The organism is Acinetobacter sp. YH12049 (genome assembly GCF_013419875.1).
Classification (GTDB): domain Bacteria; phylum Pseudomonadota; class Gammaproteobacteria; order Pseudomonadales; family Moraxellaceae; genus Acinetobacter; species Acinetobacter amyesii.
The window spans coordinates 1-57,671 of the sequence record NZ_VOZH01000019.1 but is presented as its reverse complement, the minus strand read 5'-3'; the positions used below and the strand labels follow the sequence as shown (position 1 = coordinate 57,671).

The following is a 57,671-nucleotide window of genomic DNA, read 5'->3' as shown; positions in this document are numbered from 1 at the left end:
CTTCAATAATCTGTTGAGGGCGCTGAGCTGTATCGCGTTGAATTATTGCTTGTGTGGTTGCAGGGCGCGCCTGTACCCAGTCGACGAGGTGGGTAATGGGAGCTTGCCAACCGGTAGCACGTTCGAGTAATTCCTCTGGTGTTTCTGCTTCAATTAAACCGGTTTTTGCACTGTTTAACTGAACTTGACCAGGTTTACCGCTGATTTGAGTTTTTCCAACACCTAAAATACCACTCAGTTCGATATCATATTCATTACGGTCTTGAACCCAAGTAAAAAAAGCACTTCCTGACTGTTGTGGCGTGCGCACACCAATCTTACCTTGTAAGTTGAATTGATTTGCAGCAACTTCTTCAGGGCTCGGTTGAGCGGGTGTTTTAACGTATTGCTGACAACCAGTAAAAAATAAAGCGCAGCAGGTCAGGGCAGATACCCCAAATTTTGAAGATACTTGCATAAAGTCTTTCTAACTCTTTTTCATGGGTTGGGGTAACAATAACGAATGTAGTTGCTCTAATTGCGGATCATTCGGATGTTTTTGTTGGAGTTGTTGTAACAACGCGTCAAATTTATTCATATCACCTTGCATGAAGACTGATCGTGCGTAGCGAATGCCAATTTTTAAACTATTACTCAGTTCATACGCTTTGGCCAAAACAGATGCAGATGTACTAAAATCATTTTGCAAATAACAAATATAACCGAACGTATCTAAAATTGAGGCCTGCTCAGGAGCATATTCTAAGGCATGTTCGACGTATTTTCGGGCTTCATCTAAGCGTCTATTTTGTACCGCCAAGGTATAGGCATATGCATTTAAATAGGTCGGGCTATTGGGTTCAATTTCAAGTAATTGTTTTAGTAATTGGTCGAGTCTATCTTTATCTTGATGGGCGTCGAGCAGTAGAACTTCGGCATAAATGAGTTCTGGATCTTCAGGTAAGTTTCTTACCGCTTCATCAAGCAAACGGACTGCTGCTTTTTTATTGTTCATGCGTTTTAAAATATCTGCCTGAGCAAGATATAAGAAACTGGCATGTTGAGGATAATTAACCCGCTCTTGAGTTAAAAAGCGCAGTGCATCATGCAGCTTATTTTGCTGGCTAAAAATGCTGATCATATTGCGCCGTGAAACTGTATAAAGACTGCCATCAACAAGGCGATAATAGGCTTTTGCCGTTTCATAATGCTGTTTGCGTTCAGCATTTACTGCGAGATAGTAATACGCTTCATTTTGGTATTTGCTCGAATAACGTAACTCCACCAAATACTTTTCGGCTTTTTCATAAAGCTCTAAGTCAATACTGGTCAAACCTGCCATAAATAGCGGTTCTTCAGCAGATGGCCATTTCTTTAGTATATCTTCGAGTTTTTCTAGACCTAATTCTGACTGATTGATTTTAATTAAATATTTCGCTTCGGCTAAGCGAACTTCCATATTGTTGCGGTGTTTGCGGCTCGATTTTTCGAACCATTTTAAGGTTTCGTCTTCATCACCCAAAGACATGAGTAAATTGGCTTTCATTAAAATATAGCCAGTCACTTTCGGGCGTTTTTTCAGTGCTAAATTAATGGTGTCTAAGGCATCGGCAAAGGCGCCATTTTGAGCTTGTAAACCTGCGACTAAGACCAAAATAGAGGGATTGGTTTTTTCTTTGCTAGCGGTCAGTGCTTGAATCAGATAAGCGCGATCTTCCTCTGATTCAGGGGAAATACCCGCCAAAATTTGTTCTAAATCTGCATTTGGGTCAATGGTTAAAATTTTATCAAGTGTTTCGGCGGCAAGCTCATATTCATGGGCTTTCAAAGCAATATGTGATAAATAAAATAATGCTGGTACATCTTCAGGTTCTTGCACAACCCAATGTGTAGCAATATCTAAGGCTGCTTGTAAATCATTTTGCTCAATAGCAACGTTTAAAGCACGCTGTTTGACCATGGTGGATTTACTTTTGATTGCAAGCACGGTGTAATTATGAAGCGCGGTTGGGATGTCGTTATAAGCTAAGGCAAATTCTGCAATCATACTTTGTTTAATTGCATCATATCCTGAATTTGCATGGTAAACTTCTCCCACGGCCCGAATTGGGGCAGTAGAAGCCATGCTACCAACAAGTAAGAATGTGGTAGAATACTGCTTTATTGTCTGGCCGTTCAGTCGGCTATTTGTTAGACGCAATTTTTCTTGATCCAAGTAATGCTTTTTATGACGCCGATAATGCACAATAGCATAAATTTAGCGAAATGATGATCTGATATGTCTTTCTTTGCATTGGGTGTCAACCATCAAACCGCCTCTGTAGAACTGCGCGAACAGATTGCATTTAACCCTGAAAAGTTAACAGCGCTGCTTGAACAGCAAAGCCATGCACCTGAACTCAATGACATGGTGGTGGTATCTACATGTAATCGTACTGAAGTCTATGCGATGTCTGAAAATGCAGACATGGTATTGAATTGGCTTGCCCAATCAAATGGTATTGATGTAAAGCAATTGTCAAATCATGTGTATCGTTATGAAAATGCACAGGCGGTGACACACCTCATGCGTGTGGCTAGCGGCTTGGATTCGCTCATGCTTGGTGAGCCTCAAATCTTAGGTCAAGTTAAAACGGCTTTGTCCTTAGCCAAAGATGCCGAAACTGTCTCCCCAAATTTAAACCGTATTTTTGAATATGCCTTTTATGCGGCAAAACGAGTGCGTTCTGAAACAGCAGTCGGAAGTCATGCGGTATCGATGGGCTATGCTGTTGCTCAGCTCGCTTTACAGGTCTTTAGTCAACCTGAAAAATTGACGGTCATGATTGTTGCTGCTGGTGAAATGAATAGCTTGGTTGCGAAGCATTTGGCCGAAATGGGTGTGGGTAGAATTATTATCTGTAACCGTACACGTGCCCGTGCTGAAGCTTTATCCCAAGAGATTGCTCATCGTGTAGAAGTTGAAATAATTGATTTTGCAGATTTGGCAGACAATTTACATCGCGCAGATGTAATTTCAAGTTGTACTGGAAGCTTGCATCAAGTGATTTATTTTGCGGATGTCAAAGCAGCATTGAAAAAACGCCGTTATAAACAAATGTTGTTGGTCGATTTGGCGGTACCCCGTGATATTGAAGCCAAAGTTGAAAGTTTAGATGGTGTTTATTTATATGGTGTAGATGATCTGCAAACAGTCATAGAAGAAAACTTGGCTCAGCGTCGTCAGGCGGCAGTTGAAGCCGAAGTGATGGTCAATCAGCTTGCGACAGATTTAATCACACAGCAAAAAGTGAATTTGGCTGGCTCGACAATTCATGCATACCGTGAACATGGGGAGTCATTACGTCAAGAAGAGCTGGCTTTGGCCTTGAATCGTCTACAAAAGGGTGAAGATGCTGCGAAGATTATGCAAGAAATGTCGCATCGTTTAACCCAAAAACTATTGCATCCGACCTCTATCGTGCTGCGCAATGCTGCGATGGCGGAAGATCCCGCTTATTTTGAAATGATAGAACAAGATTTAGTTAATGTGGCTGAAAATCGCCGTAAACCAAAGAAATAAATAAACTTATTCATTAAATAAAGGTCATTCACAGCTTGAATTTGAAGTTAAAACTTAATCTTCAAGGAGGGTGAGCGATCTTTTTTTATCAATATCATAAATACGTTGTTTTAAATTACGCATTTCAGCAAGGCTAGAAAACTTATTCGACTTGATCTTGAGTTGTAAGAATTGATATTGCAATTTTGTCGATAAATCTGCTGCAAGTTTATCTGCTTGTTCAGGTGATGACGTATAGTCACTGATATTGGCATGTTCTAAAATATGTTGTAATTCATGATGATGAGCTGCACATGCACCGAGTACATAATAGGTGGATAACTCTGGGTCATCAGGCAATTCATCAAAAATCACATTGAAAATATTTAACACATGATAAAGCAATAGGTCTTGTGAAACTAAGGCGCGTAAAGGCTCAAAATGAATGTAAAGATAAGGATGATTGATTAAAATCGCAATCACATATTCTTCAGCATCAATTTTTGTACTAAAGCTCAATGATGCATCATTATTAACTTGAGGCTGCCACTTTCGGCTAAACCCTAATTTTTCACGGAAATATTGTTGTAGCAAATAACGATATGAACCACCTTTCGGCAACAGTTCAGTGAGCTGTCTGAGTTCACCCATCACCTGACTTTTACCCTCAGGTGAACTGACATCATGATTTTGCGTTAAATGTGCAAAAACAAATTCAGAAAGAAGCGGTGAGGTGTGCAGTAACCGTCGAAAATTTTCAATACCTTCACGACGGATCAATGAATCTGGGTCATGGTCATTCGGCAAAACAAAGAATTTAAGTTCACGACCATCATTCAGCAGTGGGAGGGCAATTTCGAGCGTACGTCGAGCTGCTTTTTGACCTGCGGCATCTCCATCAAATGCAATGGTAATACGGCTATTTTGCTTAAATAAAATGTTTAAATGTTCAGTATTACTGGCAGTCCCTAAAGTCGCTACAGCGCCATGAATGCCATATTGCTGTAGGGCAATGACATCCATATAACCTTCGACCATTAACCAATCTTGGGCTTTTTGTTTACGGCCTTCGTATAAACCATAAAGTAACTGATTTTTATGGAAAACTTCGGAGTCTGGAGAGTTGATGTATTTCGGTTTGATTTCATCATTTAGGGCACGACCACCAAAACCGACCACACGACCTTTCGCATCTCGAATCGGGAAAATCACCCGCTCACGCAGTAAGTCAAAGTCACGACCACTATCACTGGTGCGAATCAAACCGAGAAGTTTGAGTCCTTGGATATCTTGTGGAAAGGCTTTTTCTAGATGTTGCCAATCTTCGGGGGCATAGCCTAAGCGCCAATAGGCGATGGTGTCTGCACTGAGACCCCGTTGTTTAAAATAAGCTTGCCCAATTGGACTGAGCGGAAGTTGTTGCTCATAAAACTGTGCGACATTTTCCAGCAAGTCATATAAGTTTCCGTCTTGCGGCACATCTTCAAAACCACTTGCAACTTGGTCAAAGTGAGCAAACGGATCGTTCCCATAAAAGGCATCTTCGTTATTTTGAAACTCAGCAAATGGGTCGTGTTCGAAATTTACTGCAGCAGGATTTGTGTCGGTTTCGCCTGTTTTGGGTGGCAGAGCTTTTGCTTCGATTGCAGGTTTTTGTACAGGTTTGGGTTTAGATTCGCGTTTATATTTGAGTTTATTGGAATCGTTATTGTCTTTCGGTAGCTCAATACCCGTTTGGCTTGATAAATCCTTCATTACTTCAATGAAGTTACGGCTACCAATATCCATTAAAAAACGGATGGCATTACCATTGGCCTGACAACCAAAGCAGTGAAAATATTGTTTATCACGATAGACATGGAAAGATGGCGATTTTTCCTGATGGAATGGGCAGCATCCTGAGTAAGTGCGTCCAGTCTTTTTCAATTTCACAAATTGACCAATCACATCGACAATATCGGTGCGATCTAAAATTTGATCAATTGTATGTTGAGGAATGGCCATGCTATTTTATCTGTCTATCTATTGAATTTGGGCAGTTCGTGAAATATGTTGAAATCAGCAATGCTGTAAGTTCAGGTGGAGATGTAGTACAGCATCGACCATCGAACTATTGTATACCTTTTAATCTAACCGAATCTGTAGATCCTGAAAAGATAAAAGGGCAAGTATTCTAACTTGCCCTTTGTGAAAAATCGACCTTCGTTGCGACTATATTATTCAGCTGATTCTGACGACTCAGTTTTTTCGCTATGAGGACGATCCAATAAGCCAAAGCTTAAACGATTGGTTAAACTGCGTTTTTCTTCATCAGTTTCAACTACGTCTGTAGAGGTTTGCTCAGACATCGTCTGTGCTTCTTTACCGAAAATACCCAAAGTTGCACGGTTAAGGAAGCTGCCTTCACTACGTGCAGCACGCATATTGAGAGTACCGTCTGACTTCACAAGTTTTGGATAGTTCAGTTTAAGTACTTCAATGTATTGCTGAGACGTGGTTTTATCACCAAGTTTGTCATAACCATAGGCAACCGTCGCTAGAGCTTCTGGAACTTGTGGTGCTTGAGGATAATGTTCGATCACCCAAAGTGAACGTTCAACAGCAGCTAACCATGCTTTACGCTTCACATTAAAACGTGCCGCATTCATCTCGCTTTCAGCCAATTCTTGACTGATGAACTTCATACGTTGTGCGGCATCGACTGCATATTCGCTCGATGGGTAGCGACGGATAAAGTCGACAAAGTTTTGATAAGCCACTTTGAGATAGCTCACATCACGATGCGATTGCTTTAAAGAAGTATAGCGAAGCAAACCGTTGTAGTTTTGCTCCATGTTTGAAACACCACGCACGTAGTACGCATAATCAACTTGCGGATGTTGTGGGTTCATACGAATAAAACGGTCTGCAAGTGCAATCGCACCTTCATAGTCTTTTTGCTGAAACTTTACATACAATAGTTCAAGTTGTGCTTGCTGCGCATAGTTACCTGTAGGGTAGTAGGTCTCTAGAGCTTCAAGGTGTTTTGCTGCATCTGTATATTGGTTACGTTCAAGCGCTTTTTGTGCTTTTTCGATATAAATCTGTTCGCTTGATTGTGGACCTGTGTCGACCACTTCTTTCTTTGGATTACTGCTACAGCCTACCATTGCCGATGCAATGCCTATTGTTAGAGCAAGCATTGTCATTTTATATTTTGGTAGCGACATAAAAATTCCTCTGTTAATACGGGCAATGAGCTACAATTGAACTATTAAACCACTTTTGTCTGAATGAGCAAATGAGTCAAGCACAATCTTCCAATTCTAATTTCCCTGAAACTGATTTCAATTTACTTGAAGATTCTGAGGATGCAGATAACCATACTTCAGACTCAACTGCAACACGTTTATCGTTGCAATTTCAATTGGATGAAAGCTATTTAGGACAACGTATTGATCAGGTTTCAGCACTGGTTTGGACTGATTTTTCTCGTGAAAAGCTAAAACAGTGGCTCAAAGAGGGCCATTTGTTGGTCAATGGTAACACTGTGAAACCAAAGTACAAATGCGAAGGCACAGAGTTACTGACTTTAGACGTCGAGTTAGAGGCACAAACCCGTAGCTTACCTGAAGATATTCCACTCAATATTGTCTATGAAGATGACGATATTATGGTGATTAATAAACCTGTCGGTATGGTAGTACATCCGGGTGCAGGTAATAGTAGTGGAACGTTAGTGAATGCAATTTTGCATCATTATCCAAAATCGGCTGAACTTACACGTGCGGGCTTAGTTCATCGTATTGATAAGGATACATCAGGTCTACTTGTTGTAGCTAAAAACTTAGAGTCACAATTTTCATTGAGTAAGCAGCTTGCGAAAAAGTCTGTTTATCGCGTTTATGATCTTGTAGTGTACGGCAATATTATTGCAGGTGGCACGATTGATGAGCCAATTAAACGTCATCCGGTTGATCGCGTAAAAATGGCGGTGTTACCAGGCGGTAAAGAAGCAGTGACTCACTATAATGTGAAAGAACGTTTCCAAAACTTTACTCGTATTCAAGCACGTCTTGAGACAGGTCGTACACATCAAATTCGTGTGCATCTGATGTATATTGGTCATGGTCTTGTTGGCGATCCCGTTTATATGCCACGTGTACGTATGCCAGCAGGCGCATCACAATTACTTGACGACACTTTGCGTGGCTTTAAACGTCAGGCATTGCATGCTGTGCAACTGGGCTTAGTTCATCCACGTACAGGTGAAGACATGATGTTTGATGCACCATGGCCAGAAGACTTCAATCATTTAGTTGAAGTGCTCCGTACAGAAAATAAAGCTTACTAAGCTTAAGACTGATTTACTCGCTATAGTTACAAAGGACGACAACATGCAATTTGTTCAGGGACTGCCACACGGCGTATATGTGGGCCAAACACGTGTACATCATGAGCAAATGCAGTCATCAGATGTACCTGAATTAGCAGGGTTTAACCTTGCTTTGCATGTTGGTGACAATCCTGCACGTGTGCAAAAACACCGGATGCAATTGCTTCAAGACTTTGCAGGCTATGGCGTGGATAAAATCAGTTGGATGAATCAAACTCATAGTACCATTTGTCATACGATTAATGAGCAAATGTATTTTACTGCGCCTGAAGGCGATGGTATGACAACTCAGCGTAAGCACCACGTATTAATGATGATGACAGCAGATTGTTTGCCGATAGTATTAGTTAATGCGGATGGAAGCGAAGTTGCCAACTTACACGCAGGTTGGAAAGGTTTAGCACACGGTATTGTTGAAAATACTATTGTAGCTATGCAAAGTCAGCCTGTTGTGGCCTGGTTGGGTGCAGCCATTAGCCAAGACTGTTTTGAGATCGGTGCTGAAGTTAAGACGGCCTTTTGTTCCAAGTATCCTGAACTAGAGACAGCTTTTAAAGAAGGTGTTAAAGCAGGGAAGTACTATGCGGACCTGTATTCTATAGCCACTTATATACTTAAATTACATGGTGTTAAAACTGTACTGGGTGGAGACCAATGTTCATTCAGCCAAGCGGATCAATATTATTCATACCGTAGAGAAGCAAAAACAGGTCGTATGGCAACATTCGTTTTTATGGCGTGAAAATGCTAAACTTGACTGAATCTATCGACTTTTAATTGTTATGTCTTTGACTGCTAAATCTCTTGCTGTTGTTTATCACAGTCCATATGGACATACTGCAAAAGTAGCCCAATATATTACGCAAGGTGCTGAAAAAGCGGGTGTAAAAGTCCATCTCATGAATGTAGAACATGTGGATTGGGATGTGTTGGACAGCGCAGATGCCATAGTCTTTGGTTGCCCAACGTATATGGGTAGTATGAGTGCGGCAATGAAATTATTCATGGAGCAATCATCTAAACGCTGGTTAGCACGGACATGGCAAGGCAAGTTGGCTGCTGGTTTTACCAATGGTGGCGGCTTAAGTGGAGATAAATTGGCAGTATTGCAGCAAATCAATTTATTCGCCATGCAGCACGGCATGTTGTGGAGCGGTCTTCCATTGATGCCAACTGGACGAAGCACAACAGATTTAAATCGGATGTCGAGCTTTTTAGGTTTAATGACACAATCGGATAATGCGCCTGTTGAAGTCACGCCACCTGCGGGTGATTTAGAAACCGCTATTTGGTTTGGTGAATATCTGGGGTTGTTGTTAAATAAAGTTAATTAATTTGTAAATAAATTATTTGAACTATCATTTATAAATCTTTGAAAACCCTAGTGATGGAAATGTTACTGGGGTTTTTATTGGCCTAAAATCTGTGAAAATTGGCATTTCGTATAACTAAGATGTGATGTGCGTCACAAATTGCCATTCATTTACGCCAACGCTATTGATTTAATCTTCTCATAAATTTCACTCGGGATGAGTGACGAATATTAAAAAGGATTAAATAATCGTGAAAAAAACAATAGTCGCAATGGCATTGTCCTTATGTGTTTCTGACGTTGTTTTTGCAGCAGAAGGATTGGTGGGATTAGCCGATGAAGAATTGTCTGCCATCAATGGTGCGGCATTGATGAATATGTCCTATACCGATCCTATTTTGGTCAACCAACAAATGGTCGATGAAAATATTGGTTTCTACAAACTCAGTTTAGATGCCGTCATGGATTTGAACGTCAATGTCAAAAGTTTGCAACTCGGCTGTGGTGGGGTAAATGGGTCAAATGGCTGTGATATTGATATTCGTCATCTAGCGTTGAGTGGTAATGCAACGTCGACCGATGCCAACGGTAATCCCGTCTTTAATGGTGATCGAGCGTCAACTAGTGCCGAACTGAAAAATCCGTTTATTGAATTTGCAATTAAAAACCCAAAACAAGCCGCTTTACGCGAAGTTAAAGGCTTCCGTGTCAGTGCTGAATCAATTACAGGCTTATTGACCACTGGTATTCAAAACACGGGTGCGCCGACAGATGGGATTAAGTCACTAAGCGGTTATATGAAAATTGCATCGACTACAGGGACAGCAAAGACCCAAGCCGCGATCTTTGGGGATAGCACCAGTGAGACTTTATCGGGGAACTTGGTGATTAATACGATTTGGAACAATGATCGTAGCTTTGTAAGTCAACCTGAAAATAGTAAGGGTTTAAAAATTCCTTCAATGAATGTGCCATTTACCGTCCCTGAAATTACCATCAACGGAAAACGACAAACTCAAGCCGTTGCCAAAAATATCAGTGCGACTGTACCGTCGATTCAACTCAACCGTGATAGTGGTAGTTTGCAGGTCAAACTTGACCGTAATTTGTTATGGGTAGAAGGGGCGCAGTTCTTTATGGATTCGGGCTCATCAATTGATGGTTTGAAAATGAACATTACCTTTGAGCAAGCCTTAAATATGATTCATAACATTCCATTAAATGGCACAGCCGGTTATTTATCGCTTCAATCTCAAGATATCAGTTGGCCAGATGCCAATGCAGATGATATTGCACGTACAGGTTGGTGGATGTCATTTAAAGACCCGATCAATATTGGTAAATTAAATCCAACATCTGAAGTAGATATTTCAGGCGTCTTGCCACAAGTTGCAGAAAAAGTATCGCAAATTTTAACCAATGAACCGATTTATATTCCGTTAGGTTCTGCTGTTGGTGCTGCATTTGGTTTACCGATTTATAAAAATGTCGGTTCAATTAACCTCAGCAATGCTAGTGCGGCCAATTTAACTTTAAAAAATCAAGTCTTGGGGAACCAGGAAGTTCGGACCAACTGTTTTGGTGGGTTGAAATTCTGCTAAATCTGCAATTTAAAAATAAAAAAACCTCCAAGAAGGAGGTTTTTTTAATGAACTTATTTATGAAAAATACGGGCTTTATCGCGCTGCCAATCACGGTCTTTTTCCGTTGCACGCTTGTCGTGAAGCTGCTTACCTTTTACTAGGGCAATTTCAAGTTTGGCATGAGGACCTTTCCAGTAACATGCCAAAGGCACACATGAATAACCTTTTTGGTTAATCGCACCTTGTAGTTTTTCAATTTCACGGCGGTTCAGCAATAATTTACGAGTACGAGTCGCTTCAGGCACCACATGCGTTGAAGCACTCAGTAAAGGTTGCACTTGAGCGCCGAATAAAAATGCTTCACCATTTTTAAACGTAATATAGCTCTCTACGATAGTCATACGACCCGCACGCATTGATTTGACTTCCCAGCCTTGTAATGAAAGACCCGCTTCAAATTTTTCTTCAATGAAATAATCGTGACGCGCACGCTTATTTAGGGCAATCGTACTGCTACTATTTTTTTTAACTACTGCTTTCGTCATAATCAAAAACTTCCAAACTTAGCACTATTGTACCCGAACTTTGAATAAGATGAAGTTTTTAAATTTACAAGCTGACTTCACCTATAAATCAAGATTTTGTTAAAATACCCATCTACAAAATAACAGAGTACAACTGGATGTCTAAAACTCGTGTAATTTATCCGGGCACATTCGATCCAATTACTAATGGTCATATCGACTTAGTGACACGTGCATCACGCATGTTTGACGAAGTTGTCGTGGCAATTGCAATTGGACATCACAAAAACCCTGTGTTTAGTCTGGAAGAACGTGTTGCACTAGCGCAAGAGTCTTTAAGTCATTTGTCAAATGTTGAGTTTGTAGGTTTTGATGGGCTGTTGGTCAACTTCTTTAACGAGCAAAAAGCAACAGCCGTGTTACGTGGTTTACGTGCAGTTTCAGATTTTGAATATGAATTTCAATTGGCAAATATGAATCGCCGTTTGGACAGTAAATTTGAAGCCGTGTTCTTAACCCCATCAGAGCAATATTCGTTTATTTCATCTACGCTCGTGCGTGAAATTGCACGTTTAAATGGTGATGTCACTCAGTTTGTACCACAAGCTGTTGTGGAAGCCTTTAAGCGTAAACAACAGCAAGGTTGGTAGAGTGTCTTTATATATCACTGATGAATGCATCAACTGCGATGTCTGTGAACCTGTATGCCCCAATGAGGCGATTTTCATGGGGGAACTCATTTATGAGATTAACCCTGATTTGTGTACGGAATGCGTTGGGCATCACGATAAACCGCAGTGTCAGTTGTTCTGTCCGGTGGATTGTATTCCATTGGATCCGGCTCATCCTGAAACTCAGGAACAGCTTCAACAAAAGTACGAAAAACTAACTGCTCAAAAAACATCAAGCAATTAGTTGTCAGATTTGTTAGAATGCGCCCCGAAGTGAACCAGACGATCGCTGCTGTGTATAGGTCTCCGTGACTAAAGCAGGGGAGGAAAGTCCGGGCTTCATAGGGCAAGGTGCCAGGTAACGCCTGGGCGGTGTGAGCCGACGGAAAGTGCAGCAGAGAGTAGACCGCCTTCATTATGGTATCGAGCAATCGAAATCGGAGGTAAGGGTGAAAGGGTGCGGTAAGAGCGCACCGCATGACTGGTAACAGTTCATGGCATGGTAAACCCCACCGGAAGCAAGACCAAATAGGGATCCTTTAGGCATGGCCCATGCTGGATCCGGGTAGGTCGCTTGAGCGTATGAGTGATTGTACGCCTAGAGGAATGATCGTCCTCGACAGAACCCGGCTTATCGGTTCACTTCAACAAATTTTGATCAAATACGCGCATTATGGGCTTGACGATATTTAAATATCCCTCCATAATGCGCGCACAGTTTAAGGCTATGTAGCTCAGTTGGTTAGAGCACCGCACTCATAATGCGGGGGTCACAAGTTCAAGTCTCGTCATAGCCACCATATTCAAAAAAAGACCACTCCGATTGAGTGGTCTTTTTTTATGTCTAAATCTTCCAAATTTAAAAAATTAACGGTAAACAAAACGACGCATGCCTGCACGTAAGGCAAATGCGCCATGCATATATACGCCACCCAGCCAATACGGCACATTGTAAATATCTTCATGGCGATATTTCACTAAAGCAAACTCAGCTAATAGTCCTTCAAAGAACATACCGCCAATGGCAAGCATGATGGCTAATATCAGTAGCCATGTACGCTCATAGCTAAATAGCCAGCGAATAAAAAAGCTCAGGTAAAAAATCCAACAAAGTGCTTCTGGATGAAAATTGCCAAATCCGCTGAGTATATAGACGATGGTAAATAGTATTAGGCTCTCGACGAGTGGCGCAGTGCCGTCATGATGGCAACTGAGCTGAGTCATCACATTGTGTTTAAGTCGTTGCGTAAGTTGAATATAGCTATATGCCATGAAAGCAAAGGCAATAAAAAAGCCGGGGAATACCCACCAAGCCTGATGGAAAAATAATGGGTTGGGATAATTAAGCGTTTGGGTATAGACATGAATCGCATCGCAAAATGTCGCGACAATTGCTGCCAGCAGGGCAAGTATAAATATGCCTGAGAATTGAGTGGTTCTCGTCATCATTCATCCTGAAAAGTGGGGTCTTTTTATTTTATGAGTTCTTTATAGTCTGAATTTGAGGAAAAGGCTATGACAAGTTACGAGATGCTTATGGGTTAAATGTTAATTTATAGCGCTACTGCTATACTCAATACATAGTTAACTTGATGAATATAAATAGAAATGATGGATAATCAATTAAACTGGGCTAAAGATAATTTTGAGAATATTGAAACTGCATGGGAAGGCGATCTTTGGGATCGCCGTCGCTTAGGAGAGCAACTTACAAATTACGTCGATCGCTTAAATTGCGGAGCTGTTCTTGCTTTGGATGCACGATGGGGTGAGGGAAAAACGTGGTTTGTTCGTCACTGGGCGAAGCATTTAGATGATACTCAGCATAACGTGATCTATTTGGATGCATTTGCTAATGATTATTTGGAAGATCCATTTTTAACGATTGCAGCTGAAATAAGTCAAACTTTTAAAGAGTCAGAAGAAATTGATGATGATGAAATTAAAGATTTTAATGCTAAGACTGCTTCAGTATTAATATCGTTGGCGGCTGTCATACCAATGATTGCGGCTAAAGCGGGCATGCATTGGATTGGCTTGGGTGGAGCTGGAGAAGCATTTAAAGAGGTATATGAAGAAGGAAAAGCGTTGTATGACACAGCAAGTGAGGAAATAGCTGCAAAAGTTAAGGAGAAAATCGAAAAGAAAATTGAGAATCATCAGGTTGAGAAACAAACAATTCATGACTTTAAGAAAGAACTTGCTGTATTAGCTGGAAAATTAGATAAACCTTTAGTTTTTATTATTGATGAATTGGATCGATGTCGTCCTGATTTTGCAATTCGTCTAATTGAAAGAATTAAGCACTTTTTTGATATTCCAAAAATTGTTTTTGTTTTGGTAATGAATAAGCCTCAATTATTACAATCAGTCAAATCATACTATGGCTATGATTCAGAGATGAATGGAGATTATCTTGAAAAATTTGTGGATTTTACGTTTAAATTTCCAAATTTAGATAATTCTGTATCACATGAAAAAATAATAAAAGATCAGCTGTTTAGAGTTGGGGAAATTTCAACGAAGGAAGGTGATTCCGAGTTGTATTTTTGGATTATTAATTTTCAAATGACTAAAAAATATAATTCTAGGGAGTTGATAAAAAAAATTAACCAATACGCACTTTTAAGGACTGATAATCCGAAGTTAAATTTAATTTTATGTGGATTTATTTTTGATGGGTTATTTGAAGTGACTTATCCATATCTTACAAAGCAAATTCATAATTTATATAATTATTTTGAAGGTACTGATGATATGTATATGACAAAAAGCTATTTTATTAATCAAAAGATTGTAGAACACACAAATATCAAAAATTCTATAATCTGTGAAATATATGATGCAATTCAATATTTAGAAAATAATTATAAAACTCAAGGTCAACAAGGACAAAAAGAGAGTGCTATGAGTCGGATTTTAAATCAATATTGTGTTGGTACAAAAATAAATAGAAAGAATTTCAAGGATATTTGGAAGCAATACATTAAAACAGGGTTATTTGAAGTACAGGAATAATTTTTCAATATCATCTGTCTGCAACTGCTCCCGCATCTTTAAAAACTGCTTTTCATCTAAGTCATAGAGCTTGAGGGAAAGTAGTTTTTTGATATCTTCTTCTGGAAAGCGATATTGAATAATTTGAGCAGGCACGCCGCCGACAACAGCATAAGGTGGTACATCTTTAGTTACCACAGCACCTGTAGCCACCACAGCACCTTCACCAAGCGTCACACCTTGCATAATCATGGCACGTGAGCCGATCCAGCAACCATCACCAATGATTGTGTCACCCGCAGGGACAAAACTCCGTGTATCAAACGGAAAGGCCGAAATCCAGTCTGTGCGGTGGAGTTGGTTACCGCCCATCATAATCACGCATTCTGCGCCAAAACAGACAAAATTACCGATATGTAGCTGGTCTATCGGCTTCTCTGGTGTTGCAGGTTTATCATGCAGATAACGCACCACACAACGCTCAAAACCCTGATCCCAATATGCAGAATAATATGAATAATTACCTTTGATATGAATATTTGGGTTCTTCACTGTTTTAGAGATGAACTCAAACTCACACCAATGATTGACAGGTGAATTAATCAATTTTTCAGACATAAGGTTTAATAGCAATAATGATTCGCGTGACTATTTTAGCTGACTCGCTATAAATGTCGACTATAGATAAAGACTTAAGCTCGTTTTAAATGCAGCAAATGCGTTGCTTGAGTATGTCGTAATCCATCCTTACGATTTGCAAAATAACGCTGTGTAATTTCATTTGCAGATAAATCTTCTAAGACTACATAACCCAGCTTTGTCACGGCACGGTGTAACTCATTACTGTGAAATGTCCCAATAATGGGTTCACTTAAAAAATAGGTAAATTTGGAAACAGCAAATGATCCGACACGCTCTATACCAGTTAAATCTTGATAGGGAATGGAATAATCTAAAACCAATTCGCTACCTGAGGCTGCAAATTCGGCAATAGTTTGCAAGGTGCTCATAGTTGTTTCTGGTTTTAAATAATGCGTCGTTCCAAGCCAAGAAAAGAAAGCAGTTTGCTTTGTATCATAAGAACTCCGTTTTAAGGCATGCGCTAGATTTTCTTTCTCAAAATCAATCGAAACAAACTCAACGTGGTCTGGAACATGGCCGAGTTTCTGTAAACTTTGTATTTTTAATGCCTGAGTATCTGGGTGATCAACTTCAAAGATTTTAATATCTGAGTACTTCTGCGCTAAACGGAGGACAAAAGAATCTAGGCCGGCACCAATCAGCACATATTGTTTAATTCCTTGTTGTACTGCCATTTCTAATTGATCTTCGGCATAGCGTGAACGTGCGACCACTTGTGCGGTGAGTAATCCAAACGTTTGATTGGGTATTTTGCTATTTAACGCTTTGATACATGCACGACTTGAAAGCAGTCGACGCCAAATTGGACTGGTGAAATGAAAGGCATATGGGTCGGAAAAAACAGGTTCGTTCGCATATAGATAATGATTTGCGCGAATGGCAGCAGCAGCTTGTGCCGTTCGGCTTGCATGTCCAAATTTCATCGTGTGTTATGACTCTTTTTGTTTTAAATAACACTTTAATGAAATAAGCCAGTTGAACAATGACGTATTCAGTCGACTATTGTTGCTGAACGTACATTTTGGTCACTCGATAGGATGCATTGGCTTAAGCGAAAAACCTAGAACAATAAAAAACCCCTCAAAAGAGGGGCTTAAAATTGCTTATCTTAGTGAATTAAAGATATTCAACTTTAGAAACTTCGTACTCAACTTCACCTTGTGGTGTGTTGATTTTTACATCGTCGCCTTCATTTTTACCCAAAAGACCACGAGCAATTGGAGAGTTCACAGAGATTTTGTTGATTTTAAAATCTGCTTCGTCATCACCAACGATTTTATAAGTCTTTTGTTCTTCGGTATCTAAGTTTTCAATGGTCACAGTCACACCGAAAACCACACGGCCATTTTGCTCAAGTGATTTAACATCAATCACTTGGCAAGCACCCAATTTACCTTCGATATCTTGGATACGGCCTTCACAGAAACCTTGTTGCTCACGAGCAGCGTGGTATTCAGCGTTTTCTTTCAAATCCCCATGTTCACGCGCTTCAGCAATTGCTGCAGTAATACGTGGACGATCAACACTTTTAAGTTGCTGTAATTCTTTCTCTAGGGCAATTTTGCCTTCGGGAGTCATAGGATAACGTTGCATTGTTGTCCCTCATGTTTGTAAAAAGAAAAAATCAGTAAAATTTTTACTGACCTAGAAATGAAAAAAAGCCCGCCACCGAGAGGTGGCGGGACTTCTCGGTAACTTAATTAACCTTTAGTAAGGTCTTGTAAGCGGTATACATCCATTGGCAATTTGATTGCTAAAGCTTGGCATACTGCATCAGCACCGTTAAGGGTAGTTGTGTAATACACTTTACCTTGTAATGCAGAGCGACGGATCGAGAATGAATCTTCTTGAGCCTGTTTGCCTTCAGTTGTATTGATAATGAGGTGAACTTCGCCATTTTTCAAGCGGTCTACGATATTAGGACGGCCTTCAGTCACTTTGTTCACACGTTCACATTCAATACCAGCATCTTTAATCACATCATAAGTACCGCCAGTAGCGATGACTTTGAAGCCAAGATCTGTCAACTGTTTCGCAATACCAACAGCACGAGGCTTGTCAGAATGACGAACAGATAAGAATGCATGTTTTACTTCGCCTTCCGTTGGTAGGCCTGGTAAACGGTCATTAGAGCCTAACACAGCTTTATAGAACGCTTCACCAAATGTTTTACCTACACCCATCACTTCGCCTGTAGATTTCATCTCAGGGCCAAGAATTGGGTCAACACCAGGGAATTTATTGAATGGGAACACCGCTTCTTTTACAGAGAAGTGTTCAGGAATAATCTCTGTAGTGAATCCTTGAGATTCTAGAGATTGACCTGCCATACAACGTGCAGCAACTTTTGCTAAAGATTCGCCGATACACTTAGATACGAATGGAACAGTACGTGATGCACGTGGGTTCACTTCTAAGATGTATACGTCAGTACCTTTAACCGCAAACTGTACGTTCATCAAACCGATTACGCCAAGCTCTTTTGCCATAGCGATGGTTTGACGGCGCATTTCGTCCTGAACTTCTTTAGATAAAGAGTAAGGAGGAATAGAACATGCTGAGTCACCTGAGTGAATACCCGCTTGTTCGATGTGCTGCATGATACCGCCGATCACAACGTCTTTACCGTCAGATACGCAGTCCACGTCAACTTCAATCGCATCGTCTAGGAAGTGGTCAAGAAGTACTGGCGCTTCGTTAGATGCTTGAACCGCATCACGTAAGTAGCGTTTCAATTCGTCGTCGTTGTACACGATTTCCATCGCACGGCCACCAAGGACATACGAAGGACGTACTACAAGTGGGTAGCCAACTTTTGCTGCTTCAGCCATACCTTCTTCAGCAGATTTTACAATGCTGTTGTTTGGTTGACGAAGTTGCAGACGTTGAATCATTTGTTGGAAACGTTCACGGTCTTCTGCACGGTCAATTGCGTCTGGTGATGTACCGATGATTGGTGCACCAGCTTCTTCTAAAGCGCGAGCCAATTTAAGCGGAGTTTGACCGCCGTACTGAACGATAATGCCTTTAGGTTTCTCGATACGCACGATTTCAAGTACATCTTCCAAAGTGATTGGTTCGAAGTACAAACGATCTGATGTGTCGTAATCCGTAGAAACAGTTTCAGGGTTACAGTTCACCATGATGGTTTCATAGCCGTCATCACGCATTGCAAGGGCAGCGTGTACACAGCAGTAATCGAATTCGATACCTTGACCAATACGGTTTGGTCCGCCACCGATGACCATGATTTTGTCACGGTTCGATGGGTTTGCTTCACACTCTTCATCGTAAGTTGAGTACATGTAAGCTGTGTCAGATTCAAACTCTGCAGCACATGTATCTACACGTTTGTAAACTGGAGTTACACCCAAGTTCCAACGGTGTTTACGGAATTGTTTTTGTGAAATGCCCATCAAGTCCGCAATGCGAAGGTCAGATAAACCTTTGCGTTTGAACGAACGGATGTTGTCAGCGTTCAAATCACCAAAACCTAAAGTTTTGATTTGGTTTTCAGTTTTGATGATGTCTTCGATTTGAATCAAGAACCAACGGTCAATTTTGGTTGCTTCAAATACTTCATCAAGGGTGAAACCGTGACGGAATGCATCGCCTACATACCAAATACGCTCTGGACCTGGCACTTTCAATTCAACAAGAATTTTCTCACGTGCGCCTTCAGTGCCCACAGCGATTTTTTCGTCAAAACCACATGCGCCCACTTCAAGACCACGAAGTGCTTTAGACACAGACTCTTGGAAGTTACGGCCAATGGCCATGACTTCACCTACAGATTTCATCTGAGTCGTCAAAGTTGCGTCAGCTTGCGGGAATTTCTCGAAGTTGAAACGAGGAATCTTGGTTACAACATAGTCGATCGCAGGTTCGAAAGATGCAGGGGTTGTACCGCCAGTGATGTCGTTTTTCAACTCATCAAGGGTATAACCTACAGCCAATTTCGCCGCGATTTTCGCAATTGGGAAACCTGTTGCTTTAGACGCAAGTGCAGATGAACGAGAAACACGTGGGTTCATCTCGATCACAACCATACGGCCGTCTTTCGGGTTGATACCGAACTGAACGTTAGAGCCGCCAGTTTCAACACCAATTTCACGAAGTACAGCTAAAGATGCATTACGTAAAAGTTGGAATTCTTTGTCAGTCAATGTTTGTGCAGGAGCAACAGTGATTGAGTCACCTGTGTGCACGCCCATTGGGTCAAAGTTTTCAATGGTACATACAATGATACAGTTGTCGTTTTTGTCACGAACAACTTCCATTTCGTACTCTTTCCAACCAATTAATGATTCATCGATCAATAATTGTTTAGTTGGAGAAAGATCGAAACCGCGTTCACAGATTTCAATGAATTCTTCACGGTTGTATGCGATACCGCCGCCTGAACCACCCATAGTGAATGATGGACGGATAATGACAGGGAAGCCGAAACGCGCTTGAATTTCAAGTGCGTGTTCCATGCTTTCTGCAACGTCAGCGCGAGGGCATTCCAAACCGATTTTGCGCATTGCGATATCGAAAAGTTTACGGTCTTCCGCTTTTTCGATCGCTTCTTTGGTCGCGCCAATCAATTCAACATTGTATTTTTCTAGAATACCGTTGGCATCGAGTGCAAGTGCACAGTTCAATGCTGTTTGACCACCCATTGTAGGAAGAACTGCGTCTGGGCGTTCTTTCTCAATGATTGCAGCTACAGTTTGCCAAGTGATTGGCTCGATGTAAGTGGCATCTGCCATAGCAGGGTCAGTCATAATGGTTGCTGGGTTAGAGTTCACCAAAATAACACGGTAGCCTTCTTCACGAAGTGCTTTACATGCTTGAGCACCTGAGTAGTCAAACTCACATGCTTGACCGATGACAATCGGACCAGCACCAATAATTAAGATGCTTTTAATGTCTGTACGTTTAGCCATGATGCTTCCTTAATTACTTCTTAGATGCTTCGATAAGTTCGATGAAATGATCGAACAATGGTGCGCAGTCATGTGGACCAGGGCTTGCTTCGGGGTGACCTTGGAAACTGAACGCAGGTTTATCTGTACGGTGAATCCCTTGTAGGGTTTGGTCGAACAGTGATTTGTGCGTAGCTTTCAAGTTTGCAGGTAATGTTTCTGCATCTACTGCGAAGCCATGGTTTTGCGAAGTAATCATCACAATACCAGTTTCCATGTTTTGAACAGGGTGGTTGGCACCGTGGTGGCCGTGAGGCATTTTCACAGTTTTTGCACCTGAAGCAAGTGCAAGAATTTGGTGACCCAAGCAAATACCAAATACTGGTACATTGCGAGCATCTTCTACAATTGTTTTTACAGCTTCAATTGCGTAGTCACATGCAGCTGGATCGCCGGGGCCGTTCGATAAGAACACGCCATCTGGATTCAATGCAAGTACGTCAGCAGCAGGAGTTTGCGCAGGCACGACAGTCAATTTACAACCGCGGTCTGCGAGCATACGTAAGATGTTGGTTTTGACACCGTAATCGTATGCAACAACATGGAATTTAGCTTCAGGCTGAGAGAAACCTTTACCTAATGTCCAAGAACCTTCAGTCCATTCAAAGCCTTCAGGGTCACAGCATTCTTTTGCAAGGTCTAAACCATTTAAACCACCAAAAGCGCGTGCTTTAGCTAAAGCTTCTTCTTCTGTAATGTTTTCGCCAGCAAGGATACAACCATTTTGTGCACCTTTTGCTCGCAGAATACGCGTTAATTTACGTGTATCGATGTCTGCAATAGCAACAACATTGTGTTGTTCAAGGTAATCACCAAGTGATTGCTCAGCACGGAAGTTGCTATGCAATAAAGGTAGGTCACGAATGATCAATCCGTTAGCCCATACTTTATGAATTCGACCTGACTCAGCGTCTTCATCATTACAACCTGTGTTACCGATATGTGGGTAAGTTAGTGTCACAAGTTGTTGTGCATAACTAGGGTCAGTCAAAATTTCTTGATAGCCAGTCATTGCTGTATTAAAAACGACTTCACCAGTCGTACTACCCGATGCGCCAATAGAAGTACCTTTAAAGATAGTTCCGTCGGCAAGGGCTAAAATTGCTGGGGTGCTCAAACCAAAGCTCCTGAAATTTAGGCTGTAAAAAAGCGAGAAGACGAAAAAAAAGGAAGGCTGCTTAAAAACCTACCCTCCTTACATCTGCTCGCTTGAACTTAACACGGCATTATACGCAGAAAGCCACTGAAAGTCCATCGTAAATATCAGGAATAAAGCAGATAAAGCGCTTGCATTTTAGAATAAAGTTTGGTTTTGCAAAATCTTAGAAAAATGTAAGCAATTAATTATTGTCAGACAAATCATAAATTAAAATTTATCAAAAAGCGCTAATGTGGGTCGGTCAGCAAAAACTATAGGTACAAAGTCATGGCAACACAACAAAAACAAACAGCGGCTAAAACCTCCCTGAAAGAAGTCGTTATCGAAGGTGCTGAAAAGCTTGAACAAGTTGCAAAAGAGGCAAGTGTTCAAGCCACAGAAGCGGTCACTGAAAGCAAAGGAAAGATCGGAGCAGAGGCAAAGCAGTTGAATGCCAGTGTGCAAGATCAATTGCGTCAGTTGAAGCAAGATGTATTGAATAAACTTGATCAGTTAAAAGTTCAGTTTGGTTCATCGCAAAAAGATTTTAGCGAACTCAAAGAATTTGTGAAAACTGAGTTTAATACGGTTATTGATGATCTTTCAAAACTTGGAAAAGAGCTGAAAGAAGATGTGACCCAAATTTCAGGAAAGCACAAAGATCATCTAACAGAAACATTTAAGCGTTCTAAGGAACATACTTTAGAAGCGTGGAAAAAAGTTTCACCAGTGAAAGCTGATGTTACGGATCAAACCACAGATCTTAAAAGTTAATTGTGAATGACATGAATTTTAATACGCTTAAGCTAAGTCTAGTCATTCCAGGGAGCTGGATTGGGTGAGAGCGAATTAAACTTAAAGTTAACGCTATATATGCATAAGGGAGCCATTAATGGCTCCCTTATTGTGAATAGTACATTTAAGTACAAAGCACTTATTTAAAAATAAGCAGGCAATAAAAAAGCAAAAGATCGTACTTTTGCTTTTTATCGAAGATCAAAACATTAAAAAGTTTAGAACTGATGTAGCCAATCACGTTTGTTGTGAAAGTCAGCATTTGGACTACTATGCTGCATGGCATAGTACTGTTCACCTTGAGGAGTTTTCAGTACAGCAGTTAGACCGATATATAGATCTTCCCATTTAAGTTTGTACTTCAGCATAAATTCTGTCAGATCAAGACTGACATTTAAGCCATAGTGCGTCCGTTTCAACTGATTCAGTTCAATATCGTAAGCAGCTTGTGGCGGCATATCTTCTGGATAGCGATATTCTTCAAACTGGTAAGCTTGCCATGCTTGGGAAGGGGAGAGGTTGACTTCGCGGTAGTAGTCTTCGCCTTGAACCCCAATGAAAATTTCATAGCAGGTGTCTTCCCACAAAAAATCGATTCGTGGGTGAGCTGATACCAATTCTGGCCATTGAATCAGTTGGTTTGGGTCTCGAATCCAATAACCCACATTTAAAGTATATGGGCTTTGTTGTTCGATAGCACCAACGACTGATACAGCCTGAAAGCGACGATCAAAAGCGCTGAGTTCGAAACTTGCCATAAATGATTAGTTAGACAGGTGTGCGTAGCGAACAAGGTTAGACAGTTTTGCATTTTGTTTTGCCGCTTTGCGGTAAATCAAAGCAATCTTACCAATCGTTTGAACAACTTCAGAACCTGAAACAGTCGCAATTTCAGTAATCATTGCAGCACGTGCTTCGCGGTCTTCTGCCACAACTTTCACTTTAATTAACTCATGGTCGTTTAACGCACGGTTTAATTCTTCAACAACGCTTTCTGATAAGCCTTTGTCCGCAACCATTACAACTGGGTTTAGAGTGTGACCAATTTGACGTAAGCGTTTACGTTCTTGAATAGATAAAGCCGCCATAAATATAACCTAATTTTAAAAACGACCTAGTATAGCAAAATCAAAGTTGAAGCGCTGTATTTAATCGGCATTTTCTCGATGAAGATTATTGAAAAAAACATGATTTAAGATGCTTTTTAGATACACATGTCTACTGCAAAAGTGCTGAATTTCACGTACAATCAAGACTGAGAAGTTTTTTTTATTTAGAGAGTTATGGCTACCCGCATTACTAACCAGAAATTATCCAAAAGTAGTCGTGACTGGATGCGTGAGCATCTTGATGACCCCTTTGTGAAAAAAGCACAAAAGGAAGGATATCGTGCGCGTGCCGCTTATAAATTGCTTGAAATTCAAGAAAAATACAAATTGATCAAGCCAGGCATGACCGTTGTCGACTTAGGTGCTGCACCAGGTAGTTGGTCGCAAATTGCCGGTAAACTTGTTGGCGACAAAGGTTTGGTGATTGCTTCTGATATTTTACCAATGGATGCTTTACCCGATGTGACCTTCTTGCAAGGTGACTTTCGTGAACAAGAAGTGTTCGATGAATTGTTAAAAATTTTAGATGGACGTACTGTAGACGTTGTAATTTCAGATATGGCCCCCAATACATCAGGTAATAAGGCTGTAGATCAACCGCGTCAGATCTATCTTTGTGAATTAGCAATCGACTTTGCTCAAAAGGTTCTTGGACCAAATGGACAATTTGTTGTTAAAGTGTTCCAAGGTGTTGGATTTGATGAATACCGTAAGCAAGTTGTAGACACATTTGATGTGCTGAAAACAGCAAAACCGGCGGCTTCACGTGCTCGATCTAAAGAAGTGTTTTTAATCGGGCAGGGACGTAAGAAAGCTTTCAAGTAAAGTTTACTTGCCAACTCGTTAAAAATTGTGCATTTTGTACGTTTTTAAATTATTGCGAAGCTACTCTGCAGCGTAAGTATTAGAGTCACCCATGTAAATGGGATTGAACGAATTAGATAGAAATGGGAATAAAGCTTTGAGCGATCTTTTTAAGAATGCCGTGTTGTGGCTGGTTATCCTAGGCGTGCTGGTTTTAATCTTCAGCAACGTCAATGACCGCAATCAACCGACCGCGATGAACTATTCTGAGTTTGTGGCAGCCGTAAATGCGGGTCAGATTAAACAAGTCACCATTGATGGCGAAAGAATTCGTGGCGAAAAATCAAACGGTTCAGAGTTTGAAAGTATCCGTCCTGCGGTTCAAGATCCTGAACTTATGCCGAACCTGATCAAGAACAATGTTGTTGTTGAAGGTACAGCGCCACAGCGTCAAAGTATTTTGATGCAACTTCTGATTGCAAGTTTCCCTGTTCTTTTAATCATTCTGTTATTCATGTTCTTTATGCGCAACATGGGTGGTGGAGCTGGTGGTAAGAATGGCCCAATGAGTTTTGGTAAGTCAAAAGCAAAAATGCTGTCTGAAGACCAAATCAAAGTGACATTTACTGATGTTGCGGGCTGTGATGAAGCTAAACAAGAAGTTGTTGAAATCGTTGACTTCCTAAAAGATCCATCTAAGTTCAAACGACTTGGTGCAAGCATTCCAAAAGGCGTGCTTATGGTTGGTCCTCCGGGTACGGGTAAAACTTTACTTGCTAAAGCGATTGCGGGTGAAGCGAAAGTACCGTTCTTTAGTATTTCGGGTTCTGACTTTGTTGAAATGTTCGTAGGTGTGGGTGCGTCCCGTGTCCGTGACATGTTTGAACAAGCAAAGCGTCATGCGCCATGTATCATTTTCATCGATGAGATCGATGCCGTTGGTCGTCACCGTGGTTCAGGCACAGGTGGTGGTAATGATGAGCGTGAGCAAACATTAAACCAAATGTTGGTTGAAATGGATGGCTTTGAAGGCAACGAAGGTATTATCGTTATTGCTGCAACAAACCGTGCTGACGTATTGGATAAAGCTTTACTTCGTCCGGGTCGTTTTGACCGTCAAGTGATGGTATCTCTACCGGATATTAAAGGTCGTGAGCAAATCCTCAATGTACATTTGAAAAAATTACCTTCTGTGACTGGTGTAGATGTTAAAGTCTTGGCACGTGGTACACCGGGCTTCTCAGGCGCTCAGTTGGCTAACCTTGTAAACGAAGCGGCACTGTTTGCTGCACGTCGTAACAAGAACACGGTCGATATGCATGACTTTGAAGATGCAAAAGACAAGCTTTACATGGGTCCTGAACGTAAATCGATGGTGATTCGTGAAGAAGAACGTCGTGCGACGGCTTATCATGAGGCAGGTCATGCAATTGTTGCTGAAATATTGCCGGGTACAGACCCTGTGCATAAAGTGACAATTATGCCGCGTGGTTGGGCACTGGGTGTGACTTGGCAGTTGCCTGAACATGACCAAACCAGCCATTACAAAGACAAAATGTTGAATGAACTTTCAATTTTGTTTGGTGGTCGTATTGCAGAAGAAGTCTTCATTAACCAAATGTCGACTGGTGCTTCAAATGACTTTGAACGTGCAACGAAAATGGCACGAGCAATGGTTACTAAATACGGTATGTCCGATAAAATGGGCGTCATGGTTTACGAAGATGATTCACAGCAGTCATTCATGGGTGGTTTAGGAAGTCGTGTGATTTCCGAAGCAACGCAGCTTGAAGTTGACCGTGAAGTTCGCCGTATTTTAGATGAGCAATATAAAGTTGCTCGCGATATTCTTGAAAATAACAAAGATATTGCACATGCCATGGTGAAAGCATTGCTTGAATGGGAAACCATTGATCGTGATCAAATCCGTGACATTATGGAAGGTCGTGAACCTCAACCACCAAAAGTGTACATCGCTGAGAATCCAGTGATTGATGTCACACCAACGGATGGTCCAGATGTTCCACCACCATTACCGTCATTGCCAAAAGCATAAAATTTTAAAACCACCTTCGGGTGGTTTTTTTATATGAAAATAAATGCATGTGAACGAAATGCTGAGCAAACTTAGCGTTAAAATAAGCGCAGCAAAATCTGGGATGTGTAATATGAAGTTGGTGTCTTTGCCTAATAAAATTTTAAACTGTGGTAATTTGCAATTAGATTTGTCAGAGCCACATGTGATGGGGATTTTAAATGTCACACCGGACTCTTTTAGTGATGGTGGCAAACACAATGGTAAAGACCAAGCTATAGCACATGCCTTACAAATGATAGTGGATGGCGCGACAGTGATTGATGTCGGTGGTGAGTCAACACGTCCAGGCGCATCTGTTGTTGAGGTTGAAGAAGAAATTCGAAGAGTCGTACCCGTCGTTGAAGCCTTATCTAAACACAATGTGGTGATTTCTATCGATACCTCGCAACCTGAGGTGATTGAGGCAGCGGTTCAAGCAGGTGCGCATATCTGGAATGATGTACGTGCATTAACTCGGCCGAATGCCTTAGAAACCGCTGCAAAACTGGATATTCCAGTGATCATTATGCATATGCGTGGCGAACCTACCACGATGAATAATCTAGATCAGTATCAAGATGTCGTGGCTGACGTCATCGATGAATTAAAGCAACGTGTGCAAGATGCATTAGATGCAGGTGTGCGTGCAGAAAACATTATGATTGATCCGGGTTTTGGTTTTGCTAAAAATGCGCAGCAAAACTTAAAGCTTTTACAGCAATTCTATCAATTGAATGACATGGGCTATCCGATCCTGTCGGCATTATCTCGTAAGCGTTTTATCGGTGAAGCACTTGGCGGTGCAGATGCACAAAATCGCGCTGTAGGCTCGATTGCAGCGCATCTACTCAGCATTCAACAAGGTGCATGTATGGTTCGAGCACATGACGTCAAAGCGACGGTAGATGCGATACGTGTTTGGCAAGCCATGCAGAATGCAGACTGATTTGAAAATAGTGAATCCCAATAAATTTGGTGAATTGTAGTATTTGTGTTATATAAGCGCCCTGAATGTTTTGTGATAGAGTTTCGTATGTTTGCAGATTTACTGCTACCCATGTTTGATGATGAATATTACCCAGATGTGTTGGTTGCAGAGGTGAAGTTATTGGTTGTTCAATTTGCGAAGAAAATTGCAAAAGCAGATCTAAGTTCAACTGATATCTACCATTTTGCCAATGAAACGGTTGCACAGCTCAATAAGATGAAACCTCAATTTGAAGATTTAGATTCGTCTTTGGATGATACGGCTGCAGATTATATTGCAGAAGCCATGATGATGGTGCTGCAAGATGAAGGCCATATGGATATTGAAATGGAAGAGTTGGTTGCTAACAGAGAATGGTAATTGAACTTTAAGAAAAGCCCTGTAGTGACAGGGCTTTTTTGTGTCTAGGGATTTAAACAATTCATTGGGCTTTGTCTATAAAATCTTTAAAGGATGATTTGATCGATGCTGATAGTTTCTGTTCTTCTTGCATGGCTTGTAAGTGTAGGGCGTAGAAATACGATTGATGTTCTTTTTGTTTTAAAGATTGTTGATAAGACCAAAATGCCAGTTGGCGAAGCTTTTGTAGTTTTACTCTTTCAATGGCGCTGCTTTCAGGTTTATAAAATAATTCAGTAAATACACATAAAAACAGACTGAAAAAAAAGTCCACAGAGACTGATGAGGTTTAATACATCTGTTTGTAGATACTTAAAGTTTATAGTAAGGAGAAGTGTGAATCCCCCAAGGAGATACAGCTGTATTTGCAGACGTTGAACTGCAAACTTACTGCTAAAACGTGCTTGATAATGTGCATACCAGACATAGCAATAGATTAAAGGAAGAATAATCAATACACCAAGATTGAACGCCATTTTTGGGGCGTGAATTGAAAGTGCCGTTGAAAGTATATGCCCAAGTGCTGCGCTGCCAAGTGAGATAAAAAGTATCAGGCAAAAGCTAAAGATTAAAATAGGTGCAGTGGGCGTTAGATTGATGATTTTAAAATGCGCAAACAGCAACCGTTGATAAAAAGCATCGGGATGCTTAAGTTGTAGTGCAGGGAGATCAAAATCTGAAGGTATTGGCATTGAATAATAATAAGTTTTTAAATTTTAGGCATAAAAAAACCAGCAAATTGCTGGATCTTTTATTGCACCAATCTTAGAAGTATAAGAATGGTGCCCGAGGCCAGACTCGAACTGGCACGCTTTGTGGGCGGGGGATTTTAAATCCCCTGTGTCTACCGATTTCACCACTCGGGCATGTGCGCAATAATAGAGGACGAAATGGAGCTTGGCAAGTGTATTTGATGGTGTTTGTTTTAAAATCAATCAATTCATGCATATAAGTTGAAAATATTCAAAACTAGTGATGTATTGAAGGACTTTTTGAGCTGTGATTGAAAGATTATTGCACTTCATTAACGCCGACTTATTTCATTAACTCATCAAGATAATGTTCAACATTTTGGTGCTTTAGCTTTTTACACAGCTGATTTTCCTGATGTAGCATTTGTATGTGCAAATTTTGGAACTGGGTAAAGCGCTCAGATAACCGCTTGTAGTTTGCTTGATTCGGATTACTGAGCGTTAAACGAAATTTGGCTTTAAGCATTTGTTTATACGACCAATAAGCAATACGACGTGTTTCATGCAGAAAATAGTATTCTTGGGTGTTACTTCCACCTTTGAATAGATTTTCTTTATAAAAACGCACAAAGCCGAAACTCATGGCAAAAAAGAACAATACAGATTGAACGAAGGTGCTTTGTAAAAAGGCGATATTGAGTAACTGTAATAAAATTACAATCGTAAGTCTGAACGGCGTATTCTTCAAACTTTGATACAGTGACATTGAACTGTGCTTGATTTGCTTGATGACTAAGGGCACAACCAGCATGAAAAACAGCATAATACTCAGTACAGCAACACCATGAGCGCGAAACTCACTCATATCTGGAAAATATAGTTGCACTGCATGACCAATACTCATGCTCAAAGAAATAAAAATCATCGCCGCCAAAACCCAAGGAATGAGTTCTTTGAGTTCGTCTAAAATGCCTTGAGTTTTCAGTTGGCTATAAAATAAATAATTATGTTTAAAGGCTGCTGGATATTGCTGTTTCAGTTGTTGAAGGTAAAGTGCAGCCTGTTTCTTTTGAGCCATATTGTGACGTTAGTATTAAAGCGTGAAAGTAATATAGTTGATTTCGATATTTTTGACATAATTTTTTTCTAAATCATGTTGTATATCTGAACATTATAAGAGAAAACGCAATTTCTATAGCGAAGGTCGCAGTTTTCACGCTGCTTTTATGCGAAAATACATACTTATTGAATATTAAGTTTTTATAGGCAGTTTATGACTGATCACTCTCCTGAAACATTAAGCGATATCGAAATTCTAGACATTCTTCAGTCGATGAAATCAGATGTTTTAAATACTGAAGCAAATGAAGTGATTCGTAGTGGGGGGAAAGCTGGTCGTCAAGAGGCTCATAAACAAGCTTTGGTGAAATTAAATCAAGCATTTGAAGATAAATTTGTTGAAGCTGTGACTTTGGCTTTAGGCTTAAATGAAGGCCAAAGTAAAAAAATCCGCTACAAAAAAGATCGTATCCGTATTTTGAAAGTTCGTGGTATCGATTATTTAGCGATTGATGGTGCTGAAACTGCACAAGTATTGTCACAAGTTGCACAAGCGATTGTACGTGAAGACGCAACGGTGACTCATGACCTGCATAACATTTTCCCATTTTGGAAAGAAGGCTGGCCAATGGTGCAATTCGACAATGTTTATAAAATTTTAGAAGATGACATTCGCATACATTATGAAGCAGTTCTAGAAGCATTAATTTCAAAGCATTAATCACTACAAATGAACCTGTGAGTGTAAAACACTGGCTAGTTCAGTATTGTTAAGCATAAAAAAGCACCTGATGGTGCTTTTTTTATCTTTAAATTTTTAAGTTAAGCTCGAATAAAACGGAAACATTCCAAAGATCAGACCTGCTGCTAACATGACAAAACAGGTGATTACAGCCTAGATAATGGTAAATTTCTGATGTTGTCCAAACTCGATACCTGCAAGTCCACAGAGTAAATAGGTCGAAGGAACAAGCGGAGAGAGTAGGTGTACAGGTTGCCCTACGATGGAGGCACGTGCCATTTCTACAGGTGCAATTCCATAATGAGCGGCAGCATCGGAAAGAATTGGTAAAACCCCAAAATAGAAAGCATCATTCGACATAAAGAAAGTCATCGGCATACTGATCACAGCAGTAATCGGTGCTAAATAGGGACCCATACTTTCAGGGATGATCGCCACAAGTTCTTTAGACATGGCTTCTACCATGCCTGTTCCAGCTAAAATACCGGTAAAAATACCTGCAGCAAAAAATAATACCGACCACATTTAAAGCACTACCTGCATGATGTGCGATTAATTTTTTCTGCAAGTCGACATTTTTGTAGTTGACGACTAGCGCAATACACAAAGCCACCATGAATAAAATAGGCATAGGTAAAATACTAAAAACCAGACAAATCATCAGAACGACGGTTAACAGTGCATTGAACCAACGTAGATCTGCGCGGTTGGCTTCTGGATTATCTGAAATTTGAATGTTTTCACCATGGCTGATATCCAATTGGACAATTCCCAGACGCTTTCTTTCCATTCGGCCATACATGGTTCCCAAAAAGTACAACCAGCCGATGGCAAATAGCATCGGTAAAACCATCGGAACAAAAACATCACTTGGGTCGACATGAAGTGCGCTGGCGGCGCGGGCTGTAGGCCCACCCCATGGCGTAAGGTTCATAATGCCGCTAGAGAGCATAATCAAACATGCCATAATCAATGGGCTCATACCTAAGCGCTTATAGAGTGGCAGCATGGCAGCAACACAGATCATATAGGTTGTGGAACCATCTCCATCCAAAGAGACAATTAACGTCAGGGTAATGGTTCCAAGAACGACTTTTAAGGGATCACCTTTGACCATTTTTAAAATAAATTTCACCGAAGGGTCGAACAAACCTGTATCAATCATGATGGCAAAATACAGAATCGCAAAAAGCAGCATGATGCCAGTCGGTGCAAGTTTTTTTACACCTTCAATCATCATGTCGCCAATTTCATTTATTTGTATGTGTGACAAGCTGTCAAAATAAAAACCAAGTAACCACGCAATCAAGGCAAAAAGTAGGGGAATTAAAGTCAGAGCAACAAGTGGGCTTAAGCGTTTCGACATGATCAAATACATAAAGCACAAGATCATGCCCAAACCGAGTACGGTTAACATGGTTCATTCCTTTGAAATATAAAGCTGTTTTTAAATCCAAGGGCAGAGCATAAAGAGAAATTTCATCAGTCAAAACAAAGGTGAAAAAATGTGAAATACATCACTATTTTGATGAAAAATAGTCATTAATAATGAAGGTATTAAGGAGGGGTAGTTTTTCGATTTATTTTAATTTTTATTCAAAAAAAGTGGTCTGTTTACATATATTCAACATCTGTAGAGAACTGTAAGTGCGTGTAGATCCAGTTTGATCACAATAAGTGCGCTTAAGCAAAAATAGACAGTAGCGTCCGAATCGGCCAACTAAAAAATCGGAACCAAAAAATTAAGGGATTATAAAAGAACAGACCAAAACGCATGGTTTCGTCATATTGTTGTCTGCCACGTTCATAAGGATAAGGCGTTAAAAACCAAGCAGTGACGATCAGTGCAACACCGAGCAATAGAAATAAAGGTTGTGGATGAGCTTTGAAAAAATAATAGATCAGATAAGCCCCAGTATAAAAACTAAAGCAAGTCAAAATCGCTTTAAGTGAAAAAGACATCTTCGTATTCCATCGTATTTATATTTTATTGTTTTAGAAAAAAGAAGAATCGAATTAATCCGATTCTTCTGGTGTATCAAGTTCAGTTTCAGTCTGTTGTAAGCGGGTCACTAATAATTGGTCAATTTTAAAGTGATCTACATCCACAACTTCAAATTTGTAGCCATGATAAGTAACAAAGTCAGCTGGACGTGGAATTTTACGCAGTTTAAACATCATAAAGCCCGCAAGGGTTTCATAGTTTTCTTCATCGGGCATTTCATCTAAAGCGAGGGCATGCTTTAAATCTTCAATTGGTGTACTGCCATCGATAAGCCAAGAATCTGCATCACGTTTAATAATTTGTTGTTCTGCTTCAATCGGTGTTACCCAGTCGCCCATCACGGTAATCATAATGTCGGAGAGGGTAATAACGCCGACAACCAACGCGTATTCGTTAATTACTACGGCAAATTTTTCTTTGGTTGAACGAAAGCGATCGAGTAATTCAGACAGTGTTAATGTATCTGGAATCGTGAGGACATTACGAATAGTATTTTCATTGAGCTGTAGAAGTGACTGATTGTTGAGGATACGAACCAAAATATCTTTGGCATCCACATAGCCAATCACGTCATCAATATTTTCACTACAGACCAAAAACTTCGAATATGGAAATTCAGCGAGTTTTTGACGAATACTGGCTTCTGATTCTTTTAGGGTAAAGTACACCACGTTTTCACGTGTAGTCATACTTGAAGGGACGTTACGTTCTTCCAGCTCAAATACGTTTTCAATAAAGTGGTGTTCTTGCTTTTGTAGTACACCAGCTTGAGCACCGGCATCCATCACGGCTGAAATATCATCAAAGGTAATATTGTCATCACGTGTTGTATTCACTTTGAATAAACGAAACAACAAATTGGCAATGGCATTAATCACCCATGCCATTGGCTTACACACCTTAATAAAGATTTGAATTGGGTCAACAACAGCAACGGCAATTTTTTCAGGTGCGATCATCGCCAAACGTTTTGGCATTAAATCAGCAAATAGAATGAATAAGGAGGTGACTAAAGTAAACGACAGGGTGAAACCAATGGTTTCAGTCCACGGGCCCTGATAAAAACGGGTCACTAAGGTAATGAAATAGGGGCGAAATGCACCTTCACCCAAAATACCACCGAGAATTGCCACGGCATTTAAGCCAATTTGTGATGCGGCGAAAAAGTCTGCTGAGTTGGCTTGTAAGTCAAGCACACGTTGTGCACGTGAATCTCCAGATTCAGCCAAAATTTTAAGTTTTACTTTTCGTGCACCCGCGAGGGCAATTTCTGTTAAGGAAAGAAAACCTGCACCGACGATCAGGAGAATAATAATGACAATATTTTGGAAAAGGCTCACGAATACACCTGTTTGTGATTCATTCTATTTTTCTGTATTTCTAACACAAAAATGGGCAAGGTAGTAGTCTTAACTACTACCTATATAGTGACAGTATACGTTTGAATTAATAAGGAATTAAAGAATTAATTACTGATACTGTGAAAACTGAGAGTTATTCATTAAGTATTCGCGATTTTCTTCTTCAATCATTTGACGTGCAACATACAAAATCAGTTGACGTAACCAGCGATGAGCAGGGTGATGATGAAGTAAAGGACACCACGCCATTTTTAATTCAAATTCAGGAATATAGAATGGAGGATCACGAAGTAATAGGTTTTGACTTTTAGCTTGAAGGCGAGCAATACGGCTTGGCAGAGTCGCAACTAAGTCAACATTCGATGCCAATAAGCCTGGCATTTGATAATGACGGGTGAAAACTGAAATTTTACGTTTTTGGCCAATACGTTCTAAGGCTTGATCAATCCAACCAAGACCCGCTTGTTTTTCAGGATTGACACCAAAACTAACACCCATACCTGTTTTAGACACCCAAATGTGTTGTGCATCTAGATAACTTTTCAGGTTTAAATTATTTGCAGCAGGGTGCTTGGCATTTAAAAGGCATGAAAAACTGTCACGCCAGACCAATACTTGGTGAAAACTTTGCGGAATTTCATTAAAGCGGTTAATCGCCAAGTCTACTTTACCTTGTTCCATATCTCGATAAGACACATCACTTGGTGTTAAAAAGTCCAGAACCACATTGGGTGCTTCGGAGCGCAAAGCTTTTACTAGGCGCGGTACCAGTGTTGCTTCAGCATAATCTGAAGTCATGATGCGGAAGACACGATTTGAAGTGTAAGGTCGGAACTCGGTACGGGGTTCCAAAATCATCGAAAGGTCAGAAAGTGCATCACGGATACGTGGCTGTAATTCAAGTGCACGTTCTGTAGGTGTCATACCTTCTGAAGAACGAATAAGAAGTGGATCATTAAATAAGTTGCGTAGACGACGTAAAATATTACTCATCGCAGGCTGAGTTACACCCAGTTGCTCGGCAGCACGAGTCACATTTTTTTCACGAAGTAGTACATCAAGATAAATTAATAGATTGAGATCGACCCGCTCCAGATTCATAAAATAAATACCGACAATAAAATCATGAAATTTATCTGATTATGCCATAACTACTAAGGCTTGTGTAAAAAATGGATGAAAAAATGACGTGTACTTTGTACTAAAAATCGGCAGTTTTAAGACAAATTTGCTGAAGTGCCAGCATATATTATCTTAAATACTTATTACCTGTTTAGACCGATATTTTTAAGTAAATGAAATAAAAATACGGAGCAATCTTGTTTATGCGAAGTGATATTCATAAAACAAAAAAATTAGATGAAATATCTCATTTGTATGATCATTTGAAGACGGAATAACCGAGTATTTAGCTCGGTAAATTTGGGCAAAAATGGCGTAAAAAATGCTGTTTTTTTTTAAAGTGAATGCTCAGTCGACTTAAGTCTAATGAAGAATAATTCATCAAAATGTTTGAAAAATAGACAAGAAAATTAGCAAAATATATTAATAAAAGTATTTAAATACAAATGCTTATGAATATTGGTTAATTATTATAATACGACTTTAATCTACATATTTTTTAAATAAATACCGAAAATTAATGCAGAATATTGGATTAATTTTTTTAGTCAATCTACTCTGTGTCTATCGCAACGAAGTGTTCTAAATCTGAACAATCATTCGAGGGTATGATTTTAGCCTTACGTTGCAGAAAAATCCTAATATTATTACAGGAACATATCATGTCTACATACTTAACAGCGATTGATGCAATCCGTGAATTAAAAGCAAAATTCGGAAGCACTTGGCGCGATATTAGCCCAGAAGATGCTGCACGTATGCAAATGCAAAACCGTTTCAAAACTGGTTTAGACATTGCGAAATATACAGCTGCTATTATGCGTCGTGATATGGCTGCTTATGATGCTGATTCTAGCAAATACACTCAATCATTAGGTTGCTGGCACGGTTTCATCGCACAACAAAAAATGATTGCGAACAAAAAATACTTCGGTACAACTGAACGTCGCTATATCTACCTTTCAGGTTGGATGGTTGCAGCTCTTCGTTCAGAATTCGGTCCACTTCCTGACCAATCTATGCACGAAAAAACTTCAGTACCTGCATTGATCGAAGAAATCTACACTTTCCTACGTCAAGCTGACGCGAAAGAACTAAACGACTTGTTCCGTGCGCTTAAAAAAGCAAACGAAGCTGGTGATACTGCTAAAGCTGCTGAAATCACTGCTCAAATCGACGGTTTCCAAACTCACGTTGTGCCAATTATTGCTGACATCGACGCTGGTTTCGGTAACGAAGAAGCGACTTACTTACTAGCTAAGAAAATGATCGAAGCGGGTGCTTGTGCACTTCAAATCGAAAACCAAGTATCTGACGCTAAACAATGTGGTCACCAAGCTGGTAAAGTTACAGTTCCACACGAAGACTTCATCGCGAAAATCCACGCTCTTCGCTATGCATTCTTAGAAATGGGTCTTGATGACGGTATCATCGTTGCTCGTACTGACTCTGAAGGCGCTGACTTGACTCAAAAAATCCCAGTGGTTAAAGAGCCAGGCGACATCGCTTCTCAATACATCAGCTACTTAGACACAACTGAAATTGACATTTCAGAAGCTCAAGAAGACGAAATCCTAATCAAGCGTAACGGTAAACTTCACCGTCCAAAACGTCTTGCTTCTGGCTTGTACCAGTTCCGTCCAGACACGCAAATTGACCGCGTTGTACTTGACTGTGTATCTAGCCTTCAAAATGGTGCTGACCTTCTTTGGATCGAAACTGCGACTCCAAACGTTGAAGAAATCGCTCACATGGTTAACCGTGTTAAAGAAACAGTTCCAAATGCGAAACTTGTTTATAACAACTCGCCTTCATTCAACTGGACTTTAAACTTCCGTCAACAAGCTTACGACCGTTGGGTTGCTGAAGGTAAAGACGTTTCTGCTTACGACCGTGCTAAACTAATGAGCGCTGAATACGATAACTCTGAATTAGCTGCTGAAGCTGACGAAAAAGTTCGTACGTTCCAAGCTGATGCTTCTCGTGAAGCGGGCGTGTTCCATCACTTGATCACACTTCCGACTTACCATACAGCTGCTCTTTCTACTCACGAGCTTGCTCAAGGTTACTTCGGCGACCAAGGTATGCTTGCTTATGTAGCTGGCGTTCAACGTAAAGAAATCCGCGGTACGATTTCTTGTGTTAAACACCAAGCAATGGCTGGTTCTGACATCGGTGACGACCACAAAGAAATCTTCGCTGGTGACAACGCGCTTAAAGCGGGTGACGATGCGAAAAACACAATGAACCAATTCGCTGCTCACTAAGCATTGAACTGATTCGAAAAAAAGCCCAGCGAAAGCTGGGTTTTTTTATGGCTTTAAAATCTTCTTAAATCCATTTATTAAAGTGTGTCGATATAAAAAAGCAGGGCATAACCCTGCAAATAGAGTGAGACAGCCTTTATTTAAGGCAAAAGGATAATAAACCAAGTAAAAAAGATAATTGCTAAAGCAACGAATTGAGCGGCACTCCCCATATCTTTTGCAATTTTAGAAAGTGGATGCTTGTCTAAAGATACGCGGTCGACAACGGCTTCAATGGCAGAATTGAATAACTCAACTATCAAGGCAAATAAGCACACCACTACCATAAGGGCATGTTCAGCACGACTCACATCGAGAAAATAACTGGTAGGAATAAGCACAATATTCATCCAGACAATTTGTCGAAATGCAGCTTCATTTTGATAAGCAGCTTTGAATCCGTCGAGGGAATATTGCGTTGCATTTAAAATTCGTTTAAATCCAGATTTGCCTTTAAACGGGGAAATTTCACTCATAGCACTGTACAGACGTATAGATTTAAAAACTGGCGAAAATATAACATGCCAAGCTTAAAGTTTTCTTGCATTCAGTTTTTATTTTATTGGGCCAAAAAATTTAAGGGGATTTACATAAGCCTGTATCAAGTTAGTGCTATGTTTATTCATTATTAGACTTAAAATCTGCCTGAATTTCAGGCACAATACAGGCGTTTAAATTTTTTAATTTTGAAGCCTTTGCTTCATTGCATGAAATAATAAAAGTGATATAGGTCAACAATGAAATACTTTAGTTTTGCTGTGCTTGCAGCAACACTTTTAACCAGCCAGGTTGTCAGTGCAGAGCCGGCAGTTATTCAAACGGAAATCAAATCTAATGTGACTCAGCCCATGGGATTTTATCCTTTCCAAGTGGGTGCGTATAAAGTCATTGCTTTAAAAGATGGGACACTCGAATTAAGTCCTGATTTATTTAAACAAAATTTAACACCAGAAGAAGTTCGCGCTTTATTCCAAAAGCTTGCTGTTGATCAGAGCAAAGGTATACAAACCAGTGTCAATGCCTACCTGATTGATGATGGACAAGGCGGTATCAGTCTTGTTGATAGTGGTGCAGCCAGTTGTTTTGGACCGAACTTAGGTTCTATTGCACAAAATATTGAGGCGGCCGGCTATAAGCTTAATCGTGTACGCAGTGTTTTCTTAACTCATTTACATCCTGATCATGCATGTGGCATTGCGAAACAAGGTAAGGCTGTGTTTCCAAATGCAACGGTCTACGTCAATGAACAAGAAAGTCAGTATTGGTTAAGTGAAAGCACCGTCAACACTTTAGCTACCGAAAAACGTGAAGGTTATTTAGCGACCGTTGTGAAAATTAAAGCTGCGATTGCGCCATATCAAACCATGCGGAGTTTTAAGACCTTTAGCGTTGGTTCGGTGATTAATGGTTTAGAGGTTTTACCGAGTGTTGGACATACACCGGGGCATTATTCTTTTATCTTAAAATCACAAGCTAAAAGTTTTGCTATCCTCGGCGATGTGGTTCATTCGTATCATTTACAGTTTGAACAACCAAAGTTATCTGTCGATTTTGATGTCGATCCGGTCAAAGCCAGTGAAACTCGTTTAGCAATTTTTAAACGTTTTGCTCAAGAGCAAACCTTCGTTGCATTTGCACATTTACCATTTCCGGGTATTGGTAAAATTAGTGAAATGAATGATGGTCAGTTCCGTTGGAACCCGCTAAATTTAGCTCCGACAGCTCCGACAGCTCCGACAGCTCCGACAGCTCCGACAGCTCCGACAGCTCCGACAGCTCCGACAGCTCCGACAGCTCCGACAGCTCCGACAGCTCCGACAGCTCCGACAGCTCCGACAGCTCCGACGGCTCCGACAGCTCCGACAGCTCCAGCACCTCAGCCAGTGGCAACGCAGTCAGCCGCAGAATATTTGGCAAACCCGCTTTAAGGTTTCCATTGAACAATAAAAAAGACGCCTCGGCGTCTTTTTTCATTTTAGGAAAATTAGGGCTTTTGCAGTTGCGTTAAGGTTTTACGTGCCAGTCCTGGATCATCGGCAAATACACCATCTACACCAGCTTTATAGAAGTTTTCAAATTCTTTAGCCGCACCTGTATCACAACGTTCGGTCGCCACTGAGTTACATTTTAAATAGTCAGGTAAAAAACCATTTTCAGGTCTGAGTGTATAAGGATGGACTTTCAAACCAGCAGCATGGGCATCTTTGACAAAACTGGTTTGTTTAAATTCAGTGTTTGAAAAAATATAGGTTTTACTTGGACCTACACCATCTGCATATTTTGCCACTGATTTTAGGCCATCTGCAGTGGCTAAACTTGCATAATTTTGAGGTGAGTTTTGTTGCTGTAAGTCACCCGGTATGGCAGTTGGGCTATCTAATAATTGAATAATTTTGCCATGTTTGAGGGTTTTCTTTTGCGTGAGTTGATCACGTAAGTATTTAAGATTGGTGGTTTCAAAGGACTGTAAATATACAGGCGCGATATCACGTGTATAACTGTATTTGGCAAGCGTTGTGAGTAAACGATCTTCCATGGCTAGATTTTGCTGTTGGAAAAATGTGGGATGCTTGGTTTCAATATATAAACCAACAATTTTTCCAGTTTTTTTATAATGAGCTTCGGCAAGTTCAATGATTTGTTCGAGCGTTGGGATGCTGTATTGATCATTATATTGAGTGTTATTAGGGCGATATTGAGCAATACGCTCACGTGCTTTTACATTTTGAGTCAGTTCATTCAAATTAAAGTCTTCCGTAAACCATCCTGTATAGTCGATACCATCGATTTTTTTGGTGGTTTTTCGATCCGCAAATTGTGACAGCGTACTAATATTGGTTGTCCCTGAAATTTCACTTTCATGGCGCGCAACCAGATAGCCATCCTTGGTTGGCACTAAATCGGGTTCGATAAAATCCGCACCATCATCAATCGCTTTTTGATATGCGGCAAGGGTATGCTCGGGTCGCAAAGCACTGGCACCACGATGCCCAACAATGACAAAACCTGTATCAGGCAAAATAGGGGGCTTGGTGACATGGGTTTTATCGTCATCCGAATTACATGCAGATAAACCAAAAACGCTAAAAAGGAGCAGTGAAGACACGCCCCATGAGGATTTCACTTTGCTTGTTATGGCTAGATTTAACTGTTTTGTTAATTGTTTTTGCATGGCTGCCTCGGCATCTTTTTATTTAAATGAATGAAGTTGCAGGCATACATTGCAGGGCAGTGGCTAAGGCTTCATGACAGAGGCGGTTTTGTCACATAAATTTACTAAAATAGCTGAAGTGGAGGCTCTCCATATTTTCTACATATTTCGCTTCAAGCAAGGTTTTTATGTAGTCTAGGCTTGTAATCAAGCTCATTGTGATTGATTATCAATAAGATTTTTTGAAAAAATTCAATCTATATTTTTTATTTCATTAATTGAAAAGTGACATGGACTGATGCTGTCTAAGTTTTTTATTTATCGACCGATTTTTGCAGGTGTCTTGGCGATCATCGTCATGGCGCTCGGGCTATTTGCTGTGCTCAATTTACCGGTAGAGCGCTATCCAGATATTGCACCACCACGAATTACGGTCAGTGCAAGTTATAGCGGTGCGTCAGCAGAAACAGTCGAGGAAAGTGTCACACAAGTTCTTGAGCAACAAATTAAAGGAATTGATCATCTTTTATATTTTAGTTCAAGCAGCGACTCTTCAGGTCGAAGCCGGATCAGCATCAGTTTTGAAAATGGCACTGACCCAGATACCGCTCAAGTACAAGTACAAAATGCCATAAATGGAGTAATCAATCGGCTGCCTGAAGATGTGCAGCGCCAAGGGGTAAATGTCTATAAATCTTTGGGTGATACCCATATGGTTATCGGCCTCTATGATGAGACTGGCAAGAGTTCGAATATCGAACTTGGTGACTATATGATGACGCATCTAGAACAGGACATTGCTCGAATTGAGGGTATTGGTGAAGTCGATGTTTTTGGTTCGCAATTTGCCATGCGCATTTGGCTCAACCCACTGAAGCTAAAGCAATATAGCCTTATGCCCAGTGATATCCGTGCGGCTGTTGAATCACAAAATACGCAGGTGGCCGCCGGCGCCGTAGGTGAATTGCCGAGTTTATCGGATCAATATCTCAATGCAAAAGTCACTTCAGGTTCACGTTTAAAGTCAGTTGAAGAATTTGAAAATATTATTGTCAAATCTGCACGAGACGGCAGTTTTGTCTATTTAAAAGACGTTGCACGTGTTGAATTGGGTGCGGAAAATTATTCAGGGGTTAATACCATTAACGGGTATCCATCTTCAGGGATGGGGATCTCATTGGCTTCTGGTGCAAATGCACTTGAAACCTCTGCCTTAATTAAGCAAGAAATTGAACAGTTAGCGAAGCAATTACCTGCCGGTTATAAAATCGTTTATCCACGGGATAACACGCCATTTGTACAAGAATCGATTAAAGAAGTGGTGAAAACGTTATTCGAAGCCGTTTTACTGGTGGTTTTGGTGATGTTTATCTTCTTACAAAATTGGCGAGCAACGCTGATACCTGCGATTACGGTGCCTGTGGTGATTCTTGGGACTTTAGCGATTTTATATGCTTTGGGCATGACCATTAATACGCTCACATTGTTTGCATTGGTACTGGCCATCGGTCTGTTGGTCGATGATGCGATTGTTGTGGTGGAAAACGTCGAACGTTTAATGCATGAACAACAGTTAACAGCAAAACAAGCGGCCATCGAGTCGATGCATGAAATTAGCGGGGCATTAATCGGGATTACTTTGGTATTGACCGCTGTATTTATTCCCATGGCGTTCTTTGGTGGCTCAACGGGCGTGATCTATAGACAATTTTCCATCACACTCGTGGCTGCAATGGGCTTGTCACTGATGGTTGCGCTGATTTTAACCCCTGCCTTATGTGCCTTAATTTTAAAACCCAATCCGAAACCACAGCGCTGGGCGATTTGGTTTAACACCAAATTAGAGACTTTAAAAACCAAATATCTAGCACTTGCACAAGCCACGGTTCGTTATCGCTTATGGACGGTGGTTTTGTTTGCGGGGCTCATTACGGTATTTGCTTTGTTTTATCGTGCTTTGCCGACCAGTTTTATTCCTAGTGAAGACCAAGGCATTTTGAGTGTGCAACTCAAACTACAAGAAGGTGCACCGATGTCTAAAAGTCGTGAGATCGGTGAACAAATTCGGCAGTACTTTTTGACTGAAGAAAAGCAAAATGTTGATTTGGTAATGATTCGTTACGGACGAAATTTTTCAGGTACGGGTCAAAACTTAGGGCAAGGCTTTATTGCACTGAAGCATTGGGATGAACGTTCAGGACAACACAATTCAGCGCAAGCGATACGTGAACGTGCGATGAAACATTTTAAAAAGTTCAACAATGCACAAATCAATGTCAGCATGCCGTCTTCAGTCAGTGGTCTTGGTCAAACCGATGGTCTGGAGTTTTGGCTGCGAGATATGAATGGTGAAGGTCGAGCTTATCTCGATGCGCAATTTAAAAGCTTGCAACAGAAATCCGCACAATACAGTAGTTTCGAAAATTTAGACAAACGCTCTAACCCAGACAAAGCTGAACTGAAAGTTGATATTGATCAAAAACAAGCGATGGCCATGGGTTTAACGCAAAATGCGATTAATAGCACCATGAGTAGTGCATGGGGCGGCAGTTATATCAACGATTTCATTGACCGTGGACGTATTAAACGCGTCATGATGCAGGCAGATGCCGAATTCCGTTCTAAACCAGAAGATTTGGCTTATTGGCATGTACGTAATGACCAAAATGAAATGATTCCATTTAGTAATTTTTCAACCATTGGCTGGAGTGGCGGTCCAGAAGTCGTCAATCGCTTTATGGGGTATACCGCGTTACAAATGGAAGCGGATACAGCCAAAAATGTCTCAAGTGGACAAGCCATGCAGGATGTGAAAGCCTTAGTCGATCAGGTGCCTGGTGTGGACGTGGCATGGAGTGGTTTATCCTTTGAAGAGCAAAAATCAAGTCATCAAGCGATTTGGCTGTATTTGGTCTCGATTGGATTTATTTTCCTTTGTCTTGCCGCCCTATATGAAAGTTGGAGCATTCCAACCGCAGTCATGAGTGCGATTCCACTCGGGATTGGCGGTAATATTTTGTTTAGCTACATGACTGGTTTTCCAAATGACATCTACTTCCAAATTGCCTTGCTGACGACCATTGGTCTGTCCTGTAAAAATGCGATCTTGATTGTAGAGTTTGCAGCGATGGCACAAGAAAAAGGCAAACATGTGATCGAGGCTGCAATGGAAGGCGCAGCACTACGTTTACGTCCTATTTTGATGACTTCTTTAGCATTTGGTGCAGGGGTGGTTCCTTTAGTTCTTGCTTTTGGTGCTGGTGCAGCCAGTCGTCAAGAGATCGGGGTAAGCGTACTCGGTGGGGTAATATTCGGTACGGTCTTGGTGCTGATTTTTATTCCGTTTATGTATGTGATGGTCCGCTCTATTTTTAAAATCAAACCGGTGTCTGAAACTTAGAAATAATTCACGCACAGTGTATAGCTCTAGTAAAAGCCACCGTGAAAGCTTGAGTACATCGCGGTGGCTTTTTATGTCGCCAAATTTATGTCACCAAACTTTCGACAGGGAATGTTCACAGAGAATTTTCGCAAAGAACGTTCACCGAGAACATATTGAAGAGATTTGAAACTCTTTAGTTTATCCTTCAAAATGTGCTCTACATAGAAAGATTAAAATAAGAGTGAGTTGAATGGCGGATTTAATACAAAGACAGCGTGAAATTTCCGCTTTGCTGCAACAACAAAATTATGCAGCAGCAGTTTTCGCTTTACAGCCTCTGAACTACGCTGATCAGGCTCGTTTAATTCAGCAATTTCCAATCGAAGATCAAATCGAGTTACTTTCAGGTTTAGACCATCAAGGCTTGGTATTTGAGTTTTTCCCTTTTGAGTCACAGCGACAGCTGATTTCACGTTATCCACTGCGTCTACAAATTGAACTATTTGATGATATGCATTCTGATGATGCAACGGACTTATATAAAAGTTTAACTGATGCAGAACAAGATCGGATTTATCAACAACTTGATCAAGATACCCAAGAGCATCTAAAGGCGTTATCTGCATATGCAGAAGAGTCTGCAGGTGCAATCATGAGTTCAGACTATGTCAGTATGCCTGCTGACTTTACCATGCAACAAGCTATAGAGGCCTTACGCCATGAACCGCATGACCGTGAAACCCTGTATTTAATTTATGTCACCAATGATCAGTCTCAATTAGAAGGGGTGATTTCACTGCGGCAAATTTTGCAGGCCGATCGTGATGCACGGATTCAACAGGTGATGACCAAAGATGTGGTGACCGGCTGGATAGATGAAGACCAAGAAAGTATTGCTCGAAAATTGGCAGAATATGATTTTATGGCCTTGCCGATTGTGGATCATGCTCAGCGTTTGATGGGGATTGTCACCTATGATGATGCGATGGATGTGGTACAGGCTGAAACCACTGAAGACTTTTTAAAAGCCAGTGCGGTGAGTACTGAACCAGGTATGAGCATTAATAAAGCACCGATTTTAAAATTGTACCAAAAGCGGGTGTTCTGGTTGGTGATATTGGTCTTTGGCAGTTTATTGTCCGGTTTAGGTATTTCCTATTATGAAGACATCATTGCAGCACATATCGTCTTGGTTTTTTTCTTACCCTTACTGGTCGGAAGTGGAGGCAATGCGGGTTCACAGTCTGCGACCTTAATGGTGCGAGCGCTTGCCACTGGGGATGTAAAAATTCGAGATTGGTTTTATTTGTTGGGACGGGAGACGCTCGTCGCGCTTTGCCTCGGTGGAACCATGGCCATTGCTGTATCAATTCTAGGCTACTATCGTGGTGATGCAACCGTCGCCTTGGTCTTGGCTTTAAGTATGATGGGTATCGTATTGCTCGGTTGTTTAATTGGCATGAGTTTGCCCTTTGTACTCAACAAGTTAAAGCTCGATCCTGCAAGTGCTTCTGCACCTTTGGTGACTTCGATTTGTGATGCGACCGGCGTGGTGGTGTATTTGATGATTGCTTCACAATTGCTCAATTTATAGAGATTAGCATTTTGCTACAGATAGAAGACTTCTAATATGTTTTAATCTCAGTGATTTACACGGTTTTTATTGGATAAAACATGACTGAACCATTAAAACAAAAAATGTCAAAGCAAGAAGTCATTCGCCTTGAACGCGATCTCGCCAAGTTTGCCAATATGATGGACTCTGTGGTTCGGATTCCATTTACCCGACAAGGGGTAGGTGCAGATGCAGCGTTGAGTACCATTCCGGTCGCTGGTGATATTGCAGGATTCGTCTTGACCTGCTATGCCGTCTATAAGGCCAAACAGATTGGCGTACCACAAGCCAAATTAAATGGTGTGATGAAACTCGCGGTTATGGATGCTGTCGTGGGGTTTATTCCTGTCGCGGGGACGATCTTCGATGTGTTTATTCGTCCGAGCCGTAAAGCTTTAGATGTCGTACACACGCATATACGTGAAGAATATCAAATCAGTACAGATCAACATGTGGTACATCCGTTTTTACATGAAAAATTAGAAGAGAAACAACAGCAATCGGCTTTTTGGCGTAACCCTGTGATTGCATGGTTATGGATCCATATCCCAGATATACTCGGGATGATTTTCTTATTGGTGTTTATCTTTGCAATTTACATGGGCGGTTCATTGCTTTGGCAATGGTTAAAGGCCAATGGGGTATTGTAGAGAGAAATGCCTTGTTGCTTGAGCGCGATCAATGAGAGGCTATTCAATTGAAAGATCGTTCAACTGAAAGATTATTGATAAGACAGTAAATGTTCGGAAAAAATTAGACTTAAAAAAGCCTCCATAGGGAGGCTTTTTTACGACATACATTAGATGCTCGATTATGGGCAATCTAATTGTTGTAATGCCGCAACACGTTGTTCAATCGTTGGGTGTGTTTGGAACAATGCAGCTAAACTGAAACCTTGTTCTTGACCCGCAGAAATTGCAAAGGCTTTCATTTCTTTTGGCATTTGATCTGGCATTTCAGATTCTGCTTGTAAACGTAACAGGGCAGAAATCATCGCTTGTTTACCTGCTAAACGCGCACCAGCTTCATCGGCACGGTATTCACGGTAGCGAGAGAACCACATCACAATGGCAGACGCTGCGATACCAAAGACAATATCTAATACAATCGTAATGACGAAGTATGCGATACCCGGTGCTTCACCATCTTCACGACCGAAGACATTACGGTCGATAAAGTCACCTGCTACACGTGCAAAGAACATGACAAAGGCGTTGACTACACCTTGCACCAAAGCAAGGGTCACCATGTCACCATTGGCTACGTGACCAATTTCGTGAGCGAGTACGGCACGGAGTTCATCTTTGTTCATACGCTCCAGTAGACCGGTAGAAACCGCTACTAAAGCATCATTTTTATTCCAGCCTGTTGCAAAGGCATTTGACTGGTACGATGGGAAAATACCCACTTCTGGCATTTTGATACCAGAACGTTGTGCTAGTTGCGCAACTTCGTTGAGTAACCATGCTTCAGCTTGGCTACGTGGTGCATTAGGGTCAATCAGCTCTGTACCCGTGGTTTTTTTCGCCATCCATTTTGACATGAATAGTGAGATCATCGAACCCACCATACCGAACACAAAACAGATAACGAGCAAGTTGCCTAAGTTTAAGCCGCCTGCACCGTGGTAACTACCGACACCGAAGAGTGACAAGATTATGCCAGCTACAACCAGTACCGCGAGGTTGGTCAGCAAGAACAAACCAATCCGCATCATTGGGTAAATCCTCTTATTATAGAAAAATGATCTGATTTACAAATAAAAATCATTAAACTCAATATGAGGTGAAAGTCTTAAAATTTCAAGGAAAAATTAGTAAAACAGATGCAATTTTACAAAATCAGTGATTTTATTCATTGAGATAAATGCGCGCTGAGGCAGAAGCATTTGCTGTCGCAAATGAACCTGAAGGTGCATCGGTAAAACTACCATTGTCCGTTTGAATAATTTGACGTGCCGGTGACTTGGCAACAGCAGGGGCAGCAGCATGATAATTGTCCGAACTGGCAATAATCCGACCACTATTAGAAGTGCTATTTGAACTGCTCGAACCCGAGACACTTAAACTACCAGCATATAGGTTGCTGTAGCGGCTAGTGACACGGCGGACATAGTCTTGAGTTTCACGAAAAGGTGGGATGCCACCATATTTTGCGACATTGCCTTCACCTGCGTTATAACCAGCTAAGGCAAGTGAGGTGTTGCCATTAAAACGTTTCAGTAGCCAAGATAAATAGCGCGCACCAGCCATAATGTTCTGATGTGGATCGTAGGCATTCGATACATTGAAGCGACGTGCTGTGGCAGGCATGAGTTGCATTAATCCTTGCGCACCGACTGGTGAGCGTGCATTGGTGTTAAAACCAGATTCGGTATGCATCACCGCTTTGATCAGACCTTCGGAAACACCATGTTGGGCCGCGGCTTGTTTAATAATATTGTCAAAGGCATTTTTATTACGGCTATAGCTTGGCAACACAGACGCTTCATTTGAGCCCCAGTTACTATAACTATGGATATTACTGTCCGGATAGTAGGTTTTTTTCTCGACTTTCAGATTGCTATAGCGGCCTTGTTTATTGGTTAGTAGCGTTGTGCCGTTACTTTCACGTAATTGATAGATCGTTTGGCCGGCAAAAATGCTCGGTGCAGCTAAACTGATAGCCACACTTCCACTTAATAACAGCCCCAAAGTCCAAGTATTGTTTTTCATTTTATTGTGAAGAAAAAAATTCTGTCCCCAAACAGTTAAAATAGAGTTTATCAAAAAAAAATCAGATGAAAAGGCTTCGAGGGCTGATTTCTTCTTTACTTTGTAAAAATCAAGTCATTTTGATGATTCAATAATCAAAAAAAATATTTATTTTTTTTTAATGAGCATAACTTGACACATATAAAGTATTGATAAATAAGTAATAATAAATTGATCAAAAAATGATCAATTTAAATAGAAGCCTTAAAATAAGGGCAGCTCACCTTGTCAAGTCATTTAAAATCCACAAAGTTATCCACAGCTTTTGTGGACAACTGTGGAAAAGTCCAAAAGATAAGCGTTTCGCCTAAAAAATGAACTCGACCGTATAAAATAATGCGCTGAGGATGACGTGATCATGACAGTATTTTTAGTTTTTTCGGAAATTACATTCTTTTGATGCGAGAAGTCTGCGAATCGGATAAAATTGCGCGGTATTTTTTTTTAGGTTTAACTCGTCTATGTTCTCGCCAGTTGAGTCCGAACAAGGATTTAATTTCAAACCAGAACTACCAACTAGCTCTGCGTATTATCGTTTATTGAAAAAGCTACGCCGTCAGGTCGGTCATGCCATTCGTGATTTTAAAATGATCGAAGAGGGTGACAAGGTGATGGTCTGTATTTCAGGCGGTAAAGACAGTTATACCTTGCTCGACATTTTGTTGCAGTTTAAGCGTATCGCACCGATTAATTTTGATGTGGTTGCGGTCAACCTTGACCAAAAACAACCGGGTTTCCCTGAAGAAGTATTGCCACGTTATTTAGAAGAAAACAAAATTCCGTATTACATCTTAGAAAAAGATACCTACAGCATTACTAAACGTTTAACCCCAGAAGGTAAAACGTATTGTGCAGTATGCTCACGTTTACGTCGTGGTTCGTTATACGGCTTTGCTCAAGAAATTGGGGCGACGAAAGTGGCTTTAGGTCATCATCGTGATGATATTTTGGCGACGTTCTTCTTGAACTTGTTCCATGGCGGTAGCTTAAAAGCCATGCCACCGAAATTATTGTCTTCTGATAAAAAGAACATTTTGATTCGTCCACTGGCTTATGTGGAAGAAAAAGACATTATCAAGTATGCAGAAATGCGTAAGTTCCCAATTATCCCATGTAACTTGTGTGGTTCACAGGAAAACTTACAACGTGCGATGCTAAATGACATGCTGCGTACTTGGGATAAAGAATTTCCAAAACGTTTACACAGTATTTTTGGCGCATTGCAAAATGTATCGCCTTCACAACTGGCAGACCGTGAGTTATTCGACTTTGAAGCCTTGGATGAACAACGCGAATTTGACTTCAAAAATAGCGAAAGTTGTTCAACTGAAGAAGGTGAGCCTGAAAGCAAACGCATTAATATGGTGAACTTAGGTTTTATGGCAGATTAAGCCGAAAACTTCATCACGCAAAAGGCATTCTACGGAATGCCTTTTTTATGCTTATGATTTTTCTCATTTTGTTGTTAAACAGTTAAATATTGAACGGTGCGTACAAAAAACTTTAGCCTTTTCGCAAATGATCATGCTATAACAAGCCTCAAGCAAAATATGCTTGCACTGATGTTGTCCGGAACGGCAACACACACGAACAAAATAAATTGAGGAAAGATCATGCCTGCTTTTTTAACTGATGATTGGTTTTCAACTGTAGAAACTCTGACAGCTCAAGCTGGTGATTTAAACTTACCACCTGCATTGGCTAATCTTGCAATTAACCTTGTAGTTGCTGACGCTGCAGGCAATACTGAATTGTCATTAGACGGTGGTGCAATTAAAAAAGGTTTATCTTCAAACGCGAAAACAACGTTGAACATGGATGCTGAAACGTTACGTAAAGTATTTCTTGAGTTTGATATGGCTGCAGCGATGCAAGCGTTTATGACGGGCAAAATTAAAGTACAAGGTGATATGTCACAATTGATGGCATTGCAAACTGCAAAACCAAGTACTGAGCAAAAAGATTTATTCAAAAAAGTGCTTGAGCAAACTGCTTAAGTCCAAAACGAAAAAAGCTTACCCGAAGGTAAGCTTTTTTTTTGTGCGCTCACATGTAAATTTTAGATGGACGCATATTAGATATTCACCAGTTGTGGTGTGGTTTTAATATGTTCCAAATAAGCACGAATACGCGTGACATATTGCACGGCTTGACGATAACGACCATTGCTGGCTTTGTTACGGTCAAGATAAGCATATAAGTTCACCCACTTATTCGGGTTTTTACCCTGAGCTTGGATGCGCTTTTGAATCTGACTTACAGCACCAGGACCCATGTTATACGCCACTAAGGCATACCAATTACGATCTGGGTAGGGAATGTTGCTATAACGGTTTAACATTTGCTCATAGTACTTTGCACCACCTTGAATGCTTTGAGTCGCATCTGTACGGTTGCTCACACCCATGGCTTTTGCTGTACTGTTGGTCAGCATCATAATGCCACGAACACCCGTTGGGGATACCGAGTCAGGTTTGAGGTAAGACTCTTGATAACCAATTGCTGCCAATAAATGCCAGTCTAGGTCGTATTGCTTGGCCGTGTTTTTAAAACTTGCCTTATAGATCGGCATACGTTTACTTAAATCACGTTGAATCACATTCCAAGAATCTTGTTTGACCACATTACGGTTGTAGAATGATGCCAACTGTCCAATTGCGCCATTTTGTTTGGCACGGCAAATAAAGCCACTCGCGGTTTGGCTGAGTGGATCGTCTGCATTTTTAAATACCCAGTTTAAGTTGCTGTTTAAACCATTCTTTTTCAAAGAAACGGTATCACCACAACTGGCTGAAAATGACGTCAAATGCTTGGCTTCAATGGTACTCATTTCGGCAGTGGTCATAGCAAAATTGGCTTGACCTTTGGCAACCATTTTTAAAGCAGTGGCATTGTCATTCACTGTTTTAAAATCTAATTGGACATTTAAACTTTCTGCATAGTTACGTGCAAGGTCGTAACCAAAACCATGTCGATGTTTACCATCCTGAAAAACAATGTCAGGATTGGCAACGGCAACAACAGTGAGTTTATTACTGTTGACGACAGCATCATATTGATGAGCTGTTTTGCTGGCATTAATACTGTGAAAAGGAATTAAGACAGTACTAAGTGCAAGCGCTTTAAATGGGAGAGAGTTAAAAGAGTTAAGGCAAAGCCTCGACCCAGAAGTTGAACTACTGTGCATGTTGTCTCCGCTACAAGTAATTTATGCCCTAAAAAGCAAAGGCAAACACGCCTCAGACTTTTTCAAGTTTGATAAATTCAATAAGGGTTGGGCAGTCATGACGTCATTCAAAAATGACTAGGGGTTTTCGGGAAATGTGTAGAAAATCTACACTGGATAAAAATTAAACAAGCCTAAAAGATGTGCGCATAATAATAAGCAAAAAAATACTTGTCAAATTTTGTACGAAAAAATATTAAAATATGTAATATAAATAATTGATTTTGTTTACGAATAAATTTTATATACTTTGCCTGTGTAGAAATGGAGGATAAAATAGGCATGTTTTGTAAAAATCAGCGCTTGCTCAAGGCCGAAAAATCATCATGAAATCTAACTTAATTACCCGTGGTGGACACGATTTATTGGTCGCTGAACTTCAACATTTATGGCATGAAGAACGACCTGAAATTACCAAAAAAGTGAACTGGGCGGCCAGTCTTGGCGACCGTTCGGAAAACGCGGATTATCAATATAATAAGCAATTGTTACGCAAAATTGACCGACGTGTACGCTATTTGGGAAAACGTTTGGAAGAGCTTCGTATTATCGATTATTCACCCGAACAAAAAGGGAAAGTCTATTTTGGGGCGTGGGTCGATATTGAAAATGATGAAGGCGAACAAAAAACGTTAAGGATCGTGGGGGTAGATGAAATTTATGATCATCATCCACAGCATATCTCAATTGATTCACCTATGGCTCGAGCACTCCTGTCCAAGCAAGTGGATGATGAGGTCGAAGTCCTAACCCCACTGGGAAAAAAATGTTGGTATATCAATTCAATTCGTTATGAAATGGGCGAAAGTACTGAAAAATAACAAACTGCTCTTATTTTGTTCAATTGGATGTGTTTTTTACAAAATAATTTGCCATTGCTGAAATTTATTTATATGATGGCGGCCATGGAAGCGTGGCAGAGCGGTTTAATGCACCGGTCTTGAAAACCGACGAGGGCGCGAGTCCTCCGTGAGTTCGAATCTCACCGCTTCCGCCAAATTCAAAAACCCTGATGTTTTAACATCAGGGTTTTTTTATATGCGTAAATTGAGGCAATGTAATTAGCTATGATCTTAATTTAATATATATTGATTGAGCATCTGTTTTTCAGCTCTAAGCCAAAATTTTACAATCGCCTAAATTTTGTCTGAACGATTCGCCAAGTGTTCAAAATAAGGCAAAATAATTTGCCAATCTGAATTTTTATTTATATGATAGCGGCCATGGAAGCGTGGCAGAGCGGTTTAATGCACCGGTCTTGAAAACCGACGAGGGCGCGAGTCCTCCGTGAGTTCGAATCTCACCGCTTCCGCCATATTCAAAAAACCCCAATGTTTTACATTGGGGTTTTTTTTTGCCTAAATTTTTTGAATTATTTTTTCGACAGGCGAAGCTGATATACAGCATGGATATGACATGCTATTAATTATTCACAATAAACAGAAAACAAGATCAATCGATTTAGAAAAGGAATTCATCCATGCAGAAACCAGAGCTTATTCATGAACTGGAATGGCAAGCGCGTTGTCAATTGGCGGCACTGTATCGCTTGGTGGCTTATTATAAAATGACCGACTTAATTGATACCCATATCAGCCTGCGTTTAAGTCATGAACCAGATCATTTTCTGATTAATCGCTATGGTGTGACCTTTGACAAAATGACGGCTTCGGATTTGGTCAAAATTGATCATGAAGGTAAAATTGTTGAAACCTATGATGCAGGGAAGATGGTGAATGTAGCAGGCTTTGTGATTCATTCTGCCTTACATCATGCGCGTGCAAATATTAATTGCGTGATTCATACGCATACTGCGGATGGCGTGGCAGTTTCTGCACAGGAACATGGATTATTGCCAATCTCACAACATGCGTTAAAGTTCTATCAGAACATTGCTTATCATGAATATGAGGGCATAGCCTTTTCAACTGAAGAGCGTGAAAGATTGGTACAGGATATGAGGCATTATCGCTGTATGATTTTACGTAATCACGGTTTGCTTGCGACTGGTGATAGTGTGGCACGGGCATTTCATGAAATTTACTTTTTAGAACGAGCTTGTCAAATTCAAGTAAAAGCATTGTCGAGTGCTACATTGCATTATCCAAGTCCGAAGGTTTGTGAACATACGTTGCAGCAGTTTGAAAATCCGATGGCCGAGCCCATTATTCAAGCGGCTTGGCAGGCGGCCTTGTCTTTAATTGAAGATCAGCACTCAGATTATTGCAGATAATATAATTTTCAATCATCTAGCTCATAGAGTATAGGCGCTATGCCTTATGTGCAGAAGAATAGTCATGGCTTGAGCAACGCGTTATCATGTTCATAGTGGAACTATGAGATGAACTATGAAAATCGTTGCAGATGAAAATCTGGCATTTACTGAGTATTTTTTTGCCGAATTTGGTGAAATAAAGCAAGCGGCAGGTCGAACATTGACCCATGCAGATGTCAAAGAAGCCGATGCATTGTTGGTACGATCGGTGACTCAGGTAAATGCAGACTTAATTCAACAGACCGCACTCAAATTTGTCGGTAGTGCTACGATTGGAACAGATCACTTAGATATTACTGCTTTAGAAAAGCAGGGGATTGCTTGGTCAAATGCCGCAGGTTGTAATGCACAAGCGGTTGCTGAATATGTGATTACGGCATTGCTTTATGTTAAACCTGAATTGTTGAATGCAAATGAAAAATTTACCTTGGGCATTGTTGGTTTAGGTAATGTTGGTTCACGTTTAGCCGTCATGGCAGAATTATTCGGTTGGAATGTCATTGGCTATGATCCATTTGTGCAATCTGATCAGGTGAAACAAGTTGAATTTGCAGAACTGTTAAAAAGTGCAGATGCGATTAGTACTCATGTGCCACTGACCAAAGAGGGTGAACATCCAACCTATCATTTAATCAATGCTGCTGCGCTTGCTGCTATGAAGCCAACTGCGATCTTGATTAATTCCGCGCGTGGGCCAGTGGTCGAAGAAGCTGCCTTAATTGCCGATATTCAACAGACACAGCGTAAAGTGGTCTTAGACGTTTTTGAGCATGAGCCAGAGATTTCAGCAGCGTTGTTAGATTTAATTTACGTGGTGACACCACATATTGCGGGCTATAGCTTGGAAGGTAAAGCACGTGGTACACAGATGATCTATGAAGCATTTTGTCAAACTTTCAAGCAACCGATAAATAAAGCTTTTGAAAGTCAGTTGCCCGTCTGTGAGCAGTATTTTACGGGTGCTGACTTTAAGACGGTATTACAGCGTTATTTAAAAGATATTTATGACATCGCTCGTGATGATGCCAACTTACGTGCTTGCCTAAAAGACGGCAAGGTGGATCAAAAAGCCTTTGATTATTTACGTAAAACCTATCCTTTACGCCGTGAATGGGCTGCACATGGAGGCCCAGCAGCATGAGTCAAATGAACTTTCAACCGAGTTGTGAACTCACTGCACTTCGTGCACGTGCCACGATGTATGCTCAAATTCGCCAGTTTTTTGCGGCACGTGATGTACTAGAAGTGGAAACACCTGTGCTTTCTCAAGCGGGTGTCACCGATGTGCATTTAGCATCGGTACAGGCTCAGCGCCATGTGAATGGTCAAAAGCAAACGCATTATTTGCAAACTTCACCTGAATTTGCCATGAAACGTCTGTTGGCAAGTGGCAGTGGATCTATTTACCAAATCTGTAAAGTTTTCCGTGATGATGAACATGGACGTAAACACAACAGTGAATTCACCATGTTGGAATGGTACCGTCCGGGTTTTAGCTTAAAAGACTTGATGTTTGAAGTGACGGACTTATTGAATGAAACTTTGAAACAGCGCTTTGGTGAAGTTCGTCCAACTATTTTGAGCTATAAGCATGCCTTTATGGATCGTTTGGATTTGAACCCGTTACAAGCTTCTTTACAAGATCTGAAAGATTGCTGTCGTCGTGTGGGGCTAAGCTTAGATCTGGGTGAAGACCGTTTAGGCTATATCGATTTATTGTTCTCGCATTATGTTGAGCCGAGCCTCGGTTTTGATACGCCAGTGTTCCTTACAGATTTTCCACCGGAAATGGCTTCTTTGGCGAAAACCCGTGTGGACGAAGATGGTGAATTGGTTGCAGCACGATTTGAGCTATATATCGAAGGTTTAGAGTTAGCAAATGCTTATGATGAACTGATTGATGCAGACGTTTTACGCCGTCGTTTTGAGGCGGATAATGCAGAGCGCGCTAAACTTGGCTTGCATGTGATGCCGATTGATGAATATTTGCTTGCTGCATTACCGTATATGAGTGAGTGTGCAGGTATAGCCTTAGGCATTGATCGATTGCTAATGGTGGCAACGAATCAGTTAAAACTTGAAAAAGTCATTAGTTTCCCAGCTGATATTTCTTAAAAAATGTCTTGATCGGCTGATGGTAAAATTGGCCGATCAATTTAAATGTTTAGTAAAACCCAAACTATAGGCTTCAAACCCTAAATTTTGATAAAAAGCATGTGCGGCATAGCGTTCAGGACGATTACCACTGTTGAGTAAAATACGTTTTAGACCTTGTCGCCGAGCGCTTTGCTCAATGGCTTGCATGAAGCGTCGCCCTAAACCTTGACCGCGATAACTGGCATCAATGACAAAAGCCTGAATCCGAATAAATCCTTCCTCAAACTCTCAACTGTATTGTTGGATAAAACCTGCATAACCAATGACGCGGTCATCAGCCGTCATCACCAAGGTTTGATAATGCTTATCCAAATGAATCAACTGCCATTGCTGTTGGAGTGTAAGCGTCCGCTGAACCCCATGCCTATTTTTTAATTTGAGTTGGATTTCCAGCGATGTGGCAGTAATTCTTCAATCTGAGTCACTTTATGTGTCGGCAACCTTTTCAGCACATCACTTAAATAGGCATAGGGATCCAGCCCATTCAGCTTTGCTGACTGGATTAATGTCATAATATTGGCTGCTCGCTGACCGCTGCGCAGCGAACCTGCAAATAACCAGTTCTTACGTCCCAACGCCCAGGGGCGCATCTGGTTTTCCACCCAGTTATTGCAAATCGGTAGATTGCCATCATCCAGATAGCGGCTTAAGGCTGGCCAACGCTTCAGAGTGTAATTGATGGCCTTGGCGGTAGGAGAACTCGATGGCACTGTCAGATGATGTTGGTTGAGCCATTCATATAGTTGTTGCATCACTGGTTGACTATGCTGTTGTCGGTATTCGCGGCGGTCTTCCGCTGTACCATCGGTCTTTTTCCTGAGTTCTGCTTCTATCGCATACAGTTTCTGAATCAGCACTAAGGCCTGTTCAGCGACCTGACTTTTCCCAGTTACATGCAGTTCATGGAATTTACGACGTGCATGGGCCATGCAGCCCACCTCTATGACCTGGCCTGATTTAAAGCGTGCTTTATAACCACTGTAATCATCACAGACTAGATAGCCCTGCCAGCCTTTCAAGAACTCTGCAGCATGCTGGCCTGAACGACTATCCTGAAAGTCATAGATCACCGCCTGAACTGGATTGTACTGTGTGGTGGCATAGGCCCAGACATAACCTTTCTTCGGTTTTTTATCATTCTCACCCATCCGCATGATGGTGACTGGTGTTTCATCTGCATGCAGCACCTGCTGTTGTAGTACCACCTCTTTTAAGGCATTGGCCAGAGGTTCCAGTTCCACACCGCAGCGACCTATCCAGTCAGATAAAGTTGATCTAGAAAGTTCGATTCCCGCCCGCTGATAGATCAGACGTTGACGGTACAGCGGCAAATGATCGGCATACTTCGATACCAGCACATGGCTGAGCAATTCAGGTGAAGCAATGCCTTTATCAATCACATAGGCGGGCATCGCTTGCTGAGTCAGAGTGTCACACTGATCACAGACCCATTTACCACGCACATGCTGTTCCTTATAGAACTGTGCCGGTCTGAAATGCAGTTTTTCACTGATATCTTCGCCGATACGACGTAACTGGCAGCCACAACTGCATTGGGTTGATGCAGGTTCATGCTCAATACGGATGGTGTGTAGATGATCTGGCAGCAGTCGACGTTTAGGTTTGTTGACTGTGGCTTTCTGTGTCGCTGCATGGGTTTTATCTGCATTTAATCGTTCTAATTCCAGATCAACGGCTGCGATATCTTCTTCGACCGCCTCATCCCACAGATGGATTTGTTTTGCGGTGAGATGTTCGTTTTTACTGCCGAATTTATGCTGTTTAAACAGCGCCAGTTCATGCTCGTATTTTTGATTGAGAATAGAAAGATGCTGAACTTTAGAATCTAATTGCTGATTGGTGACTTCAAGATGTTGAACTTTGGCATCTAATTGTTGATTTGATACTTCCAGATGTTGAA

Annotated in this window: 49 protein-coding genes, 4 tRNA genes, 1 other RNA gene and 3 pseudogenes (1 of these 57 running past the window's edge); 31 read left to right on the top strand and 26 right to left on the bottom strand. The window is 40.9% G+C overall.

Going from position 1 to position 57,671, the window contains the following annotated elements; genetic code table 11:
• On the bottom strand, window positions 1-457 hold the 5' portion of the coding sequence (gene lolB / locus FTU05_RS10110; RefSeq protein ID WP_180039553.1) for a lipoprotein insertase outer membrane protein LolB. The gene continues 122 nt to the left of window position 1, outside the view; only the first 457 of its 579 coding nucleotides appear in the window; the start codon lies at window positions 455-457; its stop codon lies beyond the left edge, outside the window.
• A gap of 9 nt (window positions 458-466) precedes the next feature.
• A complete protein-coding gene (locus FTU05_RS10105) occupies window positions 467-2,179 on the bottom strand; it encodes a hypothetical protein (protein ID WP_180039555.1) in 1,713 nt (570 codons plus the stop codon).
• 78 nt (window positions 2,180-2,257) lie between these two features.
• Here FTU05_RS10105 and hemA point away from each other — a divergent pair, with 78 nt between their 5' ends.
• Window positions 2,258-3,541, top strand: a complete 1,284-nt coding sequence (gene hemA / locus FTU05_RS10100; RefSeq protein WP_180039557.1) for a glutamyl-tRNA reductase — start codon at window positions 2,258-2,260, stop codon at window positions 3,539-3,541.
• 54 nt (window positions 3,542-3,595) lie between these two features.
• Here hemA and FTU05_RS10095 read toward each other — a convergent pair whose 3' ends face one another.
• Together FTU05_RS10095 and FTU05_RS10090 are read right to left on the bottom strand one after the other, a co-directional pair.
• Window positions 3,596-5,524 (bottom strand): DNA primase, encoded by a 1,929-nt coding sequence (locus FTU05_RS10095; RefSeq protein WP_180165185.1) that lies wholly within the window; start codon window positions 5,522-5,524, stop codon window positions 3,596-3,598.
• A gap of 212 nt (window positions 5,525-5,736) precedes the next feature.
• On the bottom strand, window positions 5,737-6,729 hold the full coding sequence (locus FTU05_RS10090) for an outer membrane protein assembly factor BamD (RefSeq protein ID WP_180039560.1): 993 nt from the start codon (window positions 6,727-6,729) through the stop codon (window positions 5,737-5,739).
• Window positions 6,730-6,800: 71 nt separating this feature from the next.
• Here FTU05_RS10090 and rluD point away from each other — a divergent pair, with 71 nt between their 5' ends.
• From rluD to FTU05_RS10070, 4 genes are all read left to right on the top strand, one after another.
• Window positions 6,801-7,853, top strand: a complete 1,053-nt coding sequence (rluD, locus tag FTU05_RS10085; protein ID WP_180135380.1) for a 23S rRNA pseudouridine(1911/1915/1917) synthase RluD — start codon at window positions 6,801-6,803, stop codon at window positions 7,851-7,853.
• A gap of 43 nt (window positions 7,854-7,896) precedes the next feature.
• The gene (pgeF, locus tag FTU05_RS10080; RefSeq protein ID WP_067764269.1) at window positions 7,897-8,637 is read left to right on the top strand and encodes a peptidoglycan editing factor PgeF; all 741 of its coding nucleotides are present in this window, start codon (window positions 7,897-7,899) and stop codon (window positions 8,635-8,637) included.
• A 40-nt stretch (window positions 8,638-8,677) separates the two neighbouring features.
• Window positions 8,678-9,229, top strand: coding sequence for a flavodoxin family protein (locus FTU05_RS10075; protein ID WP_180165184.1), 552 nt, complete (start codon window positions 8,678-8,680; stop codon window positions 9,227-9,229).
• A 229-nt stretch (window positions 9,230-9,458) separates the two neighbouring features.
• Window positions 9,459-10,808, top strand: coding sequence for a hypothetical protein (locus tag FTU05_RS10070; RefSeq protein WP_373685294.1), 1,350 nt, complete (start codon window positions 9,459-9,461; stop codon window positions 10,806-10,808).
• 53 nt (window positions 10,809-10,861) lie between these two features.
• Here the strand turns inward: FTU05_RS10070 and smpB are convergent, their stop codons facing one another.
• Window positions 10,862-11,335 carry an SsrA-binding protein SmpB gene (gene smpB, locus FTU05_RS10065; protein ID WP_078191351.1) on the bottom strand — a complete coding sequence of 158 codons (474 nt, stop codon included), beginning with the start codon at window positions 11,333-11,335 and terminating at the stop codon, window positions 10,862-10,864.
• A 137-nt stretch (window positions 11,336-11,472) separates the two neighbouring features.
• Between smpB and coaD the strand changes: the two genes are divergently transcribed.
• The 4 genes from coaD (at window position 11,473) to FTU05_RS10045 (ending at window position 12,785) form a co-directional block, all read left to right on the top strand.
• Window positions 11,473-11,964, top strand: coding sequence for a pantetheine-phosphate adenylyltransferase (gene coaD / locus FTU05_RS10060; RefSeq protein WP_078191350.1), 492 nt, complete (start codon window positions 11,473-11,475; stop codon window positions 11,962-11,964).
• Between the two features lies 1 nt (window position 11,965).
• Entirely contained in the window at window positions 11,966-12,229 is a 264-nt protein-coding gene (locus tag FTU05_RS10055; protein WP_078191349.1) for a YfhL family 4Fe-4S dicluster ferredoxin, read from the top strand.
• A gap of 26 nt (window positions 12,230-12,255) precedes the next feature.
• Window positions 12,256-12,635: RNase P RNA component class A (gene rnpB, locus FTU05_RS10050), an RNA gene on the top strand.
• Window positions 12,636-12,708: 73 nt separating this feature from the next.
• Window positions 12,709-12,785, top strand: a tRNA-Met gene (locus FTU05_RS10045).
• 67 nt (window positions 12,786-12,852) lie between these two features.
• On the opposite strand, the gene FTU05_RS10040 is transcribed toward FTU05_RS10045, so the two are convergent.
• Window positions 12,853-13,431, bottom strand: a complete 579-nt coding sequence (locus FTU05_RS10040; protein WP_180039564.1) for a hypothetical protein — start codon at window positions 13,429-13,431, stop codon at window positions 12,853-12,855.
• 162 nt (window positions 13,432-13,593) lie between these two features.
• Between FTU05_RS10040 and FTU05_RS10035 the strand changes: the two genes are divergently transcribed.
• Complete coding sequence (locus FTU05_RS10035; protein ID WP_180039566.1) at window positions 13,594-15,003, top strand: P-loop NTPase fold protein; 1,410 nt, start codon at window positions 13,594-13,596, stop codon at window positions 15,001-15,003.
• On the opposite strand, the gene FTU05_RS10030 is transcribed toward FTU05_RS10035, so the two are convergent.
• From FTU05_RS10030 to carA, 5 genes are all read right to left on the bottom strand, one after another.
• Window positions 14,983-15,600 (bottom strand): CatB-related O-acetyltransferase, encoded by a 618-nt coding sequence (locus FTU05_RS10030; RefSeq protein ID WP_180165183.1) that lies wholly within the window; start codon window positions 15,598-15,600, stop codon window positions 14,983-14,985. The genes FTU05_RS10035 and FTU05_RS10030 overlap by 21 nt on opposite strands.
• A gap of 74 nt (window positions 15,601-15,674) precedes the next feature.
• Window positions 15,675-16,547, bottom strand: coding sequence for a class I SAM-dependent methyltransferase (locus FTU05_RS10025; RefSeq protein WP_180165182.1), 873 nt, complete (start codon window positions 16,545-16,547; stop codon window positions 15,675-15,677).
• A 193-nt stretch (window positions 16,548-16,740) separates the two neighbouring features.
• Window positions 16,741-17,217, bottom strand: a complete 477-nt coding sequence (gene greA, locus FTU05_RS10020; RefSeq protein ID WP_078191345.1) for a transcription elongation factor GreA — start codon at window positions 17,215-17,217, stop codon at window positions 16,741-16,743.
• Window positions 17,218-17,324: 107 nt separating this feature from the next.
• Window positions 17,325-20,555 carry a carbamoyl-phosphate synthase large subunit gene (carB, locus tag FTU05_RS10015; protein WP_168378094.1) on the bottom strand — a complete coding sequence of 1,077 codons (3,231 nt, stop codon included), beginning with the start codon at window positions 20,553-20,555 and terminating at the stop codon, window positions 17,325-17,327.
• A gap of 13 nt (window positions 20,556-20,568) precedes the next feature.
• Complete coding sequence (gene carA, locus FTU05_RS10010) at window positions 20,569-21,711, bottom strand: glutamine-hydrolyzing carbamoyl-phosphate synthase small subunit (RefSeq protein ID WP_168378093.1); 1,143 nt, start codon at window positions 21,709-21,711, stop codon at window positions 20,569-20,571.
• A 309-nt stretch (window positions 21,712-22,020) separates the two neighbouring features.
• Between carA and FTU05_RS10005 the strand changes: the two genes are divergently transcribed.
• A complete protein-coding gene (locus FTU05_RS10005; protein ID WP_180039572.1) occupies window positions 22,021-22,506 on the top strand; it encodes a hypothetical protein in 486 nt (161 codons plus the stop codon).
• A gap of 239 nt (window positions 22,507-22,745) precedes the next feature.
• Here FTU05_RS10005 and FTU05_RS10000 read toward each other — a convergent pair whose 3' ends face one another.
• Window positions 22,746-23,285 (bottom strand): DOMON-like domain-containing protein, encoded by a 540-nt coding sequence (locus FTU05_RS10000; RefSeq protein ID WP_180039574.1) that lies wholly within the window; start codon window positions 23,283-23,285, stop codon window positions 22,746-22,748.
• A 6-nt stretch (window positions 23,286-23,291) separates the two neighbouring features.
• Entirely contained in the window at window positions 23,292-23,615 is a 324-nt protein-coding gene (locus tag FTU05_RS09995; protein WP_078191340.1) for a YhbY family RNA-binding protein, read from the bottom strand.
• 195 nt (window positions 23,616-23,810) lie between these two features.
• Here FTU05_RS09995 and rlmE point away from each other — a divergent pair, with 195 nt between their 5' ends.
• From rlmE to FTU05_RS09970, 5 genes are all read left to right on the top strand, one after another.
• Window positions 23,811-24,461 carry a 23S rRNA (uridine(2552)-2'-O)-methyltransferase RlmE gene (rlmE, locus tag FTU05_RS09990; protein WP_078192159.1) on the top strand — a complete coding sequence of 217 codons (651 nt, stop codon included), beginning with the start codon at window positions 23,811-23,813 and terminating at the stop codon, window positions 24,459-24,461.
• Window positions 24,462-24,597: 136 nt separating this feature from the next.
• Window positions 24,598-26,496 (top strand): ATP-dependent zinc metalloprotease FtsH, encoded by a 1,899-nt coding sequence (ftsH, locus tag FTU05_RS09985; RefSeq protein ID WP_218948055.1) that lies wholly within the window; start codon window positions 24,598-24,600, stop codon window positions 26,494-26,496.
• Between the two features lie 112 nt (window positions 26,497-26,608).
• The gene (folP, locus tag FTU05_RS09980) at window positions 26,609-27,463 is read left to right on the top strand and encodes a dihydropteroate synthase (RefSeq protein WP_218950594.1); all 855 of its coding nucleotides are present in this window, start codon (window positions 26,609-26,611) and stop codon (window positions 27,461-27,463) included.
• 87 nt (window positions 27,464-27,550) lie between these two features.
• Window positions 27,551-27,865: a DUF5713 family protein gene (locus tag FTU05_RS09975; RefSeq protein WP_078191338.1), complete on the top strand. Its 315-nt coding sequence runs from the start codon at window positions 27,551-27,553 to the stop codon at window positions 27,863-27,865.
• Window positions 27,866-27,970: 105 nt separating this feature from the next.
• A complete protein-coding gene (locus FTU05_RS09970; protein WP_180039577.1) occupies window positions 27,971-28,144 on the top strand; it encodes a hypothetical protein in 174 nt (57 codons plus the stop codon).
• 540 nt (window positions 28,145-28,684) lie between these two features.
• Here the strand turns inward: FTU05_RS09970 and FTU05_RS09965 are convergent.
• A tRNA-Leu gene (locus FTU05_RS09965) sits at window positions 28,685-28,770 on the bottom strand.
• 169 nt (window positions 28,771-28,939) lie between these two features.
• Window positions 28,940-29,674, bottom strand: coding sequence for a hypothetical protein (locus FTU05_RS09960; protein ID WP_180039579.1), 735 nt, complete (start codon window positions 29,672-29,674; stop codon window positions 28,940-28,942).
• Window positions 29,675-29,869: 195 nt separating this feature from the next.
• Between FTU05_RS09960 and FTU05_RS09955 the strand changes: the two genes are divergently transcribed.
• A complete protein-coding gene (locus tag FTU05_RS09955) occupies window positions 29,870-30,376 on the top strand; it encodes a hypothetical protein (RefSeq protein WP_078191335.1) in 507 nt (168 codons plus the stop codon).
• 96 nt (window positions 30,377-30,472) lie between these two features.
• Here FTU05_RS09955 and FTU05_RS09950 read toward each other — a convergent pair.
• From FTU05_RS09950 to FTU05_RS09935, 4 genes and pseudogenes are all read right to left on the bottom strand, one after another.
• A pseudogene (locus FTU05_RS09950) lies at window positions 30,473-31,814 on the bottom strand (CitMHS family transporter).
• A gap of 266 nt (window positions 31,815-32,080) precedes the next feature.
• Window positions 32,081-32,359: a hypothetical protein gene (locus tag FTU05_RS09945; RefSeq protein ID WP_078191333.1), complete on the bottom strand. Its 279-nt coding sequence runs from the start codon at window positions 32,357-32,359 to the stop codon at window positions 32,081-32,083.
• 54 nt (window positions 32,360-32,413) lie between these two features.
• The gene (locus FTU05_RS09940) at window positions 32,414-33,742 is read right to left on the bottom strand and encodes a hemolysin family protein (protein ID WP_180076756.1); all 1,329 of its coding nucleotides are present in this window, start codon (window positions 33,740-33,742) and stop codon (window positions 32,414-32,416) included.
• Between the two features lie 129 nt (window positions 33,743-33,871).
• Window positions 33,872-34,864 (bottom strand): LysR family transcriptional regulator, encoded by a 993-nt coding sequence (locus FTU05_RS09935; RefSeq protein WP_180165181.1) that lies wholly within the window; start codon window positions 34,862-34,864, stop codon window positions 33,872-33,874.
• 683 nt (window positions 34,865-35,547) lie between these two features.
• On the opposite strand from FTU05_RS09935, the gene FTU05_RS09930 reads away from it, so the two are divergent.
• Entirely contained in the window at window positions 35,548-37,152 is a 1,605-nt protein-coding gene (locus FTU05_RS09930) for an isocitrate lyase (RefSeq protein ID WP_168378085.1), read from the top strand.
• Between the two features lie 140 nt (window positions 37,153-37,292).
• Here FTU05_RS09930 and FTU05_RS09925 read toward each other — a convergent pair whose 3' ends face one another.
• On the bottom strand, window positions 37,293-37,667 hold the full coding sequence (locus FTU05_RS09925; protein ID WP_168378310.1) for a diacylglycerol kinase: 375 nt from the start codon (window positions 37,665-37,667) through the stop codon (window positions 37,293-37,295).
• Between the two features lie 261 nt (window positions 37,668-37,928).
• On the opposite strand from FTU05_RS09925, the pseudogene FTU05_RS09920 reads away from it, so the two are divergent.
• Together FTU05_RS09920 and FTU05_RS17925 are read left to right on the top strand one after the other, a co-directional pair.
• A pseudogene (locus FTU05_RS09920) lies at window positions 37,929-38,819 on the top strand (MBL fold metallo-hydrolase); the annotation flags it as partial.
• A gap of 90 nt (window positions 38,820-38,909) precedes the next feature.
• Window positions 38,910-39,119, top strand: a pseudogene (locus FTU05_RS17925) (hypothetical protein); the annotation flags it as partial.
• 56 nt (window positions 39,120-39,175) lie between these two features.
• Here FTU05_RS17925 and FTU05_RS09910 read toward each other — a convergent pair.
• Entirely contained in the window at window positions 39,176-40,363 is a 1,188-nt protein-coding gene (locus FTU05_RS09910; RefSeq protein WP_180026670.1) for a glycerophosphodiester phosphodiesterase, read from the bottom strand.
• Between the two features lie 277 nt (window positions 40,364-40,640).
• Here FTU05_RS09910 and FTU05_RS09905 point away from each other — a divergent pair, with 277 nt between their 5' ends.
• From FTU05_RS09905 to FTU05_RS09895, 3 genes are all read left to right on the top strand, one after another.
• Window positions 40,641-43,742, top strand: a complete 3,102-nt coding sequence (locus tag FTU05_RS09905) for a multidrug efflux RND transporter permease subunit (protein WP_180165179.1) — start codon at window positions 40,641-40,643, stop codon at window positions 43,740-43,742.
• Window positions 43,743-43,974: 232 nt separating this feature from the next.
• On the top strand, window positions 43,975-45,318 hold the full coding sequence (gene mgtE / locus FTU05_RS09900; protein WP_180007504.1) for a magnesium transporter: 1,344 nt from the start codon (window positions 43,975-43,977) through the stop codon (window positions 45,316-45,318).
• Window positions 45,319-45,398: 80 nt separating this feature from the next.
• The gene (locus tag FTU05_RS09895) at window positions 45,399-45,989 is read left to right on the top strand and encodes a DUF4112 domain-containing protein (protein ID WP_180026673.1); all 591 of its coding nucleotides are present in this window, start codon (window positions 45,399-45,401) and stop codon (window positions 45,987-45,989) included.
• 161 nt (window positions 45,990-46,150) lie between these two features.
• Here FTU05_RS09895 and htpX read toward each other — a convergent pair whose 3' ends face one another.
• Both htpX and FTU05_RS09885 read right to left on the bottom strand, forming a co-directional pair.
• Window positions 46,151-47,056, bottom strand: a complete 906-nt coding sequence (htpX, locus tag FTU05_RS09890) for a protease HtpX (RefSeq protein WP_078190437.1) — start codon at window positions 47,054-47,056, stop codon at window positions 46,151-46,153.
• 133 nt (window positions 47,057-47,189) lie between these two features.
• Entirely contained in the window at window positions 47,190-48,053 is an 864-nt protein-coding gene (locus FTU05_RS09885) for a lytic transglycosylase domain-containing protein (RefSeq protein WP_180020710.1), read from the bottom strand.
• Window positions 48,054-48,553: 500 nt separating this feature from the next.
• Here FTU05_RS09885 and ttcA point away from each other — a divergent pair, with 500 nt between their 5' ends.
• Both ttcA and FTU05_RS09875 read left to right on the top strand, forming a co-directional pair.
• On the top strand, window positions 48,554-49,483 hold the full coding sequence (gene ttcA, locus FTU05_RS09880) for a tRNA 2-thiocytidine(32) synthetase TtcA (RefSeq protein WP_168378304.1): 930 nt from the start codon (window positions 48,554-48,556) through the stop codon (window positions 49,481-49,483).
• 222 nt (window positions 49,484-49,705) lie between these two features.
• Entirely contained in the window at window positions 49,706-50,089 is a 384-nt protein-coding gene (locus tag FTU05_RS09875; protein WP_078190434.1) for an SCP2 sterol-binding domain-containing protein, read from the top strand.
• Between the two features lie 77 nt (window positions 50,090-50,166).
• Here the strand turns inward: FTU05_RS09875 and FTU05_RS09870 are convergent, their stop codons facing one another.
• On the bottom strand, window positions 50,167-51,279 hold the full coding sequence (locus tag FTU05_RS09870; RefSeq protein WP_180165177.1) for a transglycosylase SLT domain-containing protein: 1,113 nt from the start codon (window positions 51,277-51,279) through the stop codon (window positions 50,167-50,169).
• A gap of 365 nt (window positions 51,280-51,644) precedes the next feature.
• On the opposite strand from FTU05_RS09870, the gene greB reads away from it, so the two are divergent.
• The 6 genes from greB to epmA all read left to right on the top strand — a co-directional run bounded on the left by greB (window position 51,645) and on the right by epmA (window position 55,708).
• Entirely contained in the window at window positions 51,645-52,139 is a 495-nt protein-coding gene (gene greB, locus FTU05_RS09865; RefSeq protein WP_180003371.1) for a transcription elongation factor GreB, read from the top strand.
• Window positions 52,140-52,225: 86 nt separating this feature from the next.
• Window positions 52,226-52,315, top strand: a tRNA-Ser gene (locus FTU05_RS09860).
• A 228-nt stretch (window positions 52,316-52,543) separates the two neighbouring features.
• A tRNA-Ser gene (locus FTU05_RS09855) sits at window positions 52,544-52,633 on the top strand.
• A 165-nt stretch (window positions 52,634-52,798) separates the two neighbouring features.
• Window positions 52,799-53,551, top strand: a complete 753-nt coding sequence (locus FTU05_RS09850) for a class II aldolase/adducin family protein (RefSeq protein WP_180165174.1) — start codon at window positions 52,799-52,801, stop codon at window positions 53,549-53,551.
• A gap of 115 nt (window positions 53,552-53,666) precedes the next feature.
• Window positions 53,667-54,734, top strand: a complete 1,068-nt coding sequence (locus FTU05_RS09845) for a 4-phosphoerythronate dehydrogenase (protein WP_180165172.1) — start codon at window positions 53,667-53,669, stop codon at window positions 54,732-54,734.
• A 5-nt stretch (window positions 54,735-54,739) separates the two neighbouring features.
• Complete coding sequence (epmA, locus tag FTU05_RS09840; RefSeq protein ID WP_373683566.1) at window positions 54,740-55,708, top strand: EF-P lysine aminoacylase EpmA; 969 nt, start codon at window positions 54,740-54,742, stop codon at window positions 55,706-55,708.
• Window positions 55,709-55,744: 36 nt separating this feature from the next.
• Here epmA and FTU05_RS09835 read toward each other — a convergent pair whose 3' ends face one another.
• Both FTU05_RS09835 and FTU05_RS09830 read right to left on the bottom strand, forming a co-directional pair.
• Window positions 55,745-55,954 (bottom strand): GNAT family N-acetyltransferase, encoded by a 210-nt coding sequence (locus tag FTU05_RS09835; protein WP_373685295.1) that lies wholly within the window; start codon window positions 55,952-55,954, stop codon window positions 55,745-55,747.
• Between the two features lie 167 nt (window positions 55,955-56,121).
• Window positions 56,122-57,671 (bottom strand): IS66 family transposase (locus FTU05_RS09830; protein WP_180165169.1); only part of this gene is annotated, 1,550 nt, incomplete at its 5' end.

Bases quoted from the DNA above. Each gene is read 5' to 3' on its own strand.
- hemA (WP_180039557.1), top strand. From the start codon at position 2,258: ATGTCTTTCTTTGCATTGGGTGTCAACCATCAAACCGCCTCTGTAGAA.
- FTU05_RS10095 (WP_180165185.1), bottom strand. From the start codon at position 5,524: ATGGCCATTCCTCAACATACAATTGATCAAATTTTAGATCGCACCGAT.
- FTU05_RS10090 (WP_180039560.1), bottom strand. From the start codon at position 6,729: ATGTCGCTACCAAAATATAAAATGACAATGCTTGCTCTAACAATAGGC.
- rluD (WP_180135380.1), top strand. From the start codon at position 6,801: ATGAGTCAAGCACAATCTTCCAATTCTAATTTCCCTGAAACTGATTTC.
- pgeF (WP_067764269.1), top strand. From the start codon at position 7,897: ATGCAATTTGTTCAGGGACTGCCACACGGCGTATATGTGGGCCAAACA.
- FTU05_RS10075 (WP_180165184.1), top strand. From the start codon at position 8,678: ATGTCTTTGACTGCTAAATCTCTTGCTGTTGTTTATCACAGTCCATAT.
- smpB (WP_078191351.1), bottom strand. From the start codon at position 11,335: ATGACGAAAGCAGTAGTTAAAAAAAATAGTAGCAGTACGATTGCCCTA.
- coaD (WP_078191350.1), top strand. From the start codon at position 11,473: ATGTCTAAAACTCGTGTAATTTATCCGGGCACATTCGATCCAATTACT.
- FTU05_RS10040 (WP_180039564.1), bottom strand. From the start codon at position 13,431: ATGACGAGAACCACTCAATTCTCAGGCATATTTATACTTGCCCTGCTG.
- FTU05_RS10035 (WP_180039566.1), top strand. From the start codon at position 13,594: ATGATGGATAATCAATTAAACTGGGCTAAAGATAATTTTGAGAATATT.
- FTU05_RS10030 (WP_180165183.1), bottom strand. From the start codon at position 15,600: ATGTCTGAAAAATTGATTAATTCACCTGTCAATCATTGGTGTGAGTTT.
- FTU05_RS10025 (WP_180165182.1), bottom strand. From the start codon at position 16,547: ATGAAATTTGGACATGCAAGCCGAACGGCACAAGCTGCTGCTGCCATT.
- greA (WP_078191345.1), bottom strand. From the start codon at position 17,217: ATGCAACGTTATCCTATGACTCCCGAAGGCAAAATTGCCCTAGAGAAA.
- carB (WP_168378094.1), bottom strand. From the start codon at position 20,555: ATGGCTAAACGTACAGACATTAAAAGCATCTTAATTATTGGTGCTGGT.
- FTU05_RS10005 (WP_180039572.1), top strand. From the start codon at position 22,021: ATGGCAACACAACAAAAACAAACAGCGGCTAAAACCTCCCTGAAAGAA.
- FTU05_RS10000 (WP_180039574.1), bottom strand. From the start codon at position 23,285: ATGGCAAGTTTCGAACTCAGCGCTTTTGATCGTCGCTTTCAGGCTGTA.
- FTU05_RS09995 (WP_078191340.1), bottom strand. From the start codon at position 23,615: ATGGCGGCTTTATCTATTCAAGAACGTAAACGCTTACGTCAAATTGGT.
- rlmE (WP_078192159.1), top strand. From the start codon at position 23,811: ATGGCTACCCGCATTACTAACCAGAAATTATCCAAAAGTAGTCGTGAC.
- folP (WP_218950594.1), top strand. From the start codon at position 26,609: ATGAAGTTGGTGTCTTTGCCTAATAAAATTTTAAACTGTGGTAATTTG.
- FTU05_RS09975 (WP_078191338.1), top strand. From the start codon at position 27,551: ATGTTTGCAGATTTACTGCTACCCATGTTTGATGATGAATATTACCCA.
- FTU05_RS09970 (WP_180039577.1), top strand. From the start codon at position 27,971: ATGCTGATAGTTTCTGTTCTTCTTGCATGGCTTGTAAGTGTAGGGCGT.
- FTU05_RS09960 (WP_180039579.1), bottom strand. From the start codon at position 29,674: ATGGCTCAAAAGAAACAGGCTGCACTTTACCTTCAACAACTGAAACAG.
- FTU05_RS09955 (WP_078191335.1), top strand. From the start codon at position 29,870: ATGACTGATCACTCTCCTGAAACATTAAGCGATATCGAAATTCTAGAC.
- FTU05_RS09945 (WP_078191333.1), bottom strand. From the start codon at position 32,359: ATGTCTTTTTCACTTAAAGCGATTTTGACTTGCTTTAGTTTTTATACT.
- FTU05_RS09935 (WP_180165181.1), bottom strand. From the start codon at position 34,864: ATGAATCTGGAGCGGGTCGATCTCAATCTATTAATTTATCTTGATGTA.
- FTU05_RS09930 (WP_168378085.1), top strand. From the start codon at position 35,548: ATGTCTACATACTTAACAGCGATTGATGCAATCCGTGAATTAAAAGCA.
- FTU05_RS09925 (WP_168378310.1), bottom strand. From the start codon at position 37,667: ATGAGTGAAATTTCCCCGTTTAAAGGCAAATCTGGATTTAAACGAATT.
- FTU05_RS09910 (WP_180026670.1), bottom strand. From the start codon at position 40,363: ATGCAAAAACAATTAACAAAACAGTTAAATCTAGCCATAACAAGCAAA.
- FTU05_RS09905 (WP_180165179.1), top strand. From the start codon at position 40,641: ATGCTGTCTAAGTTTTTTATTTATCGACCGATTTTTGCAGGTGTCTTG.
- mgtE (WP_180007504.1), top strand. From the start codon at position 43,975: ATGGCGGATTTAATACAAAGACAGCGTGAAATTTCCGCTTTGCTGCAA.
- FTU05_RS09895 (WP_180026673.1), top strand. From the start codon at position 45,399: ATGACTGAACCATTAAAACAAAAAATGTCAAAGCAAGAAGTCATTCGC.
- htpX (WP_078190437.1), bottom strand. From the start codon at position 47,056: ATGATGCGGATTGGTTTGTTCTTGCTGACCAACCTCGCGGTACTGGTT.
- FTU05_RS09885 (WP_180020710.1), bottom strand. From the start codon at position 48,053: ATGAAAAACAATACTTGGACTTTGGGGCTGTTATTAAGTGGAAGTGTG.
- ttcA (WP_168378304.1), top strand. From the start codon at position 48,554: ATGTTCTCGCCAGTTGAGTCCGAACAAGGATTTAATTTCAAACCAGAA.
- FTU05_RS09875 (WP_078190434.1), top strand. From the start codon at position 49,706: ATGCCTGCTTTTTTAACTGATGATTGGTTTTCAACTGTAGAAACTCTG.
- FTU05_RS09870 (WP_180165177.1), bottom strand. From the start codon at position 51,279: ATGCACAGTAGTTCAACTTCTGGGTCGAGGCTTTGCCTTAACTCTTTT.
- greB (WP_180003371.1), top strand. From the start codon at position 51,645: ATGAAATCTAACTTAATTACCCGTGGTGGACACGATTTATTGGTCGCT.
- FTU05_RS09850 (WP_180165174.1), top strand. From the start codon at position 52,799: ATGCAGAAACCAGAGCTTATTCATGAACTGGAATGGCAAGCGCGTTGT.
- FTU05_RS09845 (WP_180165172.1), top strand. From the start codon at position 53,667: ATGAAAATCGTTGCAGATGAAAATCTGGCATTTACTGAGTATTTTTTT.
- epmA (WP_373683566.1), top strand. From the start codon at position 54,740: ATGAACTTTCAACCGAGTTGTGAACTCACTGCACTTCGTGCACGTGCC.